The sequence below is a fragment of the Nocardia sp. CA-107356 genome (genome assembly GCF_050946365.1).
Classification (GTDB): Bacteria; Actinomycetota; Actinomycetes; order Mycobacteriales; family Mycobacteriaceae; genus Nocardia.
This window is the reverse complement of sequence record NZ_CP191992.1, coordinates 914,799-969,424: the sequence shown is the minus strand read 5'-3', so window position 1 is coordinate 969,424 and position 54,626 is coordinate 914,799. Positions and strand designations below refer to the sequence as shown.

Here is a 54,626-nt window from a genome sequence, read left to right as displayed (position 1 = left end):
TGGCGGTATTCGTATTCTTCGGTCTGATCGGCGTGCTCGGCACCGAATTCGTGCAGGCCGAGCGGATCGAATGGGCGGGTCTGGTGCTTGCGGTCGGGGTCGGGGCGTTCTCCAGTGCGGTGCTGGTCGCCAACAATCTGCGCGATATCCCGACCGATACCGAATCCGGGAAGGTCACCCTCGCGGTCAAACTCGGCGATCCACGCACCCGCACACTGCACTTGGCGCTGCTCGCGGTGCCGTTCATCGCCACGCTGCTGTTGGTCGTCCGCACGCCGTGGGCGTTGGTCGGGCTGGTCGCAGTGCCGCTGGCGGTGCGCGCCAACGCACCGGTGCGCTCGGGTAAGGGTGGGCTGGAATTGATTCCGGCCCTGCGCGATTCGGGGTTGGCGCTGCTGGTGTGGTCGGCGGTTACGGCCTTGGCGCTCGGAATCGCGGGTTAGCGACTTCGACGCGCGACACCGGGTTGTCGCGGATGGATCTGAACGTGCACTTTCCGGCAGAATCCGGCACTTTCCGCCTCGTTCGTTCGAAGAAGGCACACTCAGACCCATTCCGCCATTGAACGAATGGTGAGCGCGGCGCGCAGCTGCTAGTCGTCGCCGTCCGGTACCAGGACGCCGAGGATCCAGTTGACCACCGCGACAATAATGCCGCCCCAGACGGCGGCCCAGAAGCCGTCGACGCGCAGGCCGTAGTCGGTGGTCTCGCTGATCTTCGCGGTCAGCCACAGCATCAGCGCGTTGATCACGAGCAGGAACAGGCCGAGGGTGACGATGACCAACGGCAGCGATAGAAGTTTCACGATCGGCTTGACCACGGCGTTCACCAGGGTGAAAACCACCGCGACGGCCAGGATGACAATGACTTTGCCGCCATTGCCCTTGTCTTCGGGGCTGAGGATTTCGATCTTGTCGACCCAGGCGGCGGCCAGCCAGATGGCCACTGCGTTGATGATCAACCGAATCAGGAGCTGCATGCCATGATGCTAGGCCCGACGGGCGGGCACGTGCTGCCACAAAACGCGAATCCGGTGGCGAGCACATGCCCGAACCCTCACGCGGCACGATCGAGCAGTGCGTGCACCTTCGGCCGCAGCTCATCGATCGCCTGCGCACCGCCGAGGATGCGGGTGGTGTTCTCGTTGGGCGCGCGCAGAATGCCGAGCAGCAGATGCCCGGATTCGATGGTCTTGTCCTTGCGGGCCAGCGCTTCTCGCAATCCCAGTTCCAGCACCTTCTTCGCATCCCTGGTGAACGGGATGTGACCCCAATTCCGGTCGCGACCGCGACCGAATCTGGATCGCTCCTCGGGTACCGCCCGCTCCAGTGCGTCCTCACCGAAGGTCGCCTCGAGACTCTCCCGCACCGCGTCCAGGTCGATGCCGATCGAGCGCAACGCCTCGGCGTCCTCCGCACCCAGCGGTTGACCTTTCCCCTGTTCGCCAAGGGCTTTCAGGGCGTCCCGATGCGTGACGCCCACCTCTTCGAGCAGCGTCTTCAACTCCGGCTCGCCCTGTGACAACACGCCGAGCAGCACATGCTCCACCTCGATCCTTGCCGCGCGCAGCTCGCGCGCGTCCTCCTGAGCGCTGATGATCGCGATCTTCGCCGCCCTGCTGAACCGTTCGAACATCAGCGGTTCCCGCCTCTCCGGTTGTATTTCTGGTGGACCGCCTGCTTGCTGACCTCGAGCGCCTCCGCGATCGCCTGCCATGACCACCCCTGTTCGCGGGCATTGGTCACCTGGATCGCCTCTAGACGTTCGAGCAGCCGACGCATTGCCAGCACAGCGCGCAGCCCGACCTTGGGGTCGGGGCTGCCCGCGGCGGCCGCCAGGGTGGTTGCTTCAGTCATGCCGTCAATTTTGATTGACGACATCGCGAGTTGTCAACAAAAATTGACGATACCGAGATTCGCTGCCAGAGAAAGCGCAAAACCCCGCCGCCCCGGCGCTACGACCGAGATGACGGGGTTGCGGAAATGCGTGCAGCGGCTAGCCGGACCAGATTCCGGTGGCGGCGAACTTGTCCAGGATCGCCGCGGGTTCGGCGAGGCTCATCCCTTGCGCCTGGACCCATGCGTCGTCGAAATATGTTCCGGCATAGCGATCTCCGCCGTCGCAGAGCAGCGTCACTACGCTGCCGGAGCGACCGGCGGCCATCATTTCGGCGATGAGCGCGAAGGCGCCCCACAGGTTGGTGCCGGTGGAACCGCCTACGCGACGGCCGATTACGCGACTCGCATGCCTGGCGGTGGCGATCGATGCGGCGTCGGGGACCTCGATCATCCGGTCCACCACCTGGCCGACGAAGGACGGCTCCACCCGTGGGCGGCCGATTCCCTCTATCCGCGAAGGCATTCCGGTCTGGTATCCAGCGTCGGCGGTCTCGTAGCCGCCGTAGAACGCGGAGTTCTCCGGGTCGACGACGGCGAGCTTCGACGGGAAGCGGTGGTAGCGGATGTAGCGGCCGATGGTGGCGCTGGTACCGCCGGTGCCCGCGCCGACCACGATCCAGTCGGGCACCGGATGCGCCTCCAATTCCATCTGTTCGAAGATGGATTCGGCGATGTTGTTATTGCCGCGCCAGTCGGTGGCGCGCTCGGCGTGGGTGAACTGGTCCATGTAGTGACCGCCGCATTCGGCGGCCAGCCGGGCTGCCTCGGTGTACATATCCGGTGGGCGCTGCACAAAATGGCAACGTCCGCCCTGGGCTTCGATCAACTCGATCTTCTGCGGCGAGGTGCTCGCTGGCATCACCGCGACGAAATCGACGCCGAGCAGTTTGGCGAAATACGCCTCGCTGACCGCCGTCGAACCGGAGGACGCCTCCACCACCGTGGTGCCCTCGGTGACCCAGCCGTTGCAGATCGCATACAGGAACAGCGACCGCGCCAGCCGGTGCTTGAGACTGCCGGTGATGTGGGTGGACTCGTCCTTCAGGTACAGCTGGACGCGCCACGCGGCGGGCAACGGGTATCGGAGCAGGTGGGTATCGGCGCTGCGCTGGGTATCGGCCTCGATGAGGCGCACGGCATTGTCGACCCAGCCGCGCGGGGTACTGCGATCGCAGTACTTCACGAAGCCGCCCCGGTCGGGTCGTCATCGCCGCGCAGCCGGGCGCGCAGCTGCGCCTTGTCCTGACGGCGCTTCGCATCGACGATCGCGATGTCCTCGTTGACCCGCGCGCGCAACTTCTTGAACAGGGTCAGCGACAGCGGCATCGCAATGATCAATGCGAACAGGGCGGCGACCACCAGTGGGATATCCACCGAGACGAGCCGAGCCACGCCGATGATCGCGGCGGTGATGACGACGACCAAACCCAGCCTGGCGAGCGTGTACAGCGCCAGATTGCGGGCCAGCCGCGCACCGGTGCCAGCCGTTTGCTGTCCTGGGTCACCCTTCGGTGGAGTTGCCTCACTCACGTCGTCCAGCCTATGCGAAGCTGAGGCCGCCATCGGCGACGCCTCCTACCGAGGTACGGGCGCCTATCCGTTTTGTCTATTACTTCCCCTTTACCAACTGTAGGTGGTTCGAGTACCTAGGGGTCGCAGTGCAACGATGGCGCCATCTGATGAGGGAACTGTCGAGAACGGAGAGGTTTGCTATGACTGCGATCACCGTCGGCGGCCAGGACACCCTGCTGACACCGGGCCAAGTGGCCGCCATGTTCCACGTCGATCCGAAGACGGTCACCCGCTGGGCCCACGCCGGGCGCCTCGGGTCCCTGCGTACACCGGGCGGGCACCGTCGCTTCCGCGAGTCCGAAGTGCTCCAACTGCTCAGGTCGCTGACCACCGAGGCCACCGCACGCTGATCGTGGCCAACGCGGGCCCGTAGCGATGCGCTCCTGCCCAGGGGCCCGCACCCACCCTGCAGTGTGAATTTCGCATCTGCAGTGTTCGAAGGCTACGCACGCGACTACCCTCGTTAGCAGGAGGTGAGCGACGTGACGTACCTGTTGGCACTCATCGCAGTTGTGGCAGTCGCGGTGTTGTGCTGGAAGGCGTTCGGCCCCGAGAAAACCGGACCCAGCGCTCCACCCGCGCGTTCACCACAACGCAAGCGCATCAAGGGGCCGGATGACGACCCCGAATTTCTCTGGCGCATCTCGCGCCAGCATCGGGATGGCGACGGGCCTGCCGAGCGCTGAGTCGAGTGGTCTCGTAGCCAACGCTGGATGGCGCGCGGGTAGTGGGTTTCGGGCCGTATCGGGTCGAATGCCTCGATGGTTGCTGGAGGCGGCTGTCCACGGACCAGTGCAAGCACGAATCCTCTAGTCACGCAACCAAATCGGCCGCACGATCTACCTGACTGCGCGCTGCGCGAATCATCGCCTCTCGCACATCCAGTGACTACTTCGCACCAGATGAGCCTTTGCGAGGCAGTCACTGAATGTGCGCCAGGCCTTGCGTTCAGCCTCGACCGCACCCGGCAACGTTCAGCCCGATATCGATCACGGCTCGCCGTTGACGACTGCCATCATGGCGTCCATGAACGACTGCCCGCCCATGATGTAACCGCCGGCGATCGCGCCGACGACGGCGCCGATCGGGCCGGTGATGATGCTGAAGAAGAAGACGCCCACGATGGCGCCGACAATGAGGCCGAGCACGCCGCCGACGACCATGCCGACGATGTTCTTGTTGATTTCGTTGGTCAGCCGGGCCATCGAGCTGACGGGCTGCATCTCGCCGATGTTCTTGGCGGTCAGTTTCGGTGTGAGAGCGAGGGTTCGGCCGTCATCGGTGATCGCTTGATCGACCGCGACGTGCGTACCGGAGAGCTCATAGGTCAGCGGGACCTCGGCGACCACGGCGCCGGCGTCGGACTTCAGCAGGACCTTGGTGTCATTGTCGGCGAGTTCGAACTTGCCGCTGTCGACGGCGGTGGTCATCACCCGGTGCCCGTCCTTGGCGTCCTTGGCGTCCTTGGCGTCGGAAAGCACCGTGCGGTAGCCGATTCCCTGCTCGACACCTGACGCCGACACCTCTTCGGCGACTTCCGCTGGCTTGGCATTCGCAGTTCCCGCCGCGATTCCTACGGCTGCGATGGACACGAGAGTGGCGGCGAGCAGGCCGAACTTCATCAAGGTTTCCTTCTGACAGCACCGGCCCCGGTAGCCGGTTGACGCGTCTAGCGCCACGTAGCTTGTTGCCCCACACCGTAATTCGCACACCCCCAAACGGTCATCGTTATATGATTGTTACCCCAACATCCGACCCATGATCGTTTCAGACGGGTATCTTGCCTATCCCCAAAAATGGGATGACTCGACGGCGCGCGCCGGATGGTGTAGGCATGACGTGCTCAATCAAAATGCAACATTCAACTTCGGATCTCCGCGCGCGAGTTCGAACAGCCCTGGAGGACGTCAGGTGTCGCGTCAACGTGTCCGTGCCGGTGTGACCTTGACGGTCTTCATCGCGGTGACCGCGCTGGCGGCTGCTGTCGTGGCGGTGGCCGCGATGTCGCTGAGCAATGACAAGTCCACCGGCGGCGGCCCCTCGCCAGCGGCCCAGAATGACGCCGTGCCAACGACATCGGCACTACCGTCGACCTCCGACGAGCCACTGACCACCACCGAGGCACCGCCGACCACCTCTGCCATCCGCAGCACCTTCGACAAAATCGCCGGCGGCCTGAAGGTGGAGATCGGTGACTGCGTCGAGATCGGCCACAGCGGCGACACCGCCACTCTCGGCAAGGCCACCTGTGGCAGCGCGACTTCCAACTACAAGATCATCGAGAAGGCAACCGAGAACTCCGCCTGCCCCAGCGATGCCGACCGTACCCTCAACGACACGCTGCGCGGTATCAACCGCGCCGCCCTCTGCCTGGACATCGACTGGGTAGTCGGCGGCTGCATGGACCCGAACAAGGACAACCCCAAGCGCATCGACTGCGCCGCCAAGGACATCCCCAACGGCGTCCGTGTAGTCGAAATCAAACAGAACACCGCAAATGTCAACGTCTGCTCAGCCAGCGACAGCGGAATCGTCTACCAACAACGCCAATTCGTAGTCTGCGTCCACCGGCTGTAGCTCCGCCAGCGCTGTCACCGACGACTATTCGCCGATCGACAGCCAAGGATGATCGAGTAGCGACCGCCACGCCGCCGCCTATGGGAAATGGTCGACAGGGTCGCTGTCTCCTTCCGGCTCGTGCAGTGGATCTTCGATCACCATGGTCACGCCCCACTCCGAAAGCTTGCGTACCGCCTCCCGCACGGCAGGGAAACTCAGCAATGCTCGATTGATGAACGGCACTGCGACCACGGGCAATTCCAGACCGACGGCCTCCACCAGCAGCTCGACCGGCAGCGCCCCAGGTGGCCACAGAATGCCGAGGCGTTTACAGCAGTGGGCCAGCGAGGCTGTGCAGCCTCGCTGGCCCACTGCTGATGGAACGCGATCAGCACGCGGTGGTCACCACGGCATCCCGTTGCACCCCACAAAGTTGGCGGACAAGGTGCACATCGAGGTGATTCCCAGCAGTTTGAGCACCTTCACCGGGGCATCGGCAGATCCCGTGGCCAATCCCGTACCACCGGCCGTGGCAGCCGCCGTCTGCGCGGTGTTCGCCGGGGCCGGTTCCAGCGCAACACCGGGCGACGCCGCTGCGGAACCCAATGCCGCGCCGCCCCCGAGGGCGAACGCCACCACGGCCACACACCCGACAACTGTCCTCTTCATGAACTGTCCTATCTTCGAATTCGCTTGTCGCGTAGCACGTTAACCAGGCTTGATAGCGCCCGACAGCCGGACTTGTAGGTGCCACGACTTCTGGGGTCTGCGCAGATGTACCTGAATTCCGGGCCTGTTGAACTCCGGGCCTCGCGTCCTGGATTTCACACACCGAGGCCGTCGGCCCCGGATTCGCGCGCCCGGATGCTTCGAGGGTCGTGTGTGGCGGCCGGACAGAAGGAAAGCGAGAACGCACACGGAGCCTGACCTACGAACATCAGCGTGAACGATCGATGACGCCGGGCTGCCACGCCATACGTCGCGACGACCTAGCAGGTCTGGGCGCTACACGACGCCATGCCGGAGCAGCTACACGCGCCGCTGCTCGTACCGGCCTGATCTGCAGTTCCGGCAGATAACGCCCTCTAGTTCAGCCCCGCGTACGAGTGCAACCCGCTGATCACGATGTTGATGATGAACAGGTTGAAGAGCATCGCGACGAAACCCGCGATGTTGATGTAGGCGGCCTTGGTGTCGCGCCAACCCGATGTCGCGCGGGCGTGCAGATATGCGGCGTACAGGACCCAGGCGATGAAGGAGCAGGTCTCCTTGGGGTCCCAGCCCCAGAAGCGGCCCCAGGCGGCTTCGGCCCAGATGGCGCCGAGGATGACACCTGCGCCGAAGAGGGGGAAGCCGATGATGGTGGTTTTGTAGGCGAGGCGGTCCAGGGCGCGGGCGTCGGGGAGGCGGCGGGCGATGGTGCCGAGGATATTGTCGGATTCGGCGCCTTCGGGCTGGCGCAGGCGATACAGGAACAGCAGGCTGGCGATGCCGGAGACCAGGAAGACACCGCTGCCGATGCTGACGATGGTGACGTGGATGGGCAGCCAGAACGATTTGAGCGCTGGCACAACGGGTGCCGCGTCGGCGTAGAGCAGGGTGCCCGCCAGGAACAGCAGGATCAGGATCGGGACGAGCAGGAATACCCACATCGAGCGGTAGCGCTGTTCGCGCAGGAACACCATGCCGACGACGGCGGCCGCGGCGGTCGCCATGGTGACGAATTCGTACATATTGCCGAGCGGGAAGCGATGAGTCGCGAAGCCGCGCAACACGATCGAGGTCACGTGCAGGGCGATGGCGACGAACAGCACCGAGAACGCCATATTGCCCGCGCGTTCGGCGAACGGCTTGGCTTGCGGCGTCTCGACCCGCCCGGGCACGGCGGGACGATCAGCGCCGCCACCCACGGTCACCAGTTCGCGCGCGACGACCTTCTGTGTCCGCGCCGCCGCGTACTGCACGATCAGCAGCACCAGCACCAGCGCGTACACGACGATCGCCGATTTGAAGGCGAGATCGCTGTACTGGGCGATGGTCTCGTCGATCGGCATGGTCACTCTCCCGGTCGGTCCATGGGCGCGGCGGATTGGTCATCGAGCAGGCGCTTGCGCAGGCGATCGAATTCGCCGCCCCAGCCCGCCTGATCGGTTCTGGCGAGCCCGCCCATCTCTACTACGGTGCGTCGTTTGTCAACGGTACCGGCATCGTCGTCGGCGGGGTAGACGCGGATCCAGATGCGCCGCCGCTTCACCAGCAGCGACACCAGCAGCCCGGCCATCATGGCCAGCGCACTCACCAGCACCCACTGCTGTGCCGGATCATGCGATACCTGCAGGTTAACGAACTCCTGCGCACTGTCGAAGGTGACCTTGGTGCCGTTGGGCAGGGTGGTCGACTCGCCGGGGCGCAGGTTGACCCTGGCCTCCTTGGTCAGTCGACCCTGCTTGATCTGCTCGGGATCCAGCGCGAACAGCGACTGCGGCTTACCGGTGTCGAGACCGGTGTCGCCGCGGTAGACGTCCACCGCGACGGCCGGATCGTTCATGGTCGGGAACGACGAGGTCAGCAAGCTGCCGTGCAGTAGGGCAGTCGGCGCGAACAGGCCCTCGATCGCGATCTGGTTCTTGCGGCGTTCTTCGTCGGTCGCGTACATGCCGCCGGGCGGATCGATCCGCAGCACACCGCTGGACAGGAAGGTCTGTGCGTTATCGGGCCGCCACTGGACGGTCTCGGTTCGGGTCTGCCCGTTCGGGAACGTCACTGTGAACGTCGGCGCGAAACCGTGGCCCTGCAGGTACAGCCGATCCCCCGCGACGCGCAGCGGATGGTTCACCTGGATCTGCGCATCGCGCCAGGCATTGCTCTGTAGATCGGCGCCGGCCTGGTATTCGATATTCGAGGTGAACATCTCGGCCTGGCCGTTTGTCAGGTAATCGGCCTTGAAATCCTTGACCCGCACGCATAGCGGCGCCATGCCGGTGCCGTCGTTGATATTGCCCGCCTTGAACGAGTCGAAGACCGCGGGCGAGGTGGTGCAGAAGCCGGGACCGTTGTTCGCGATGACGATCACACTGCCCTCGTAGCCGAAGAGTTTGCCGACCGCGATGGCGACGAGCAGTCCGACCAGGGCGAGATGGAAGACGAGGTTGCCGAGTTCGCGGGTGTAGCCCTTTTCCGCGGAGAGGGTGATCTCGCCATCGTGAGTGCCCGCGCGCACCTCGGTGCGCCAGCCGCGCAGTTCTTTGCGCGCATGCTGCAGCACCGCGTCCGGTGTGCCGTCGATGGTCTCGGAGTAATGGTGCGGCAGCCGAGACAGGTTGCGCGGCGCCCGAACCGGCGGCGTGCGCAGCGCGCGGTAGTGGTCCAGGCAGCGCGGCAGAATGCAGCCGACGAGCGAAATGAACAGCAATGCATAGATTGCCGTGAACCAGAAGCTGGAGAACACGTCGAACAGCTGGAACCGGTCCATCCACGGACCGAGCGTCGGGCGGTCGGCGATGTACTGAGCGACCTTGCCCTCGTTGAGACTTCGCTGCGGCAGCAGCGCACCCGGAATCGCGGCCAAGGCCAGCAGGAACAGCAATACCAGCGCGGTGCGCATACTGGTGAGCCCGCGCCAGGTATTGCGCACGAGCGCCCACGCGCGACCCGGTAGCGATTGGCGCGGCGGTGTCACCGACGCCTCGGGTCTGTCGATCACGGTCATATCGGCAACGTCACCTCGGAGACGAACGCATCACGCACCCAGGCGACGAACTGATCCCATGCCCCGGTGACCAGCGCGATGCCGACCGCGACCAGCAGCATGCCGCCGATGATCTGAATGGTGCGGGAATTGCGCCGCAGCCAGCCGACACCGCGCAGCGCACTCGCCGAACCGAAGGCCAGGATCACGAACGGCAGTCCGAGGCCGAGGCAGTAGGCGACGATCAGCGCCACACCGCGCACGGCGGTCGTCCCCTCGGTCCCAGCCGAGACGGCCATGACTCCGGACAGTGTCGGCCCGAGACACGGCGTCCAGCCGAGCGCGAAGACCGCGCCGAGCAGCGGAGCGCCCGCGATGCTGGTGAGCCTGCGCGGCTCCATCCGGGTATCGCGCTGCAATGCCGGGACCAGACCGATGAACACCAAACCCATCAGGATGGTGACCACGCCCCCAACCCGCTGCAGCAGTTCACGATTCACGTTCATGGTCTGGATGACGCCGAAAACAGTCGCGGTGGCGAGCACGAACACCACGGTGAATCCGGCGACGAACAACCCGGCCGCACCGGCTACCCGCAGCCGCCCAGTACGTGCCGCAGTGTGCTCCGAAACCGCCGTGCCGCCAAGGCTTCCGGCCTGTGCGGCGGTGGCCGGCGGCGCCTCGGCACCGACCAGCCCGGCGAGGTAGGACAGATAACCCGGAACCAGCGGCACCACACACGGCGAGGCGAACGAGACCAGTCCGGCCAGCACGCACGCGCCGAGTGCCAACAACAGCGGCCCCGTCGCCGCCGTCTGCTGGAACGAATCACCCACTGCGGCAAGCACCATCAGTCGGTCTCCACAGGGGGTCGATCGGCGTGTTCGGGCACCGGCGCGGATTCGGGGGTGAAGTCCATCATGGAATCGGCTGCGGCGCTGCGTGGCACGGCGGAGACGCCGACCCACCGGTCATCGACGGTCCAGACACCGCGAACGAGACGAGCGGCCTGCCGCGGGCGACAAGCACGCGGGCTACGAGTACGGCGATCGCGATTCACGATTGCACCTTCCTACCGCTCGATGTCGAGCGGGACGTAATTACGGCATGGGCCGAACGACAGCCACGGGGTCACTGGGAACCTTCCGCGGCAATGCGTTCGACGATTGGTTGGAGGTCTTCCGCCAAGAGCGAGCGGAGGAAGACAGCGGCCACCCGATGTTGCCGATCCAGCACCAATGTGGTGGGAATGACACTGGTCGGGAAGTTGCCGCCGAGCGCGAGCAGGGTGCGCATGGACGGGTCGTAGATGGACGGATAACCGACCTTGTTATCGACGACGAAATCCTGCGCTTTGTCCTGCTGGAAATCACGGACATTGATGCCGAGAAAGACGGCGCCCCTGTCCTTTGTTGCCTCGTAGACCTTTTCGAGCGCGGGCGCCTCGGCGCGGCACGGCCCGCACCACTGCCCCCACAGATTGATGACGACCACCTTGTCCGGGAAGTCGGCGACCGAGGTGGTCTTGCCCGAGGTCAGCAGATCCGGCCCGGCGAGCTTGCCGATGGTGCCACGCGCGGCGGGCGGATCATAGAAAATATCGGTTTTGCCACCGGGCGAGACGAATTCGAACGTACCGCCGGAGGCCACCGCATCCTTCCCGGTCGAACAACCCGCGAGCGCGGCAATCAGCGCCACGCACGCGAGCAGGACCGGCGCACAGCGCCGGGCCAGCGGCCGGGAGGAAGTTCTCATGCGCCGTGCACCGTGGGATCCGAACCGCCAGCGGGCTCGGAGTAGACGATGTCGACGAGGGTGTCACCCTGGTAGACCAACGAGGTCAGCGAGGCGAGCGAGCACTGCCGGTGGCGCGGATCATGCCAGAGCCGCTGGCCCTGCAGGAACCGCCGCAGCGTCCAGACCGGCAGCTGATGCGAGACCAGCACCGCCTCATGTCCGGTCGCCTCGACCCGCGCCTTGTTCACCGCGGCCAGCATGCGGTGCGCGATCTGCAGATACGGCTCACCCCAGGACGGGGTGAACGGATCGCGCAGCTTCCACCAGTGCCTCGGCTTGCGCAGCGCGCCATCACCGACCGAAACCCGCAGGCCCTCGAAGGTATTACCCGCCTCGATCAGGTTCTCGTCGCTGCGCACGATCAGCCCGTGCTGCCGCGCGATCGGCTCGGCGGTCTCCTGCGCGCGCTGCAGCGGCGAGGCGATCACCAGCGCGATGTCATGGTCGGCCAGCGACCGCGCCACCGCACCGGCCTGTGCCCGTCCGGTCACCGAGAGGCTGAACCCGGGCAGGCGACCGTAGAGAATGCCCTTCGGGTTGTGCACCTCGCCGTGCCGCAGCACGTGCACGATGGTCTCGACGGCGTTGTCATCGGAGGTCCCGGCGCTGGGCACGACGGCCTCGGCGCTCGCGACAGGGGTCTGTGGTAGTTCGCGCTCTTCGGAATCTGCCTGGTCGGAACTCACGCGCTGGATCCTTCGGGGGTGGCGGCCGCGGCCGCGTGTGCGGCGGCGGGCAGGGCGGCGGCGATACGGTCGAATGCGTCCTCGTCGAGCGCCGAGGAGACGAACCATGCCTCGAACGCGCTCGGCGGCGCATACACGCCGCCATCGAGCAGTGCGTGGAAGAAAGCGGGGAAACGCCAGGTCTGACTGGCTTTGGCGGCAGCGTAGTCGGTGACCGGACGGTCGGCGAAGAACACGCTCACCATATTGCCCGCGAACTGAACCTGATGCTCGACCCCGGCCGAGGTGAGCGCCTCGGTGAACAAGCCGCCGAGTCGCTGGGCGTTGCGATCGAGTGCGGCGTACACCGCGTCGTCTGCCGCGCGCAACGAGGCGAGCCCGGCAGCGACCGCGACCGGATTACCGGAGAGGGTGCCCGCCTGATACACCGGGCCGAGCGGCGCAAGGTGATTCATGATCTCGGCGCGCCCGCCGAACGCGGCGGCGGGCAGCCCACCGCTCATCACCTTGCCGAAGGTGTACAGGTCACCGGCGACTCCGTCGAGGCCGAACCAGCCCGACCGGCTGACCCGGAATCCGGTCATCACCTCGTCCATGATCAGCAGCGCACCGTACTCGGCGGTCAGCCTGCGCAGGCCTTCGTTGAAGCCGGGCAGCGGCGCGACCGCGCCCATATTGCCGGCGGCCGCCTCGGTGATCACGCAGGCGATCTCACCCGGATGCGCGGCGAAAGCGGCGGCGACGGCATCGATGTCGTTGTACGGCAGCACGATGGTGTCGCCCGCCTGCGCACCGGTGACACCCGGCGAGGTCGGCAAGCCGAGCGTGGCGACGCCGGATCCGGCGTCGGCGAGCAGGGCGTCCACATGACCGTGATAGCAACCGGAGAACTTGATGATCTTGGCGCGGCCGGTGTAGCCGCGAGCCAGCCGGACCGCGCTCATGGTGGCCTCGGTGCCGGAGTTGACCAGGCGGACCCGGTCCACCGGCGCCATCCGCTCGGCGATCAGCTCGGCGAGTTCGATTTCGGCCTCCGTGGGCGCGCCGAAGGACAATCCGCCGACGGCCGCACGCTGCACCGCCTCGACCACCTCGGGGTGCGCGTGGCCCAGGATCATCGGTCCCCAGGAGCACACCAGGTCGACATATTCGTTGCCGTCGACATCGACGAGCGTGTAGCCCTTGGCCGATGCGATGAATCTCGGTGTGCCACCGACGGACTTGAACGCCCGTACCGGCGAGTTGACACCACCCGGAATCACCGAAGCAGCCCGGTCGAAGAGCTGTGCCGAGACCGGCACTGATGCCCTGGTCACGCGCGGAGAAGAACTCACGACGTCCAGTGTCTCAGCCCGATCCGAAGGAGTCGACGACAGGGTGTAGTGGAGGTGATGCAGACCGCAGCCACACCGGAGTTCCGCACGCAACACGCCGATCGCGGTTCAGGGCGATATCGGTGGCTGAATGATTGCTGGTGCGTAATCTCAGGGCGTTGTCGCACCATCCAACCGACCGGGAGGACCCCATGCGGTTTGCCGTCATCTGTGCCGCGATCTCTGCCGCAGCCGCCGCCGTAACGTTCGGCGCCGGGTCCGCTGCCGCCGCGGACCCGATCGCCCAGCCCGACCGGGTCGGGCTACATCTGAATCACGCGGAGACCACAGCACTCGGCGACGGACCGCTGCCGGCTTTGGTCACCATGGTGGTGCCGCTCAACCGGATCGGGGCCGGGCTCAAGGCCGACACCATGATCAACCACGACGAAAACGGCAGTGTGCACGCCTCATTGCGTCAGGTCATCACGGAGGCGGCCAGCCATCCGGACGGCACCGTCGTGCTGTATCTCAACGTGCCGGGCACCCGGAACGGCCGCCTGCTGGATATTTACCAGAACTGGAACTAGGTGTACATGCACGGCGCCGAGGCCGAGATGGTGTGCAGCTGGCACATGAAGTTGTTGTAGACACCCGCCGAGCCCGAATCGGGCACGAAGATCGGTGCCGGCTGGGCTACCTCGGTCTCGGTGGGCTCCAGCGGCAGTCCCGGTGCGGCCCAGGCGGGTGCCGCACCGATCGCGGCCGCCACGGCAACCGCCGCACACACTTTCCCGGCAAAACGAATCACAAGCATTTCTCCCAGTCGACGACGGTGCTGATCACCGGCCGAAAGCATAACGGCCACAACAGTATTCACCGAATGCCGAGCGTTGCGACCGAGACACCTCCGGCGCGGCACTTGCACGGTAACCGAGTCGCGCCACATCCGCCAGGCGTCGGTACGAGTCGGCGCCTCCGCCGAGCGGCGCGAAACCGATGTCGAGCAGACAGGCCACCGGAGTGGGCAGCGGATTCAGCGCGACCGCGCGGCCCGCACCGTCCGCGTGACGGCGTCGATGGCGAGCACACCGGCCACCACGACCAGGAAGGCGGCCAGGACCAGCCACGGGGCGCTATAGCGAGTGGCCGCGAAGCCGGGCACATCGCCCGACGGGGCGACGGTGGTGGTGATCAACCCATTGCGCCAACTCACCACCGCGAAGACCACGCAGACCAGTGCGAGCGTCAACTCGACCAATGCCGTGAGCATTCGGTCGCCGAGCACGATCCATCGCTTCAACGGTCCGCTCCGTTCTCGCTGTGTTCCTCGGTGGTCGGCGCGGCCTGGTCCGTATCCCCAGATCCGTCCACGTCCCCGACCTTGTCCATGTCCCCGACCTTGTCCATGTCCCCGACCTTGTCCATGTCCCCGACCTTGTCGTCCCCGACCTTGTTCGGATCGGTTCCGCCCAGTGCCGTGGTGAGCGCAGCCCGCAGTCCGCGATGATCCTTGGCCCACGCCTGCACCAGATCACCGTCGACCATTCGCAGCCCGATGCCCTTGCGCCGCCGCGGCACTCCGCTCAACTCGCCGAGTGAACGCGCCGACTCCCAATCCTCGTCATCCCAGGATTCCTCGTCCCGCTCGGGCAGCACCGCATCGATCGCCGTCAGCGGCAACGTCTCGGTGCCGTCGCGCAGCGCGGTATCGGTCAGCTCGACGCTCACATGCCGCTGCCCCGCGATCACCTGTAGCACAACGAAACCCGCGATCAGCGCGGCACAGAAAATAAGGGCGAACCAATGCACCTGGGCAGCGGTCACCAATTCGAGAATCAAAACGATCAGACACAGCAGCGGCCCGTAGGTCACCGAACGCCACCGCGCACCCGGTTCCGTGAACAAGATGGTCGCGCCATCCGCGGTATCGGTCACACCATGCTCCCGGTCGCGCCGAGTGGGGCGCCGGAAAGCGACATCGGGTCCCGGATCAGCCGACCTTGCCGGGCAACAGCAGCACCGCGACGGTAACCAAGCCGAAGAGGATCAGCAGGCTCAGCACGAGCAGCTCTCGTCGAATGCTCTGCGGCTGTTGGATCACCACTCGCATCGATGCCTCCGATCTTGGGGAGCCATCTGGTCGACGCACTTGCGAGAAGCAAGACAACGTGTAACAAACGACTACCGGTTCCCATTTCCGCTGTGACAACCCTCACGATACATGTCGGCGATCCCTTGACAAACTCGCGGGCGGCTCCACGCGCCGTTCACCTGCGGTTCATCAGGAAGTACGCGGTCGAGTCCGGACGGTGGCCCAGATATACGGCGCCCGCCGCGAGTACACCTTGCACGATCGCGGCGCCACCGGCCACCAGCGAGGCCGCTCCGGTCACCGATTCGAGCGCGAACAGGGTGCCGATCGCGACCAGCACCAGCCAGACGCCAATGGCGGTCAACAGTGTCCGAGCCCACAGCTTTCCGCGCACCATCTGATGCACGAACAGCAGAACCAATGCCGCCAGCGCCAACCCGATCACCACACCGACCACGAAGGCCAGCGAAACCATCAGCTCCGCACTCGCCATCGTGAAGTTCGGATCGCTCGCATGCACCTGGTCATACATCTTCTGCGCGAACTCACCGCGCTGCCGCACGGCGGCCGCGATCGAACCGCCCAACTGCACAACACCGAATCCGATGACACCCCACCACAATTGCCGCGCAGTCCGGATATCCTCCGGCGGTTCCGGTCGCGGCAACGGCGGCCCAGTAACCGGGCCATGCGGGTGCCGACCCGTTACGTATGGGCCCTGTGCGTATGGTCCCGGTGGATACGACCCGTGCGAGAACGGACCCGGAGGGTACGCCCCAGGCGGATACGCTCCCGGCGGAGGCGCCCCAAGCTGATACGCCCCGGGCGGATTCGCTCCCGGCGAGTACGGCTCAGGCGAACTCACTCCCTCCGGATGCGCCCCAGGCGAACTCGCTCCCGGCGAGTACGGCTCAGGCGAACTCACTCCCTCCGGATGCGCCCCAGGCGGATTCGCCCCCGGCGATATCAGCTCGGACTGACTCGCTCCGGCAGAGCCCGGAACGCGCGGATCCGAACTGGGCAACCCCGACCTGACCGACCCTGGGCCTGACGACTCCGCCGCGGCCGCCTCAGCACCAGCCGGATTCGGGCCCGACGACTCCGTGCCCGACGACTTCGGCCCTGACGACTCAGGTGCTCGCTCCGAATACGCCCCGGGCGAACTCGCTCCCGACACGTCCGGCTCGGACGAACTCGCTCCGGCAGAACCGGGAACGCGCGGATCCGAACTGGGCAACCCCGACCTGGCCGACTCCGGGCCAGCGGACTCCGAGCCCGACGGCTCCGACCCTGACGACTCAGGCGGTGACGACTCGGGCCCTGACGACTCAGGCGGTGACGACTCAGGCCCTGACGACTCCGGACCGGCTGGATTCGGACCGGATGCATCCGATCTGGATGAATTCGTCACGACAGCCAGTGCGCGGCCTCGGTCGCCCAGTAGGTGAGCACGATGTCCGCGCCCGCCCGGCGGATGCCGATCAGTGATTCGAGGATGGCGCCGCGGCGGTCGATCCAACCGCGCTGGGCGGCGGCGGTGATCATCGCGTACTCGCCCGAGATCTGGTACGCGGCGACCGGCACGGTCGACTGGTCGGCGACATCGCGCAGGATATCCAGGTACGACATCGCGGGTTTGACCATCACGATGTCCGCCCCTTCGGCCAGATCCAGCTGCAGCTCCCGGATCGCCTCGCGACGGTTCGCCGGATCCTGCTGGTAGCTGCGCCGATCTCCCTCCAGCGAGGAGGCGACGGCCTCACGGAACGGGCCGTAGAACGCCGAGGCGTACTTCGCGGCGTAGGCGAGAATGCCGGTATCGGTGCGCCCGACCGCGTCGAGTCCACGCCGGATCGCGCCCACCTGGCCATCCATCATGCCGCTGGTACCGAGCAGATCCGCACCGGCATCCGCCTGCGCGAGGGCCATGTCCACATAGCGGTGCAGGGTCGCGTCATTGTCGACGGCGCCGTCCGCGGACAGCACGCCGCAGTGCCCGTGATCGGTGAATTCGTCGAGGCAGGTATCGGCCATGACAACCGTCGAATCGCCGACTTCCTCGGCCAGCGCGCGCAGGCCGCGGTTCAGGATCCCGTCGGGATCGCTGGCCTTGCTGCCGATGGCGTCCTTGTCCTCGGGCAGCGGCACGCCGAATAGCATCAGCCCGCCGACACCCGCGGCGACCGCCTCGACCGCCGCCTTGCGCAGCGAATCCATCGAGTGCTGACGCACCCCCGGCATGGACCCGATCTCGCGCGGCTCGTCCAGTCCATCGGCGACGAACATCGGCAACACCAATTGCCGTGGCTCGAGAGTTGTTTCGGCCACGAGACGGCGCAAGGCGGGAGTACGGCGCAACCGCCGCGGGCGGTCCAGTCCGGTCATAATCCGCACGATACGCCCGGTGCGAATGCCTGTTGCAGCCGGCGGGTGCGCCAACGGATCAGCGGGCCGGGAAGCCCGGCGGCATCTGCATCTTTCCGCCGCCGAGCGGACCGCCACCGACCAGCACGGTGGAGCCGGCCATATAGCCGAGGTCGTCGCCACACAGCGCCAGGATCGCGCGGGCGATCTCCGCGGGCTGGGCCATCCGGCCGAGTGCGGATACGTTGAGCGGGCCCCACGCGTCCTTGTAGACCGCCCACATCGGATCCGGCAGACCAGGCGGGCGGATGAGCGCGGTATCGGTGGTGCCCGGCGCGATCGCATTGACCCGGATGCCGTGCGGACCGTACTGCTGCGCCATCGATCCCACCAGGCCCTCGATCCCGGCCTTGCTCGCGGAGTAGGCGGGCGCACTCGCCATCAACGACTTGGAGGTGGTGCACAGGATCACCCCGCCGCCGGAGCGTTCCAGCAGCGGCACTTCATATTTCACCGAGAGGAAGATCCCGCGCAGATTGGTGTCGAGCACGTCGTCCCACTGCTCGACCGAAAGTTCTTCGGCCGCCCCCTCGATCCTGATCCCCGCATTGTTCAACGCCACATCCAGGCGCCCGAACCGGCGATCGACCTCGGCGACCAGTCGCTCGACCTCGGCCGGAACGCGGACATCGGTACGTACGTAATGCGCGGCCCCGCCAATGGATTCGGCAATCTGCTTGCCGAGCTGTTCGCGCCGTCCGCAGAACACCACGGCTGCGCCCTCGGCGGCGAAGGCGCGCACGGCGGCCTCGCCGATGCCCGACGTACCGCCGGTCACCAGGACCACCTTTCCGGCGAAGCGGCTACCCGGCGCGGCCGCCGGTAGCGGTTCGGTCGGCGGATCGCGCAGATACGGCGGCACGACAACGGCCGACGCCACCGCGGCGGCGCCCGCGCCCGCGGCCGCGAGCCCCATGAACGCACGGCGCGAAGGGCTATGGCGCACAGGTGATTCGGTATCGGGTAGTTCGGTATCCGGTGTCGATTCCGCACTCATGTACCGATCATCTCGGCCGACCGAGCCGCCCGCTTCCTCCTCGCGGCCCGATCGGTCGGCCGATGGGAGGACACCATGTCATCCCCGCGGTACCACTCGGCGTTAAGGATGTCTCGAGGATTCGATAAGGCCGTTGCGCAACACTTCGGGCCACGCGGCGGCGGCCGTACCGAGAATTGTGAGGTGCGGTGGCGGGGGGATGATGGTGATGATGAGTGGCCGGTCTGGTTCCGGGAGTAGACGGTGACCGAATTCGCGAGTCCGCCGCGGCGGACCGATTGGAGTGGTCTGCGGAAACTGGCGCGCGGCGGGGATCCGGGTGTCATCGTGCAGTTGGCGCAGCGGCTGTCCGAGGCAGGTGAGTCGGCCGAGGCCGAACAGTGGTTCCGTCGCGCCGCCGCACAGGGGAACGGACCGGCCATGGCGGGTCTCGGCGCATTGCTCGCCGCCGACGGACGGATCTCGGAAGCGATTCGGTGGTGGGAGTTCGCGATCGCGGCCGACTGTCCCGGGGCCGACCAGCAGCTGGGCACGTTGTATGTGGAGCGCGGGAATCTCGACGCCGCCGAGGTGTGGTTCCTGCCCGCAGCCGAGGACGGGCTGCCGGAGGCGCTCTGCAATATGGGGGTTGTCGCGAGTCGCCGTGGCTTCGACAACGAGGCACGGCATTGGTACGAGCGTGCGGTGCGGGCCGGAAGTCCAACGGCTATGCGCACTCTCGGGGTGTGGCTGGCGCGCGAGGGCAAGGTCGAACGGGCGGTCACGCTGCTGACCGAGGCCGTTCGGCGCGGCCGCGCCGATGCCATGGCGGTACTCGGCGTGATCTTCCTCGAGCACGGCGACTGGGTCGAGGGTGAGCAGTGGTTGCGCCGCGGCGCCGAGGCTGGCGATGCCGATTCGATGGTCCACCTGGCGCGATTGCTGCGCGAACAGCATCTGCACGTGAATTTTCCGGACAACCCGGCCGAGGCCGAGGCAACAGCCAAGGCATACAAGGACGCTCGGTACTGGTTGGAGCGCGCCGCCACACTGCGCCACCCCGAAGCCATGCGGCTACTGCACGACGTGTGAACTCAGCGCCACTCGCGCCGGATCGATGTCGCACCGTGGTTGTCGAAACCCCTTGTGAGCGGGCGTTTTTGTCGGTGGGCAGTAGTAAAATCGAAGGCGTGTTCGAGGGAACTTTCCGGGTTCCCGATCGCGACGGGAGGACGCCACAGTGCCCGAAACCGCACCGAAGTCGAAAGTTATCGATCGGCCCTATGTCCCGCTGCGGAAGCAGCCCCTACCCGCCGGGCGACCGCGCAAGTGGTACATCTCGCACAACCGCCGACTCAAGGCGATGCGCCTGACCATCGCGCTGCTGGACTCCGGCATCTACCTGCCGAGCCAGGCCAGCAATGAAAGGATCCGGCGCACAGCCCAACTCATCGACATCCGACCCCCGTCCGACACCACCTGCCGTCTGGTGCGGACCCTGATGCGCTACAGCCGCTGATCAACGGCGCTCGACGGTTGCGGCGGCTCCGGTTGCGCGGCGAAGGGCGACGCCTTCGTCGCGCAACCGGGTAGGCCACGAATGGCTAGCGGCTGCGGCGGCTCTTCTTACGGGGCGGGGGCAGCAGACCCTCGGCACGCAGTCGGGCCGCATGTTCGGCCAGCGCCTCGACCAGTGGGCCGACCTGGGCGACCTCGGGCTGCACATCCACGCGCAGACCGAATTCGATGGCCGTCTCGGCGGTCTTCGGGCCGATGCAGGCAACGATGGTGCGTGCGTGCGGCTTACCCGCGATGCCGACCAGGTTGCGGACCGTAGAGGACGAGGTGAACAGGACCGCGTCGAAGCCGCCGGTCTTGATCATCTCGCGGGTCTCGGCGGGCGGCGGTGAGGCGCGCACCGTGCGGTATGCGGTGACATCATCGATTTCCCAGCCGCGGTCGCGCAGACCCTCGGCGAGAGTTTCGGTGGCAATGTCCGCGCGCGGCAACAGCACTCGGTTCACCGGGTCGAAAACGTCATCGTAGGGCGGGAAGTCGGCGAGCAGGCCCTCGGAGGACTGTTCGCCACTGGGCACCAGTTCCGGATTGATGCCGAACGAGCGCACCTTATCCGCGGTGGCCTCGCCGACGCAGGCAATCTTCACACCGGAGAAGGCTCGTGCATCCAAACCGAATTCGGCGAACTTCTCCCAGACCGCGCGCACCGCATTGGTGGAGGTGAACACCACCCACTGGTAGCGGCCGTCGACCAGCCCCTTGACCGCGCGCTCCATCTGCGCCGGACTGCGCGGCGGCTCGACCGCGATGGTCGGCACCTCCATCGGGATGGCGCCGTGGGTCACCAGTCGCTCGCTCATCTCGGCGGCCTGATCCTTGGTGCGCGGCACCAGCACGGTCCACCCGTACAGCGCACGCGACTCCCACCACGACATCTTCGACCGCTGCGCGACCACCTTGCCGATGGTCACCACCAGCGGGCCGACCAATTCCGATGCCGCGCTGTTGAGCGTGGCCAGGGTGGCCTCGATGGTGCGCTGCTGGCGGGTGGTGCCACGCACCGTCACCGCGACCGGGGTCTGCGGTGCCATACCGTGTTCGACCAGCGCGCTCGCGGTTTCGGCTAGATGACCCGAGGTCGCCGACAGCACCAGCGGGCCGGGCGCGGCGGCCAGCGCGGCCCAGTCGACCTCGCCGCGCACATCGGCCTCGGTATGCCCGGAGCCGAGCGCGATGCCGGCGAAGCTCGGCACCGCGGAACCATTGGGCAGACCCGGCAGTACCTCGAAGACCATATGCGAACGCGTGACCGCGTTGACCTCGGCGATCACCGAATCGGTCGTCAGCGGATCCCCCGCGACGACGCGGACCACATCGTGCCCGCTGCGGGCCTCAGCGATCAGCGTCTTGGCCACCTCGGCGGGATCGCCGAGGGCGGGCCGCACGTCGACCGGACGCTCGCCGTCCTCGGCGGGCTCGACCGCGATACCGATCAGGGCGAGCACGCCCTTGTCGACATCGGGATCGGTGAACGCCAGCGTCGCGCGACTGAGCACCTCACGAGCACGCACTGTCAGCAGTGCCACGTCGCCGGGACCCGCCCCGACGAACAGGATCCGACCGGGATGCTTCTTGTGTGCTCGGCTCATGACTTCTCCTCGCTGGCGCTCGGCTCCGTCATCGCCGGAGGCGCTGTGCTGATGATTCGCTCGCTGCGCTCACTGATGATTCGCTCGCTGCGCTCACTCACGCCCGCACCTCGCTAGCGCTCGGCACGGTCATGCCCGAAGGCGCTGTGCTGATGATTCGCTCGCTCATTGGCTGTTCTCCATTGGGCTGGGATTGGTGAAGTCAGTGGCGGGCGGGTTCACCGCCGATGTGGGGGAACCGGCAGAGTCCGGTTCCGGCGTGCTGAGCAGCTCGCGGGCGCCCAGATCGAGTAGTTCCCTGGCCAGCTCGCGGCCCAGTTCCGCGGCGCGCTCCGGCGGCCCGACCACGGAGGCGCGCAACACATCGGAGCCGTCGATGGCCGCGGCGCATCCGCGCAGCGAAAGTTCGTCGACAATCTTGCCGTCGTCGTCGAGCGATTCGACGACCTCGGCGATAGCGCCGATCGGCGCGGTGCAACCGGCCTCGAGTTCGGCCAGCAGCGACCGCTCGGCGATAACGGCCGCGCGGGTGGCGGCGTCATCGAGTTCGGTCAGCGCCTTGATCAATTCGGGATCGTCGCTGCGGCACTCGACCGCCAGCGCGCCCTGGGCGGGTGCGGGCAACATCTGCACCGGTTCCAGCGCCTCGGTGACCGCGTCGAGCCGTCCGATTCGGGCAAGTCCGGCCCTGGCGACCACGACCGCGTCCAGCTCGCCTTCGCTGACCTTGCGCAGGCGGGTGTCGAGGTTGCCACGCAGCGGCACGACGTCCACACCGAGTCCGAGGGCACGTAACTGGGCCGCGCGGCGCGGTGCGGAGGTACCGATCTTGGCACCGGCGGGCAGCTCACCGAGCACCAGACCATCGCGTGCCACCAGCGCGTCGCGCGGATCCTCGCGGGTCGGGATCGCGGCGATGGTGAAGCGCGGATCCTGTTCCGTCGGCAGGTCTTTGTACGAATGCACCGCGATGTCGATCTTCCCGGCAGCCAGTTCGTCACGTAACGCCGAGGTGAAAACGCCGACGCCGATCTTCTGCACCGGATCCGAGGACAGATCGCCCGCGGTCTTGACGACCACCAGCTCCGCATCGTGTCCGGCCGCGATCAGGGTGTCACGAACGGTGCCCGCCTGGGTGAGGGCGAGCAGACTACCTCTGGTGCCGATCCGCCACGGCACGTGTGTGCTGCCTGCGGTCACGTTTTCCTCTTCCTGCACAACTGTCATGCCGTCTGCCCCTGTTCCTCGCCGCGGTGTCCGGCGGTGAAGTCGTCGGCAAGCGCGATCTCGCTATCCCCGGTAAATCGCAGCGCGCCGTGCTCGTCGCCGATCGGACTGATCTCCATCGGTGTCGCAACCGCTTGCGCCGCACCGGGTTTGAGCTCGAACAATTCCCGCAGCGCCTCGGCGTAGGTATCCCCGCCCGGCGTTGAGGCCAGTTGCTTGACCCGCACCGTCGGCGCGTGCAGCAGTTTGTCGACGACGCGGCGCACCGTACGCGCCACCTCGTCACGTTCCGGATCGGCCAGTCCGGGCAGCCGGGAATCGAGTCTGAGCAGTTCCGCCTCGACCACCTCGGCCGCGCGTTGACGCAGCGCGGCCACGGTCGGGGTGACCTCCGCCATGCGCTGGCCCGCAAGGTATTTCGCGAGTTCGTCGGCGACGATCGAGCGGGCGGCCGCGGTATCGTCGGCGGCCGCACCGGCCGCCGGATCACGCTGCAGCGTCTCGATGTCGATGACGGTGACACCGGGCAGACCGGCGACGGCGTGTTCGACATCGCGCGGTAGACCGAGATCGCAGAACACCAAGGGCCGTTCCGCCGAACCGCCTTCGTAGCCGCGCTCACGTTCGGCGAGGGCGCGGTGGGTATCGGCCAGTGTCACCACCGCACCGACCGCGCCGGTACAGGTGATGACGACATCGGCGGCCGCCATCGCCTCGGTCAACCGCGACAGTTCCATCGAGTCGGCCTCGACACCGTGGCTGCGTGCGGTCGCCGCGAGCCGCTTGGCCCGACCGAGAGTCCGGTTCACCACGACGATGCGGCCGATGCCCGCGCGCGACAGATGCGCCACCGCGAGTCCGCCCATCGCCCCCGCCCCGACCACCACCGCGGTCCGACCCGCGAGCGGGCCGAGTATCTGCTGCGACCGATCCAGCGCCACCGAAACCACCGACGCACCGGCCCGGTCGATACCGGTCTCCGAATGCACCCGCTTGCCGACGCGCAGTGCGTGCTGGGCCAGTTCGTGCAGGGTCCGCCCGACCGCCTGCTGCGCGTCGGCGGAGGCATAGGCGCCGCGGATCTGGCTGAGCACCTGCTGCTCGCCGATCACCATCGAATCCAGGCCGCTGGCCACCGCGAACAGATGTTCGGCGGCGGCCTCGCTGTAGCGGACGTAGGCGTGCTTGGTCAGATCCGGCAGTGGTAGTCCGGAATGTCTGGTCAGCAGTTCGCCGACCTCGGCGAGACCGCCGTGGAAGGCGTCGACAACGGCGTAGACCTCTACGCGGTTGCAGGTCGAGACGATCATCGCCTCGGAGACGTGGCTGGAGGTGAGCATGCGATCGATCAGTTTCGGCCGGTCCGCGTCGGTAATCGCGACCTTCTCCAAAATCGAGACGGGCGCGCTCCGATGCGAAATCCCGACCAGAAGAATGCTCATGACTCCGCCTCGCCAGCGCTCGGCTCCGTCATGCGCATGGCGCACTGGCACATGATTTGTTCGCTGGGCTCACTCATGGTGTAACCACCGATCCCTTGCTGGATGGCTCCGTTGCCGAATGCGAGGTCGTCGAGTGTTTGAGTACCGGATGTCCGGCAACAGTGTGCGCGGGTGCGCGGTGGGCGATGCGGCCGGAGACCGCGTGCGCAACCTCGGGCAGGGCCGGAGCATTACGCGCGGTCTCGAACGACAGCATCTGCAGTTCGACCGCCAGGTCGACCCGGCGAACCTCCACCGTCTCCGGCGCGGTCAGCTCACACGGGGCAAAGCTCAGAATCGACTGCAGCCCGGAGGCGACCAGCAGATCGCAGACATCCTGCGCCGCGGCGTCGGGCACGGTGATCACCGCGATGGTCGGCTTCAACGCGTCGATGGCAGGGGTCAGATCCGCGACATCGCGCACCACCAGACCGGCCACCGACATGCCGATCACCTCGGGATGGCTGTCGAACATGCCGACCACGGTGAACCCACGCCGTCGGAAGCCGCCGTAGCCCACCAGGGCCCGGCCCAGATTTCCGGCGCCGACCAGTACCACCCGATGTCCCTGCGACAGACCGAGCACGTCCTCGATCCTGGTGCGCAACTTGGCGACGTCATAGCCGACACCCCGAACGCCGTTGGGTCCGAGGAAGGAAAGGTCCTTGCGCAACTTGGCCGAATTGACACCCGCCGCGACAGCCAGTTCCTCACTCGATACGATGGCAACACCGTCGTCGGCCAACATGGCGAGGACCCGGAGATAGGTGGCCAACCGCGCCACCGTGGCCTGCGGGATGTCCTTCTGCAGAGCCCTGCCGGAGACGCCACCTGGCGCCTCATGCTGCTCTGTCACGTCGTCGGCTCCTCGTTCCGGCCTCCGGCGAGGTCCGGTTCGTCGTTCGACCTCGTGCCCGGGACGGTCCGGTGCCATGGTCGAAATGTTCGGAATGCTGGGTTCATTACGCTGGATCCGCAGCCTCGGCATGCGGGTCGCGTGCCACCACCGTAACCGCTTGTGCAGCCCTTCACAAAGTCGGTGAATTTGGCCTCATTTTCCGCCGCGACCAGCAGCGCGGCGGAATCGGACCGGATCAGCTATCGCTCAGCGAGTCAAGTCGGCCCGCAATCGGGGCTCGTCGACATCGAAATAGCTGTGCTCACGGCCGTCCAGCAGCACCACCGGAAGCCGGTCGCCGTACTCCGCGCGCAGGCCAGGGTCGGTTCCGGCGGCTTCGTCGACATCAACGGTCGAGGGCTCGATGTCGAATTCGGCACAGATCGCCCGGAGTTGCTCGAGCGCGGTGACGCAGAGTCCGCAGCCCGATCTCGTCAGCAGCGTCACCGAATGTGTGGGATTGGTCATGGCCGATATTAAATCCCCTTGCCACGCCCCGATCGGTGCGTGCCGTACTGCCTTAACTGTCACCGCGGCCAGCTAATGTGGTTGTGGTTCGCGCGACGGGCGGAGGTACTGGTGCCGGAACGATCGAAGGTGGCAAGGGCAGGTTTCATCGCGGGACGATTCGGTGAGTTTCCGGTGCGGTGGAATCAGGGTCGGCTCGGCCAGGGTCTGCAGGACCAGCTCGCGCGCATCTCTCGCAGCCCCTTCGGCCCGAGCGAGGAAGAGCTGCGGGCCAATCTGGCCGGTGAGGCCAGTGCCGAGGCGGCGCTGTCGCTGCACGACGCCGAACTCGCCGAGGCCGCTGTCGAGGCGACCGGCCCCGAGGTGCCACGTGACCTGACCGCGGCCGCGTTCTTCGATGTCGACAACACCATGGTGCAGGGTGCGTCGATCGTGCATTTCGCCCGCGGGCTGGCCGCGCGCAAATACTTCAAGACCTCCGATCTGGTGGACGTCGCCTGGAAACAGGTGAAGTTCCGGGTCACCGGCAAGGAGAACAGCACCGATATGGCCGCGGGCCGGGAGAAGGCACTCGCGTTCATCGCGGGCCGCCCGACCGCCGAACTGGCCGCCTTGGGCGAGGAGATCTACGACGAGATCATCGCGGACAAGATCTGGCCGGGGACAAGGGCTTTGGCTCAGATGCACCTCGACGCGGGCCAGCAGGTGTGGCTGGTCACCGCGACGCCGGTCGAGTTGGCGCAGGTGATCGCGAAGCGGCTCGGGCTGACCGGTGCACTCGGCACGGTCGCCGAGAGCGTGGACGGGAAGTTCACCGGACGGCTGGTCGGCGACATTCTGCACGGGCTCGGCAAGGCACATGCGGTGCGCACGCTGGCGATCCGAGAAGGCTTGAACCTCAAGCGTTGTACGGCCTACTCCGACAGCCACAACGATGTGCCGATGCTATCGCTGGTCGGCACCGCGGTGGCGATCAATCCGGATTCGGATCTACGCGAGGTGGCAAAGAATCGCGGGTGGGAGATCCGCGACTTCCGTACCGGGCGCAAGGCCGCGAAGATCGGCGTGCCGACAGCGCTAGCGCTCGGCGCCGCCGGTGGTGCCGTCGCAGCCGCTATCACCCGCCGCCGCGAGCACTGAAAAGCCGAAGCGCCGCAGCCCAACTCGCCTGAGCGAGCAACTAACCCGTGAACGGGTTGCGGCGCTTGGTGAGCAGTTTGTAGAGCGTCTGCTGGATGGTCTCGCGCACCTGGTCGGTGACCTCGAACATGGTCATCGGATCGTCTGCCGCCTCCGCCTCGTAGCCGGTGGTCGGGATGGGCTCGCCGAATTCGATGTACCACTTGGACGGCAGCGGCAGCGCACCGAGCGGACCCAAGTGCGGGAACAGCGGAGTCACCGGGAAATACGGCAGATTGAGCAGTCGGGCCAGCGGCTTGATATCGGCCAGCTTCGGGTAGATCTCCTCGGAGCCGACGATCGAGCACGGGATGATCGGCGTGCCGGTCCGCACCGCCGCGGCGACGAAGCCGCCGCGGCCGAAGCGCTGCAGCTTGTACCGGTCGGTGTACTGCTTACCGACGCCCTTGAAACCCTCGGGGAAAACACCGGTCAATTCACCAGCGCGCAAAAGCCTTTCGGCATCCGGACGGCAGGCCAGGGTGTGACCAGCCTTGCGGGCGAGCGCGCCGAGCACCGGCATCTCGAAGATCAGGTCGGCGGCCAGCAGGCGCAGCGCGCGTTCCTTCGGATGCCGATCGTGGATCGCCAGTTGTAGCATCAGCCCGTCGAGCGGGATCGTGCCCGCGTGGTTGGCGACGATCAGTGCACCGCCCGCCTCTGGAATGTTCTCGATCCCGTTGACCTGCACGCGGAACCAGAAATCCGAGAGCGGGCGCAGCGTGGGCAGGATGAGCGATTCGAGCAGATGCTCGTCGAATCCGAATTCGTCGACCTGATAGTCGCCGGTCACTCGGCGGCGCGCGAATTCCGCGGTAGTGCGGATCTGCTTGCCGACGGCGCCGCGCAGCATATCCGATAGGGACTGCGGCGCAGGCGGTTCGGTGGCGGCCAGACGTTCGGTCAGCGAGGTCACCACCTGGCTCGGCACGGCATCGCCGCTCACCGGCTCCGGCCAACGCCGGGGCGCGGTCCGCTGGCGCGTCTCGACGTTCAGATCGTGGAGTTGGATGACTTTCGCTACGTCATTCATGAGTGTGCTCCCGTACCGGCCCCGAGCAGGCCGAGCAGTTTATGTTCTGCGGCATCGATCCAGGCTGGATCGATGACGGGCCGCGACGCTGCGCCCCCAATGAAGTCGTCGAATGCCTGCACCGTCGTCCAGCGCGGTACAAACCCGAGTTCGGTGCGCATGCGGGTGGTGTCCAAACCACAACCGAAATGGAAATAGTCGAGCTGCTCACTGGTGAAATCACGCATGATCGGCCCCATGAGCGCGCGGCCCGCGGTGCGGAACGCCAGCCATGGGATCGGCAGTTCGATGCGGCCAGCACGCCGGATGGCCTGCGATAACGCCAGCGCACCGTCACCGGCGATGTTGTAGGTGCCGCCGGGCGCCTGGCGGGCCGCGTGCGCCATCGCGGCGATGGCGTCCTCTTCATGCAGCAACTGCAGCCTGGCGTCGCGGCCGAAAACCGTCGGCGCTACCGGCGAGCGCAGATACTGCACACCGCGCCCGGCCAGGCGCGGGCCGACAATGGGCGCCAAACGCAAAATCGCGGTCGCAATATCGGGGCGACGCCGACCGAGCCCGCGCACGAATCCTTCGATTTCGATCATGTCGCGAGCAAACCAACCACTCGGTGGGGTCCGGGCGCTCATTTCCTCGGTGAATTTCGCGGGGTCCTTGGCGCTGCATCCGTAGACGGCGGAGGTCGAGCGCACCACAACCCGGCGCACCGAAGGCGATTTCTGACAGACCGCGAGCAGCTGCATTGCGCCGAGGACGTTGAGATCCTTCATAACCGCTCGGCCGCCACCGGCCGGCGGATGGGCGACCATCGAGGCGTGCACAACGGTGTCGACCTCGTTGCCGCCGATCACCTTGCGGATCAAGGGATTTCGAATATCGGCACGAATGAACTCGGCGCGGCCCATGCGCCGTTGCAGGTCACGACCGGGGGTCATGGTGTCGACAGCCAGGATGCGCTCGATGTTCTGATCCTGGGCCAACCGTGCGACCACGTTGCCGCCGAAGAATCGGCTGGCACCGGTCACCATCACCACCTTGGGTATATGTCCATCCCGTATCTCAGATCCCACCGCACCGGATCCCAACTGTGACAGCCCCCAATTCCATTCAGTGCGGTACCAGCGTAACTGGTCGACTGGGATGCGCCGCGATTATTAACCAGGTTCTAACGATGACTTCAGTCACCCGATACACGAGCAACTTTCAAAATTCTATGTTTCAAAAAGAAAAGCCCGCCACCAATCGGTGACGGGCCTACCAGCTAACGCGCGGCTATCACTTGCCGAGTTTGCGCCGCTGAACACGCGTACGGCGAAGCAGCTTGCGGTGCTTCTTCTTCGACATGCGCTTGCGGCGCTTCTTGATCACAGAACCCATAGGGTTGTCCTCGCGTTCTCTCTACTCGGCGCGCACGCCAATCACGTACGCCTATTTCAGCGTCCGCGCCGCCAGCAGGCACCGGACACCACAAAGCGGTGCCGCCAGGCAGGCGCACACGAACCGAGGGTTCATCCTACCGGGGCACCGACAAGCGGATGAAATCGCCTCATCCAGCGTCGAAGTAGGACGTCTCCAAGTAGTCGTGGACCGCTTTGGCATGCACCCGGAACGACCGACCGACCCGCACGGCGGGCAATTCACCCGAGTGCACGAGCCGATAGACCGTCATCTTGGACACCCGCATGAGATTCGCCACCTCGGCGACGGTGAGGAACTGGGTTCCGCCGCCGAGCACCGATTGCGTCGGGGACGCCGAGCCGCCTTGCGTCCGGGAACCAGCCCGGCCGCCCGATGGTCCGGAGCTACCTGGCGACGTCCCTGAACTATTCGCAGACATCTTGTTAGACATCATCGCACCACTGACCTCCGGCACGTCCGCGCCGCCGGCTTCCCCACCGGCGGAACAGACACGCACGTGCTCCTTGAAGCTTAGCGGGACCAGTGGGATTACTGCGACGGGTGTGAGAAATCAGGTTTACATGCAGGGAACCGACCGGTCATTCTGAAGATGCGCTGTGTTTGATTTCGGTCACGCAGCGCACCACCTTCGTGTCCGCTCGCGCCGCTGTGTTCGATTTACGGCACTCCCCGGACCCTGCCCGGTTACACCGCGCTACCGCCGCCGTGCCCGTCGCTCGCGCCGCCCTGTTCCGCTGACCTGTGCTTCGCCGCATGCAATGCCTCCAGAAAGGCCGAGCGCACCCCGCTGCGCTCCAATTCGCGCACGGCGGCGGCGGTTGTGCCCGCCGGCGAGGTCACGGCGGCGCGCAGTTCGACGGCACTCTGCCCGGACTCCTCGAGCAGCGCGGCCGAGCCGACCATCGTCTGCACCACGAGCTGGGTGGCGATATCGCGGCTCAGACCGAGCCCGACACCCGCATCGATCATGGCCTCGACCACCAGGAAGAAATATGCGGGTCCGGAGCCCGACACGGCGGTCACCGCATCCATCTGCGCCTCGGTCACGGTCGCCACTTTGCCGACCGCGGCGAGCAGTTCGGTCACCTGGGCCAGCTGTTCCGGGCGGGCGTAGCGGCCGGGCGCGAGCACACTCATGCCCTGGCCGACCAGCATCGGGGTATTCGGCATCACCCGCACCACCGGGAATCCGGCGGGCAGCTTGTTCTCCAATCGCGCGGTCGGCACACCCGCCGCCAGCGACACCAGGACCTGATCTCGGTCGCTGTCCAGTTCGGCCTTGCCGAGCTGGGTCAGAACCGTATCCACATCCCCCGGCTTGACCGCGATGACCAGGACATCCGCGCCGATGATCGCGTCGGCGATCGAATCGGTCACGCGTACGCCGAATCGGTCACCGATGAGTTCGGCGCGATCCGGATGCGTCTCGACAACGACCAGATCCTTCGTCGCCCGTCCCGATTCCAGCAATCCGGCGATCAACGCCTCCCCGATGCGACCGCCACCGATCACCGCAACTCTCGTCATGGGACTAAAGGCTAATCGCGCGGCAATATCGACCCGGCGCTGGGCAACCGGTGCTGGCGCGCGGGAACCGTGCTACCGCTGCTGCGGCACCAGCGCGAGCTGGCGGCTCTGCGCGACAACCGCACCGGTGGAGTCCAGGACCAGCTGGTCCTCGTCGAACATGCGGCCGCCGACCTCGTGGCTGGTGGCGATGATGCGCAGCCAGCCGGGGGCGGGCCGACGGCGCAGGTAGGTGGTCATTTGAACCGTCGGGGCCCAACCGAAGTGGCCGAGGTTGACCGGAACCGGCGGGCTCATATCGGCGGACATCATCCCGAAGTACATGGCGACGTCGGCGTCCTGCTGGTCGCCGTCAAAGGGACGCATCCAAAGGCGCAGACGCGGTTCACCTTTCGCGCCGTCGAGGAATCGCGCCCAGGCGCGGTCGAGGTACAGTTCGGCGCCCTGGGCGACATTCACGACCTTGCCCATCGACGAGCCCCGGTACCCGACCGCGTCGGCGGGCGGTTCGACCGGCATATCGCCGTGCTGCGGCGCGTAGATCGGCTCGACATCGTCGAGGTGGCCGAAGGTGAAGGCGGTGCGCACAAGAGTGCGTCCCTGCTGGATCAGGTTCACATCGACCAGGCAGATCTGACGACCCACCTTGCGGATGTGCACCTCGTATTCGACCTCACCGGGTTCTGGTGCGCCCAGGAAATCGGAACTCGCCGCGATGGGGGCCATCGCCACCAGAGCCGCATCGGAGGCGCGCAGCCAGCGGGTGGCCGCGGCGGCGCTGGTCGCGACCATGGTGCCACCGTGCACCTTCGGGCCGATCGTCCAGATCTTATCGATGATGCCCAGGTAGCGGCCGGTATCCGGAGTGGGTGACAGGAGTTCGGTCAGCGTGACCACCCGGCTGAAGGGTGCACCGCTGGCGACTGTTTGCAGGTCGCTCGAAACGGCACCGCTGGCGGTGTCTTGCTCGAGGTCGGCGGTCAGCTCCGGCATCATCACTCCTATCGTCGGTCGGCCGCAAGAGCGGGCGCGGCGTTCGTACAGCGTAGAACGAAGCGAATCGCGGTCGGGATTCCCCTCTGCTGCGAGATCGGTGCGGGATCACACCTCGTACCGGGCTCAGCGCGGGATCACACCCGGTTCGCGTGCGTCGGTGCGGGGGCAGGTGCGGGTGCGTTGAGGTGCTGCCTGGCGAAGGCCAGCGTGCGATCCAGCATGCCGGTGCGGTCCGGGGTGGTGCGGGCGTTCTGGGTATTGATCTCCGCGATCGCGTGCCCGGCGAAGCCGGATCGGATCAGTGCCGCACACAACTCGGCGCACGGCTGGGTGCCCTCGCCCGGCACCAGATGTTCGTCATGCGCCGCGCCGCGGCCGTCGGCGAGGTGCAGGTGGGCCAAGCCGTGGCCCATCCGCGCGGCCAGCGCCAGCGGATCGGCGCCAGCGGTCGCGGTATGCGAAAGGTCGAGCGTGTAGTGCCGAAATCCGGTGTCGGTCGGATCGTAGGACGGACTGAACGCAGTCAGACCGGGCCCAGGTCCGCCGCGGCGCTCCAGCCGCCGCACCGAACCGGTGCCGCGACCGAAGAGGGTGTCCGCACGCATCGGGAACATATTCTCCACCGCCACAATGACGTGGCTGTGCTCCTCCAACTCGGCGACCTGGTCGGCGAAGCCTTGCGCGTAGCGGCGCTGCCAGCGGAACGGCGGGTGCACCACCACCGTGCCCGCGCCGAGCGCCTCGGCGGTGCGTACGCTGCGCTCGAGTTTGGCCACCGGATCCGAACCCCACACCCGCTGCGAGATCAGCAGGCACGGTGCGTGGATGGCCAAGACCGGCACGTCGTATTTGCGGGAGTAGGCCTGGACCGTGGCGATGCTCTGACTGGCCGGTTCGGCCCAGACCATCAATTCGATACCGTCGTAACCGATTTCGGCCGCGTACCGGAAGGCTGCCTCGGTGTTCTGCGGATATACCGAAGCCGTCGAGAGGCCGACGAGGATCTGCTGCGCACCGGGCCCGCCGCGTGGGAGGGGTTCGGCGTGCACGTCATGATCTGGCGCGGCCCCCCTGGCCGCGCTCTCCGCCGTGATGTCGTCCGCCTGCCCGATGTTCCCCACAGCTGCTCCCTGCTCAGTTCGTACTGAGAAGAAAGGCTAGCGGTCCCAACGTGACAAAGATGCCAACGACGACGGCGATCACAGTGCTGAGGATGTCATCGGTGCGCCGCAATATCCGCACCAATGCCACCAGCCCGAGGATCACGATCATCGCCAGGCACAGCGCCACCCAGGGAAGCATTTCCCACATGCGCTCGAAACCCTTGAAGAGCAACATTCCGGCGACCGCCGCGCCGGTGCTCTGACCGCCGAGGATCATCCACTGGCGGCGATTGGCGTCGTACTCGGTCCTGCGTGCTATCCGCGAGCGGCGCGGGGAGGATGCGGCGGCACGCGAATATTGCGAGTCCGCATCGAAGTCTTCGTCGAAGTCCGCATCGGGATCGTCGTGGTCGTCGAGGGCATCGCCGGTCGGGAACGGTTCGTATACATCGGTTCGACCGTCATACGAATCAGCGAAATCAGTAGGTGTGCGGCCCGCGTCGCGTTTCGATCGGCCGCGCCGACCGCGTCCGTCACGTTGCGCACCGCGCCCGTTCGCGCGCTCGGCCTCGGCGCGCTCGGCCCGTTCGACGCCGTCGCGCAGCAGGTCACCCGCCACGGTCTGGCCGGAGACCAGCTGTTGATCTTGACTGGCCAGTGACCACGCTCCGGTGGGGATACCGCCGGATTCGGGCGCGTTGTTCTTGGGCGGTACACGTCTTCGCGCGGACCACGCGGGCAGACCGCCGTCCGCCGGACCGTGAGAGCCGTCACGCTGTGCGGTTCTTCGCTGCTCCGATTCGGGATCGAGCCCGCGATTCGATCTCGACGGACCGTCCGGCGGCGGAGACAGCGGCGTCGGCGCCGACTCCGGCGCGAAGCCGCTCGTGGACGGCGACCACGCCGCGGTCGAAGGTCCGACTTCCGCTTCGGCCTCCGCGGCACGCCGCCGGGCGGCCCTGCCACCAGTTCTCGATCCGTTCTGCTGCGGCTCGGGCGGGGCATCCGCGCGGCGGCCGATATCGTGCATCGGCCGAACATCGGTGGTCTGCTCGTCCAGTTCGGCATGCCTGCGTCGGCGGCCGGTGCGTCCGGAGCCCGCGGCACCATCGGACAGCGGATCCCTCGCATACGGGTCCGGCGCCGGGGCATAGAGATCAGACAGCGGCGCGGACAACGGATCCGCCGGTGCGGAGTGCCGCGATGGCGCCACATCCCGGCCCGGCATTTCCCGGCCCGGCATTTCCCGGCCCGGCATTTCCCGGCCCGGCATTTCCCGGCCAGGCATGACTCGGTTCGACCATCCCGGTGCGGGCAACGGCTCGGCGGGTTGCTCCGGAGCGGCATAGGCCGAGAGCGGGTCGTATCTGGTGATCGGCCCCGACATCGGCGAGTAATTGGGCAGTTCGGGCGCGGACGGCGCATACGGCTCCGGCGCGGCATACGGTTCCGGCGCGGCATATGAAGCCGGTTCGGGCGCAGGCGTTTCGAACCCGGCGGCCCCGTAGCCGCCGGACTGGTAGCCGGCGGACTGGTAGCCGGAGACGTCGTACCCGGGGGATTCATAGGACGGCGGTTCGTACGCCGGTTCCTCTTCGGCCTCGGGTGCGGCGTGCGCCGAATGGCCGCCACCGCCGCCGACCGGAATGGCCGGGAGGTCGCCGGTCAGTTCGGCCACCGAGATGCCGCGGCCACTGCGCCGCCGTCGACCGCCGCCACCGGATGAGGCCGCGCCCTGCGCACCATTGCGCGCCAGCAGCTCGGCAACCGATAGCTGCTTGGAATCCTCACTCATGATGACACCGTTTCGATCGGGCCCGATAGACCGCCACCGGGCACCGGCTTACCACTCGCGTCCACGACGGCACCCGGCAATGCCGTAGCCCTCGGTCCGCCGTTCATATCGGTATCCAGTTTGCGCAAGATGAGCCCCTCGCGCAGTGCCCACGGACAAATCTCGAGGGAATCCAGCGATAGTGCCCGCATACTCGCCTCCGCGACCAATGCGCCAGCCACCAATTGCTGTGACCGATCGGAACTCACGCCTTCCAATTCTGCACGGTCCGCCGCCGTCATTCTCGAGATGAAGGCAATCAGTTGGCGCAGACCTGAGCTGGTGAGTGTACGGCGCACGCGCAGCCCCGCCGAAGAGGGTGCCGCTCCAGTGAGCCGGGCAAGGGACCGGAAGGTCTTCGATGTCCCCACCGCGAGATCCGGTTTCCCGGCGTCCAGCAGCTGTTTCGTCGGCGCGACCAGCTCCGCGTCGAGCCAATCACGCAGGACCGCGACACGGCGCTTACCCGGCGGATCCTCGCGCAGCCATTCCCTGGTCAACCGTCCGGCGCCGAGTTGCAGTGAGACCGCGACATCGGGTTCCTCGTCGCCGCCATTGGTCACTTCCAATGAGCCACCGCCGATATCGAGATTCAGGATCCGGCCCGCGCTCCAGCCGTACCAGCGGCGCACGGCCAGGAACGTCAGCCGCGCCTCGTCGACGCCGGAGAGCACCTGAAGTTCGACACCGGTCTCGGCCCTGACCTGGGCGAGTACGTCGTCGGAGTTCGTTGCCTCGCGCAGCGCGGAGGTCGCGAACGGCATCAGCTCGACACACCGGGAATTCTCGGCGATGCTGGCGAATTCGGCGACCGTCGCGATCAGCCGTTCGGCTCCCTGGACAGTGATGCGGCCATCGCCGTCCATGTTCTCCGATAGCCGTAACGTGGCCTTTGTCGAGCTCATGGGCATCGGATGACCACCACGATGGGCGTCCACCACGAGCAGGTGGACGGTATTGCTTCCGACATCGAGAACCCCAAGCCGCACATGAACACGGTACTGGGTGAACCGGCACTTTAGACCAGGGCGGTGGTCTCGCATTCGCTCGTCCGAGCGCAAGAGACTATTGGCGGAGTGCATGCGGCAGTGCTATCTGGTGACTGAACTGTTAGCGTCCTGAAGTGTGACGGTAGGCGCAGCGGCAAGCGGCTCCAAGAGGCCCCGACCAGCGGGGAAGATCGATCCGGCACCGGAGGTCGATCTCGACTTTCCCCGGGAGTGGATCGAGTTCGTCGATCCAGCAAACGACGAGCATGTGATCGTCGCGGATTTGACGTGGCTGCTGTCGCGCTGGACATGTGTCTTCGGCACTCCGGCATGCCAGGGAATTCTGAGCGACCGCCCCGATGACGGCTGCTGCTCGCACGGTGCGTTCCTCTCCGATAAGGACGATCGCAAGCGTCTGACCAATGCTGTGAAAATGCTCACACCGGACGACTGGCAGCTGATCAACCAGGCAATGGACTCGGACGGCAAGGTCATCAAGAAGGGGTATCTCGAGCTCGACGAGCTGGAGGACGAGCCCGCGCTGCGCACCCGCCGATTCGACGGAGCGTGCATTTTCCTGAACCGGCCCGGCTTCGCGGGCGGTGTCGGCTGCGCGCTGCACACCATGGCACTGCGCAAGGGCATCGAACCGCTCGAGGTGAAGCCGGACGTGTGCTGGCAGCTGCCGATCCGGCGCACCCAGGATTGGGTGGAGCGCCCGGACGGCGTGCAGATCCTGAAGACCACCATCACCGAGTACGACCGGCGCGGCTGGGGTCCCGGCGGTGAGGACCTGGATTGGTACTGCTCGGGCTCCCCCGACGCGCACGTCGGCGCACGTCCGGTGTGGCAGTCCTACGCCCCCGAACTGAAGGAACTGCTCGGCGTACCCGCCTACGAGGAGCTGGCCAGGCACTGCAAGCGCCGCGAGGGCCTCGGGCTGATCGCCATCCACCCGGCGACCGTGCACGCCGATCGGATGAAATCCGACCAACCAATCGCGGATCAGTCCGCGTGAGGTTCGCATAGCGGGGCATTCACCTTTCCGCCATGCGAGCTTTACCCGGATACGGTTGGATGTGCGGTCATGTTGAAGAAAGCATTCGCCCTGACAACCATCGCGCTCGGCGCCACCATCGCGCTGACCGGTGCCGCGCACGCGGAACCCAATGGTGACCCGGCCAAATACGCCGATTTCACCGCTGACTTCCAGCCCGCCAACACCCCTGATGCGCTCAACGCGCAGGCGAATGGCAAGAACCTGATCATGAGCCCGTACGGCATCAGCCGCACCATCGCCTGCCGCGGCACCAGCGCGGCGGATGTCTACGACTGCATGCAGGAAGACGATCTGGGCTGGATCAGCCTGCGCAAGAACGACGTCCCCGGCATCGGCCCCACCTGGGTCTACCTGCCCTGATTTCTCCCCTGACGTAGCGTGTAGCCGAGGTTGTCGGGGCCTCGGCGGCTGCGCTCGTCGCGATTCGCCGCCGTAGGCCGTTCGCCACCGCCGATCACCGGCGAACGAAACCTACGGCTGGCACGCCCAGCTATCGCTGATCAAGCCTCGAGCTTGTAACCGAGACCACGCACCGTCACCAAGTGCTCCGGCTTGGCCGGATCGCCCTCGATCTTCGAGCGCAGCCGCTTGACGTGGACGTCGAGGGTCTTGGTGTCACCGACATAGTCCGCGCCCCAGACGCGGTCGATCAGCTGACCGCGGGTCAGCACTCGGCCGGAGTTGCGCAGCAGGTACTCGAGCAGATCGAATTCCTTGAGCGGCAAGGTGACCTGCCTGCCGTTGACGTGCACGGTGTGGCGGTCGACATCCATGCGCACCGGTCCGGCCTCGAGCACACCGCTCTCATTGCCGCCATCCAGTTCATCGCCCGCGCCGCGGCGCAGTACGGCCCGGATGCGGGCGATCAGTTCGCGCGCGGAGTACGGCTTCGTGACGTAGTCGTCGGCGCCGAGTTCCAGACCGACCACCTTGTCGATCTCGCTGTCGCGCGCGGTCACCATGATCACCGGTACGCCACTGCGGGTGCGCAGCTGTTTACATACATCGGTGCCGCTCATGCCGGGCAGCATGAGGTCGAGCAGCACGATATCGGCGCCGGAGCGGTCGAATTCGGCGAGCGCGGATGGTCCATCACCGACCACGGTGACCTCGAAGCCCTCCTTGCGCAGCAGGAACGCGAGCGGATCGGCCAGCGACTCCTCATCTTCGACGATCAGAACACTCGTCATCTGCGTGCCTCCACACCGTTGGGTCTACCCGCCCCCGTGGGGCGCGGGTGTGTTTCTCTCATGCTCACCACTGCGCCGTCGACCTCTTCCTCGCCGTCGGATTCGTGGTGGGCAGGTATTCGCAGGGTGAACGTCGATCCGGTCCCCAGCTTGCTCCACAGAGTGATCTCACCGTTGTGGTTGGCTGCTACATGCTTGACGATAGCCAGGCCGAGCCCGGTACCGCCGGTGGCACGCGAGCGCGCCTTATCGGATCGGAAGAAACGTTCGAACACCCGCTCCTGGTCTTCTTTGGCGATGCCGATACCGCGATCGGTCACCGCCATCGCGACGTGATCGCCGCGCAGCGAGCGGCTCACCGAAACATGGGAACCCGTCGGTGAGTACGCGATGGCGTTCTCCACCAGGTTGGACAGTGCGGTGACGAGCAGTGTCTCGTCGCCGAGCACCTCAAGTCCGCTCGGGCGATCGGTGCTGACGGTGATGCCGGCGGCCTCGGCAGCGGTGCGGGATCGGTCGACCGCCTGCATCACCACGGTGTCGACGTCCACCACCTCGAGTTCGGGTAGCTTTTCCGCGCCCTGCAGTCGCGACAGCGCGATCAACTCGGTCACCATCTTGCCGAGACGCCGGGATTCGCCGAGTACGCGCTGACCGAAGTGCCGGACCGCCTCGGGATCCTCTGCCGATTCCAACATGGCCTCGGCCAGCAGGCTCATCGCGCCGACGGGAGTCTTGAGTTCGTGGCTGACATTGGCGACGAAGTCCCGGCGGGTGGCCTCCATCCGGGCCTGCTCGGAATCGTCGTCGGCGAACAGCACGGTGAAGCTGGTCTCTTCGCGCGATAGCTGCCTGGCCACTCCGCGCACGGCGATCCGGCTGCGGCCGGGCATCGGATTCTTCGCGGTGAGGTCGAATTCGGCGGACTCGCCGGTGGCGAGCACCTTCTCCACCGCCGCCCAGGCACGCTCGTCGAGCATCCGGTTGCGGACCAGGCCCAGCTCTTCGGCACGCGGATTGACCAGCACTACATCGCGGTACTCGTCGACGACGGCGATACCGCTCTCGGAGGCGAGCACGATCAGGTCGAGCACCTGAGACATGGTGAGGCCGGAATCTGCCTGTCTGCGGGCGGCCTGCCTGGCGTTCACGAACGGGATCAGTAGCCCGCCGACTGCCAGGCCGACGACAGCCGCGAGGACTGCCAGCAGGACGGCCTGGGGAACACTCACACTTGAATCGTACGGTCGCCGACCGACAACCCAACTCGGGGTACGCGAAGTTTCGCGCAGGTCATGGGCACTTCCAGCCCTGTTAGCCGCTCGTTTACGTGTTGTTAGAACAGTTCTCGACGTTGTCGTCCGCGTCCCAAATAGCCGCCCGCACAGCGTCACCGTGCCGGTCCGCCCATTCGCCGAGTGCGTAGATCGGGCTCAGCAGATCGCGTCCGGCTTCGGTGAGTTCGTACTCGACGCGGGGCGGGGCCTCGGCATAGCGATGGCGCTCGATGAGGGTCATGGACTCCATCCGGCGCAGGGTCTGGGTCAGCATCTTCTGGCTGATGCCACCGATGGCCGTGCGGAGTTCGCCGGGCCGCATCGGGCCATCGCGCAGCATGTAGACGATGACCGCGAGCCAGCGGTTGCCGAACAGGTCGACACCGAGTCGGGCCGGGCAGTCGGCCTCGTAATCGCCGTAGGGCGTGAATTCCACCGGCTGTGCCTGTTCGACCGTCATGGCACCAGCCTGCCACCGTCATTGCGCACCTTCGGGTGCCTATCGGAATCCCTAGCGTCGGTGCCGAATACATCCGAATACATCCGAGCCAGGAGTTGATATGCAAATCGGAATCATCGGTGCCGGAGCAATGGCGAAGGCGCTGGGCGGTGGCTGGGCCGCGGCCGGACATGAGGTCGTCATCGGTGCGCGCTCGCGCGTGGCCGCGGACGAACTCGCGGCAACCATCGGGCACAGGGCGCGCGGTGGAAGTCTCGGCGAGGCAGCCGAATCCGGAGCGGTCATTGTGCTCGCGCTGCCGGTAAGCGCCCTTGACGAAGTGCTCGGCGAAATCGGCGGAGCACTCGCCGGGCGGACGGTGATCGACTGCACCAATGCCTTCCTTCCGGATGAGGCGGCGCCGGAGGGTGTGCCGGCATTCGTGCTGTCCGAGGACGCGGTCGCCGCGCGCATCGCGGCGACGGTTCCGGATGCGCATGTGGTGAAGGCATTCAACGTCTGCGCGGCCGAGGTATGGGAATCACCGACCCGCGTCTTCGACAACAGCAGGCTGGCGGTCCCGATCTGCGGTGACGACGCGAACGCGGTGCGACAGGTCGCGGCGCTGGCCGAGGATCTCGGACTGCAACCGATTTCGGCGGGCGGGCTGCGTCGCGCCAAATACCTCGAAGCCACCTCGGTCTTCACCGTCGGCCTCTGGTTCGCCGGTGCGGATGCCCGTGCGATGTTCCCGCCGTTGGCCGCGGCATTCGCCGTAGCCGACTAGCGGCCGACCGGCCCCGGTCCGAGCGTGCACAACCGCCCATACCCCGCGGGTTCGAGCATGAATGCGCGGGAGGTGCACGCTCGGGCCGGATTCGGCTTACCAGCCCGGGTTGCCCCGCACCGGGAGATTGACGAAACTCGGGCGGTTCGGATCCAGCTGCACATGCTGCGGCTTCAGATCCGTATCGATCAGCATCGGCAGCACCGGCAGCCCCTTCGGGAAGTTGCCCGCGAAGACATCGACGCGCAGGCGATGGCCCGGCTGCAGGATCGCCTCGGTGGCGGGCAGCGCGATATCGAGGGTCGTCTCCTCCCCCGGCACCGTGAGTTGACGCTGGTCCAGCGAGGTGTAGGGCCGCGGATCGGTGTAATCGCCGTTGGCGGAGCGCGAACTGTTCGCCTCGTCCACCTGCCGCAGCGATGCCATCAGCTGTCCGGAGGACAGCACGGTGGACTGTCCGTCCGGCGCGACGTCGTTCACCGTCACCACCCAGTAGCCGTCGGCGGCGTCCTGAACGGTGTTGAGGTGCGCGGCGATTCGGCCGGAGATGATGGTCGGCTCGGCGACCGGATCGCTGGTGAAGGTCAGCCCGTTCATCTCGGCGACCCGAGAGTCCTTGGCGCAGCCATCGAAGATCGAAAGGGCACCCGCACTACCCTGTGCTGCGTCATTGGAGCACAGGGTAGTCAGGCCTGGTGCGACCGTGAGCCGCACCGAGTCCGGGCTCGCCGCGGTGCGCAGCGATCCGTCGTACTGGCTGTTGGCGGTGCCACTTCTATTGGCGGACAGGTACATCCGGCGATACTCGGCATCCTGGGTGCCGGTGCGCGGATCGGCGAACGAGTCGGTGGTGATCCAGCCGCCGCCCTGCTGACGCAGTGTGATCGGGCCGTACTCATCGATACCGTTATCGATGCCCTTGAGCCACTTGTCGAACCACGCGCGCTGCAATACATCCAGGCGCGGCGGCAGGCCGGGCTTGCCGTATTCGTTGCCGGAGTTGATGTGATAGGTGTTGCCCATCAGCAGCTGCTTCTGCCCCGCTGGCAGCGGAATCTCGTGGTAGATCTTGGATTCCGAGTAGGTGAACAGATCGTGCCAGCCACCGGTGACGAAGGTCGGCACCTGGATCTTGCCCGGATCGCTGAGCCAGTCTTCGCGCGGCCGCGACGAGCCGGTAAGCAGTTCCTTGGCGCGCGGGTCCAGATCCTCGACCCGGGTCGTGCTGTAGACATTGAGCAGCACATCCATGAAGGTGAACGGATCCTTCGCCCGGTCGGCGAGCCACTTCATATCGAACTGTCCGTTGAGTATCGACGCGACATCCGGGACGAGCTTGAGACCGTTGACGGCGGTCAGCCACAGCGAGATGAAGTTGAAGCCGAAGCCGCCGCCCGGCGCGAGCACGTCGTTGACCAGGTCGCTGCCGGGCACCACCGGGAAGATCGCCTGCAGTGCCGGCGGACGCATCGTGGCCACCTGGATCTGGTTGATGGCCGAATACGACAGTCCGTTCATCCCGATGCGGCCGTTGGACCACGGTTGGTGCGCGGTCCAGTCGATCACCTCGTAGGTGTCCTGCTGTTCGCGCTGGCGCAGCATGTCCCAGGTACCCTGGGAGAAGCCGGTGCCGCGCACATCGACGACGACCTGGGTGTAGCCGCTCTCGATGAGCTGGCGGTCCACCGCGAAGTTGCGCAGTTCGCCGCCGCCGAAGGATTTGGTCAGATCGGTGACCCCGGAGAGCGGGGTGCCGCTGAGGTCGATCTGGCGGAACAGTTCGATCAGCGCGTCGGACAGGCCCGGAATGGACATGGCGCTGTCGGCGATATTCGAGACCAGCTTGGTGTACGGGGTCAGATTGACCACCGTTGGCGTCGGGGTCTCGATCGGGCGGCCCGCGGCGTCGGCCGGGCGGTACACGTTGCCCCTGAGGACGGTGCCATCGCTCATGGTGATCGGGACATCCCACTGGATGTTCACGTTCGGGTACTGCTGGGGGCCGTCCTCGGTTGCGACCCAGGCGGCACCGGCCGCACCACCGTCGGGACCGGATGGCTCCGGCTCGGCGATCGCGCTCTGAGTGACGAAAGGAATGAGCACCGCCGTGGCAACTGCTGCCACTGTGGCTCGCAACATTGTTTTCATCAGTGGTGATCCGCCTCTCGGACTGCTCGAACGCCCGAGAGCTTACATACCGACGAGTAGGTTCGAAGTTGGGGTCACGCAAAACCTGACTTGAATTACGGTTCACATACAGCAATCAGTGCCACATAACAGCTGGACAGAGCGCCTCGATCGCGCATTTACCAGCAGAATCGGCACTAACCTCACGGGGTCGACCACGGCGTGTTCGGGTATGCGCCTGCCGCGCGCAATCCGTTGAAGCAAACGGCGCGTCTCGACCTGGCTGCGGCAAGTGGTCGGAACCGACCACTGGAAACAGCAACGCGCCGCGACCGATTGCCGGTCGCGGCGCGTTGTCGTATCGGCCGAGGCCGACGCAGGTGCTTACTTACCGCCCTGGCTGGCGACGGCGGCCGCGCCCGCGGCGGCGGCCTCGGGGTCGAGGTATTCGCGCGGGCGGATCGGGCGCAGGTTCTCGTCCAGCTCGTAGCGCAGCGGGATGCCGGTGGGGATGTTCAGGCCCGCGATCTCGTCATCGGAGATCCGATCCAGGTGCTTGACCAGTGCGCGCAGCGAGTTGCCGTGTGCCGCAACGAGAACGGTCTTGCCGGAGAGCAGATCCTCGGAGATGGTCGACTCCCAGTACGGGACCATCCGATTCACCACGTCGAGCAGGCATTCGGTCTTCGGGACATCGATGCCGTCGTAGCGCGGGTCACCCTCCTGGCTGTACTCGTTCGTCGGGTCGATCGGCGGCGGCGGGGTGTCGTAGCTGCGCCGCCACAGCATGAACTGGTCGTCGCCGTACTGGTCACGAACCTGCGCCTTGTTCTTACCCTGCAGATCGCCGTAGTGACGCTCGTTCAGGCGCCAGTCGCGCACGACCGGGATCCAGTGCCGGTCGGCGGCGTCCAATGCGATATTCGCGGTGCTGATCGCGCGCCGCAGCAGCGAGGTATAGACGATATCGGGCAGGATGCCGTGTTCGGCCAGCAGTTTCCCAGCGCGCTTGCCCTCGGCGATGCCCTTATCGGTCAGGTGCACGTCCACCCAGCCGGTGAACAGGTTCATGGCATTCCATTCGCTCTCGCCGTGGCGCAGCAACACGAGGGTGTACGTCATGCCGCCATTCTGGCATGTGCGCGAACCGCGCTCGCACCCGTTCCCGCGGGTCAACCGACTGCTCAGGAGATGGTATCGGCGGTATCGTGCCCCGCGGCCAGGACACCGGCGCCAACGAGAGTGGCGCCGTTGGTGATTCGGGACGGCACCACCCGCAGGTCGCGCAGGAAGTCCAATCCGGCGTGCCGGGTCAGCGCCGCACGCAACGGTTCCCAGAGCGGTTCACCCGATTGGGCGAAGCCGCCGCCGATCACCACCCGATCGATATCGAGCGTCGACGCCGCGGAGGCGATGGCCGTGCCCAGCGCGGTTCCGGCCCGGTGCAGTGCGGCGAGCGCGATCTCGTCACCGGAGTGCGCGGCCTTCGCGAGTCCGGCGCCGGTCTCACCGTGCCAGCCCTGCGCACGCGCCCAACGCACCGACGACATGCCGCTGGCGATCGCCTCGACACAGCCGACGCCGCCGCATTCGCACGGCACATCCCAGCCCGGCACGACGATGTGACCGACATGTCCGGCATTGCCGGTGCGACCGAGCACCACCCGTCCATCGGCGATTATGCCGCCGCCGATGCCGGAGGAGACGGTCATCGCCAGCCCGTTCGGCACCCCGCGCAGACCACCGACGTGATGTTCGGCCAGGGCGAGACAGGCGCCGTCGATGGCGAATCGCACTGCGGCGGAAGGAAAGAGCCGCTGCACCTCGGCGACGATCGGAAAGCCCGACTTCCATTCCGGAATGTTCAGCGGACTGGTGATACCGGTCCGCACATCGACCGGTCCGGCCGAGCCGATCCCGATCGCGGAAACCGTCGCATCCCCCGCCACCTCGCGCAACAGGTCGCGGCACGCCGACCACACCGACTCGCGAGGCACATCGACGCGCCGCACATCACGCACCTTCCGACCCGCGTGAACCACGCCGACAGCGAACTTCGTCGCACCGATATCCAGAGCCAGAACCAACATCGCCCCGCGACCTCCTATAACCTCGCAGCCCACTGCGATCAGATTGTCGCCTCTGGCGTCATTCGACGGTAGTCATATGGCGGCTGGAGCCGCAGCCCAGAGCGACCATATGACTACGCTCGGCCGGTGCGTCAGGGGTGGTCGGTGGCTTCGACGAGGTGCTCGAAGGCGCGGAGGTTTTTGAGGGATTCGCCGCGGGAGACGCGCCACTTCCATTCCTTTCGGATGGACGTGGCGAAGCCTAGTTCGAGGAGGGTGTTGAAGTCGGCGTCGACGGCCTCGAGGATCTGGCCGAAGATCCGGTCCAGTTCGTCGGGGGTGACGGCGTGGGTGGCGATGCGGCCGACCAGGTAGATATCGCCGACGCGATCCAGCGTGTAGGCCACACCGTAGAGGCGGCGGTTGCGGCGCAGCAGGAATTTGTAGACGCCCTCGAAGTTTTCGTCGGGTTTGCGGCAGACGAACGATTCGATCCGTACCCCGTGCTTGCCGACGACAAGCATCACGGTGGTCTTCAGTTTGCGCTCGCCCGGCAGGATGACGACGAAGGTGTCCTGGCTCGGGTGGGTGTACTCGATCTCCCGGTCACGCAGCGTTTCGTCGATCAGCTGCGCGGTCGCGGTCGCGGTACTCATCGGTGCGCTCCCGTCCGGCGCCGCCACAGCGCCCGCGATCTGGCCTGGCTGCCCTCGCCGAGGAGAACAGCACCGCGTTCACCAGCGAGGCTAGCGCGTTCACCGGGCAACTCGGCCCGCGCGCTATCGAGGACCAGGTCGCGGCGCGCACCGAAGCCTGAGCGGATCTCATGGAAATCCGCCAGCGCCGCGGAGTAACTGGCGAGTAGTCCGTCTGCGGTGTGCTCCCAGGAGAAACGCCCGGCGTGCTCGACCGCGCGCAGACCCATCCGGCGTAGTCGCTCGGCATCGTCGAGCAGGTGGCCGAGTGCGTCGGCCCAATCCGGCGTCCGGTGTCCCGGCACCAGCAGACCGGTCTCGCCGTCACGCACGGCGGTACCGAGTCCGCCGACATCGGCCGCGAGCACGGGGGTGCCGGTGGCCTGGGCCTCGATGGCGACCAGCCCGAACGATTCGTTGTAGCTGGGCACCGCGACCAGATCGGCGGCCCGGTACACCTGGACCAGCCGGTCCGGCGGCTGCGGCGGCAGGAAGGTGACGTGGTCGGCGATGCCGAGCGCGGCAGCGAGTTCGATCAGCGAGTCAGGACGCTCTAGTCCGGTACCGGACGGTCCGCCGACGATGAGCACCCGCAGCTTGCGCGTCGGATTCCGGTGCAGCAGCTCCGCGGCGGCGCGGACCAGCACATCTGGGGCCTTGAGCGGCTGGATGCGGCCGATGAACGCGACGATCTGCTCATCGGCGGCCAAGTCCAATTCGGCTCTGGCTGCGGCCTTTCCGCCGGGACGATAGCGGGTCAGGTCCGCGCCGGGCGGCACCACGTCGATGCGCCCGGGATCGGCGCCGTACAGCTCGATCAGCTGACGCGCCTCCTCCACGGTATTGGCGACCATCCGGTCGGCCTCGGCGATCACCTGCTTCTCGCCGATCTCCCTGGTCGCCGGTTCGGGGCAGTCGCCATCGGCCAGCGCCGCGTTCTTCACCGCGGCCAGTGTGTGCGCGGTGTGCACCAGCGGCACCCGCCAGCGGTCGCGCGCCAGCCAGCCGACCTGACCGGAGAGCCAGTAGTGCGAATGGACGAGGTCGTAGTAGCCGGGCAGATGTCTGGCCTCTTGGCGCAGCACCTCGGCCGTGAACGGGCACAGCTGGGTCGGCAGATCGTGCTTGTCCAGCCCCTCGAACGGGCCTGCGACCACATTGCGCACCAGAACCCCGGGAGCCGCCTCCTGGACGGGCGGTACCGACGAGGAAGTGGCCCGGGTGAAAATTTCGACCTCGGTGCCGCGTCGGGCCAGCTGAATGGCGGTTTGCAGCACATAGACGTTCATGCCGCCCGCATCGCCGGTGCCCGGCTGAGCAAGTGGTGAGGTGTGCACCGATAGCACGGCAATCCGATTGGGCCGTAGGTCCGGGCGTTGACTCACACTATCCATAGTGCACGTTGCATTGCCGAACTCAGACGGCGTATCCGAACCAAGTGACAGCTGTCACAGCGGTTCGTGCGCGTTCGCACCCGCCGATGCCCGAATACGTCCGGCTCGACCGCCGCACCCGGACACGACAAGTCTGCTCGAGCCGGACGCGCGGCGCCAGCGAATTTCGGACGCCTAATTCAGTCCATCGATGAACGCGCCGACCTCGGCGACGAATCGGGCGCGATCCTCGATGAACAGCCCGTGCTGCGCGTCCTCCCAGAACGAGGCGCGGGCATCGGGCGCGGCGTCGAGGATGTAGCGGCCGTTCTCGATCGGCACGACCGGATCCTGGGTTCCGTGCAGGACCAGTACCGGAATATCCAGGGTGCGCAGCGTTTCGGTGTTGTCGACGGTGCGGTAGAACAGCGCCTTGCGCACCCGAGGCGCCGTGGACAGGCTCGCCCCGAAAAGTCGCTGCGCGTCGACGCCCTTATCCGGGCCCGGCCCGGTATTGGCGTTGCCGAAGGCACCGAATGCGCGGACCGCGCGTCCCGCACTCTCCTCGAAGACGCCGGGAATGGCCTCTTTCATGGCCGACCCGGTGTCCGCGCCGGGCGCCCGGCCGATATTGGCCATCGAACCCGAGTAGATGACGCCCGCGACCGCGCCGGTGCCGTATGCGCTCAGGTAGTCGCTGAGCACGATGCCGCCGTAGGACCAGCCGAGCAGCACCGCGCCGGTTTCGATGCCCTCGGCGGTAAGCACCGCGGCGAGATCGGCGGCCCAGTTCTTCGGATCGTCGTAGCCGGTCTCCGGGGCGTCGGAGTAGCCGTGACCGCGCAGGTCGACGGCGATCACGCGGAAGCGCTCGGCCAGCTCGTCCGCCGCCGCGCCCCAGCACTGCAGGTTGGCCGACCAACCGTGCAGCAGGACCAGCGGCCGCCCTGCCGCCGGGCCGCTGACCCGATAGACGATGTTCGTTCCGTCCGCACTGACCGCATCCCGAATAGCCATACACCCGAGGCTAGTCCGCCTCCCCGCACCTTTTGCCGGTCGTGAGTGCCACTGCCGTCCCGTCGCGGACCGGCGGCAGGAGGCTTCTGGACGTACCCGGTGCGTTACCCCATGTGCTCACGAGATCAGGTCTTGCGTTTCATGCAGCCGTGATCTTCGGCAAATTTTCTGCATTTAGGATCGGCAATATGAGCATTCGCACCGCCGTCGTCACCGGAGCCAGCTCGGGAATCGGGGAAGCCACCGCCCGGGAACTCGCCAAACAGGGTTATCACGTGTACGTCGGCGCGCGCAGGCTCGACCGGCTGCAGCACCTCGCCGACGAAATCGGCGGCACCGCACTCGAACTCGACGTGACCTCGGACGACTCCGTGCGCGCCTTCGTCGACGCGATCGAGAACGCCGACGTGCTGGTCAACAATGCGGGCGGCGCGAAGGGCCTGGCCTCGGTGGTCGAGGCGGACCTGGACGACTGGCGCTGGATGTGGGAAACCAATGTGCTCGGCACGCTGCGGTTGACCAAGGCGCTGCTGCCGAAGCTGATCGCCTCCGGCGACGGCCTCATCGTCACCATCACCTCGGTCGCCGCCTTCGAGGCCTACGACAATGGCTCCGGCTACACCTCGGCCAAACATGCCCAGGCTGTGCTGCATCGCACACTGCGCGGCGAATTGCTCGGCCAGCCGGTGCGGCTCACCGAAATCGCGCCCGGTGCGGTCGAAACCGAGTTCTCGCTGGTCCGTTTCGCCGGGGACGAGGAGCGCGCCGCCAAGGTCTACGCGGGCATCGACCCGCTGGTCGCCCAGGACATCGCGGAGATCATCGGGTTCGTCGCGTCGCGACCGTCACATGTGAACCTGGACCAGATCATCGTCAAGCCCCGTGACCAGGCGGGTCCGGGTCGCTTCGCTCGCCGCGCCTGACCGAATCGGCGATACTCCATCCGACTTCGAGCGTTTCATGATTGCTGCGAGTTCGCTCCGACCGCCAGCGGCGGTTAGCATCGGGCGTTTGAAACGCATATAGACCAGATTGGAGTACTCGCTGATGCTCAAGGGTTTCAAAGATTTCCTGATGCGCGGGAACGTTATAGATCTTGCCGTCGCGGTGGTCATGGGCACCGCGTTCACCGCGGTCGTGACCGCGGTGACCAAGGGAATCATCAGTCCGCTGCTCGCGGTCATGGGCAAGACCAATGAGTTGGGGCTCGGCGTTCAGCTGGTTGCCGGTAAACCCGCCACCTTCATCGCGGTCGGGCCGATCATCACCGCACTCATCGACTTCGTCATGGTCGCCGCGGTCCTGTACTTCGTGCTGATGGTGCCCATGAAGACCCTGAAGAACCGCTTCGGCACCGCCAAGGCGGCCGAGCCGACCGAGATCGAACTGCTCATCGAGATCCGGGATCTGCTGGCCAAGCAGCAGGCGGATTCGACCATCGATACCGAAACGTTCGGCAAGGACGGCCTGCTCGTCAAGGACGGCGCTGCCCGGTAATCGCCTGGCACCGAATATGATTCGCCCCGCACGATCGCGATCGTGCGGGGCGAATTTCAACGGCTAACGCGGCGGTCCGGGTGCGACGGGGGTTGCGGAAATGCTGGCGCCGGAGCCATCCGTGGCGGACAACGACTTCCACTGATTCCAATCGATGGTCCAGTCGTAGAGGTCGCCGTCGGCAGCGGATAACGCGATCGACGTACCGGTCACCTCGACCGGATCACCGTAGAGCGCCGTCGGGAAGAATGCCTGCGCGTCACCCGGCGACAGGTTGATGCAGCCGTTGGTGACATTCGAGGAACCCTGTGCCGATAGCGATTCCGGGTTGGCGTGGATGAATTCGCCGTTATTGGAGATGCGTACGGCCCAGCGCTCGCGAACGTTGGTGTAGAACGGCGGATTCGACATCAGGAAGTCTTCGTACTTCTCGGTGACCACGTGCACACCCGAACGGGTGACGTTGCGCGCCTCATTGCCCTCGCCGTAGCTGACCGGTAAATCGAAGACGATCTGTCCGTCGCGCACCACCTGCATGCGGTGACTGGGCGCATTGGCCTTGACGATCTGGCTGCGGCCGATGCGGAAATCCGAAGTGAGATCGGAATATCCGTAGTTTCCACCGCCGAGATCCAAGCCGTAGAGCTTGGCCGCGACGTGCACGGTGGTACCGGGCGCCCAGTAGTCCTTGGGCCGCCAGTGCGCACGGGAACCGCCGTTGTCGTCGGGGAACCAGGCCCACGCGCCCTCGGTCGGCGGGTTGGTGGTTACGGTGAGCGCCTTCTCCACCGCGGCCTTGTTCTGCACGGATCCCTTGAACTGCAAGATGATCGGCGCGGCGATGCCGACCTCCTGGTTATCGGCGATATTGAGCGTCGCGGGGAAGGTGTTCTTCGGCGCGAGCGTGGTGAAGGCGCCATTGATCGGAACCGGCTTGCTGTCGGCGCCGATCACGGTGCCCGACCAGGTGTATTTGGCGTCGTAGCCGAGCGGTTCGGTGGTTCGATAGCTGCGCTTGTCCGGGGCGAGCTCGCCGGTGACCTGCTTGCCGTTGGCGTTGGTCAGCGCGATCTGGTCGATGGTGCCGTCCGCGACGGTCACCGAGACCGGTGCGGTCGGGCTGACATGCTTGGTGTCGGCGGCCGGCGCCAGGGTGACCTTCGCGACCGGTGTGTTGTCCTTGGCGGAATCACCTTTGCCGCCTTTGTCGGTCGTGCATCCGGCCACCAGCGCGACCACGACGAGCAGTACGGCGGAGACGGCGGCGGCCGGTCTATGGATGCCTTGACGATTGCTCACCGCATCGAATTTACGCGGCGAGAATCGTTCGCTTCGCTAGCGAAGAGTGTGGTGTTCGTTTCACTGTTTAAGAGCAACCCCGATGGGTACCGGCTCTGGTTCCAGCCGGATCCCGAACCGATCGATGACACCGTCGCGAACCGTGCGGGCCAGTGCGACCAGATCGGCGGCGGTCGCGCCACCGCGGTTGGTCAGCGCCAGCGTATGTTTCGTGGACAGCCGGGCCGGGGCGTCCGGACCAGGGAAGCCCTTGGCGAAACCCGCCCGCTCGATGAGCCAGCCCGCGGAGAATTTGACGCCGTCGGGCGCCGGGTAGGTGGGAATCGTGACATCGCCCACATGGGCGGCGATCGCGGCCTTCACGACGGCGACGCGGTGGTCCGCGACGACCGGATTGGTGAAGAACGAGCCAGCGCTCCAGGTGTCGTGATCGGCGGGGTCGAGCACCATGCCCTTGCCCGCCCGCAGCTTCAGCACCGCGGCCCGGACCTGATCCGCGGAACGGGTGTCACCGGTGGTCGCGCCGAGCGCGTTCGCGAGTTCGCCGTAGCGCAGTGGTGCGCTCGATCCGTCGGGGTTGAGTGCGAAGTCCACCGCGAGCACCACGGCGGTATCGCGGTGCTTGAGTGCACTGGTGCGATAGCCGAAGCCGAGTTCGGAGGGATCGGCCCAGCGGATCTCACCGCTCGCGCGATCCAGCAGCCGCACCCGGCGCAGCAGAGTCTCGACCTCGACGCCATAGGCCCCGACGTTCTGTACCGGCGTCGCACCGGCCGATCCGGGAATGCCCGACAGGCATTCCAGCCCGCCGAGCCCGGCCTCGACCGTTGCCGCGACCACGGTGTCCCAGTTCGCGCCCGCCTCGGCGAGGACGCCGTCCGCACCGATCTCGACACCGTCATTGGCCACCAGGACCACGACGCCGTCGAAACCGTCGTCGCCGATGAGCAGATTGGAGCCGCCCGCGAGCAGCAGCAGCGGAATGTCCGCCGCGTCGAGCGCCCGCACCGTCGCGACCAACGATTCGGTCGTCGCACATTCCGCGACCGTCGCTGGACCGCCGACCCGCAGTGTGGTCAGCTCGGCCAGCGGCACAGATTCGCGCAGCCGCGCACCGCTGTCGGCCAGCAGCTCGCGCAGTTGGTCCGACGACACCACCCGTGAAGTTCGCACGCTCCAGACGGTAGCCTGTTCGACCATGGCTACACCGCTGGCGTACACGGCCCGCTACTCATATCCGGTTGCCGCAGTGCGCGCGGCCCTCGCCGATGAGCAGTACTGGAAGGACCGCATCGCCGAGGTGGGCGGCGACAAAGCCCGGCTCGATTCGGTCACCATCGACGGCAACCAGGTCAACGTCGAGATGGTGCAGGTCATCGCCGCCGAACTGCTGCCAGCCGCGATCACCGCCGTACGTCCCGGCGATCTGATCATCCCGCGCACCGAAAGCTGGACCGGCGATTCGGCCACCTTCACCGCGCGCGTCGATGGCGCGCCCGCCGAGGTGCACGGAACCATCGCGCTCTCGGCCGACGGCTCCGGGTCGGTGGCTCGGACCGAAGGCACCATCGAGGTGAAGATCCCGCTGTTCGGCGGCAAGATCGAAGCCGCGATCGCGGAACGGTTGACCGAGCTGCTCGCATCCGAGGAAGAGTTCACCAACAACTGGCTCGCCCAGCACTGATCGCACAGCGGCAGTCACCGCCGAGCGATGAGGCGGCAGCCGGTGCCGGTAACGTAGACGCTCATGGCTCGCCGACTGGACTATTCAGCCCGCTACCCGCTACACACCACCAAAGAGCTGTACGCGGCGCTGTCGACCCGTGAGTACTGGGACGACCGGTGTGCGGAGATGTCGAAATTAGCGCCGGGCAGCGAGGTCAGCAGCTTCGAGGTCAGCGACTCCGGCATCGAGGTCGTGCTCGACCACGTCCTGCCGCGCGAGATGCTGCCGGAAATAGCGCAGGCGGTAGTGCGCAAGGACATGATCATCACCCGCAAGGAGAGCTGGGGACCGTTCGATGAGAACGAGTCCGTCGGCAAGTTCTCGGCCGCCATTCCGGCCGGGCCGGGCAGCCTCGGCGGCACGATTCGACTGTTCCCCACCGACACCGGCTGCACCATACGGTTCTCCTCCGAGGCCAAGGTGTTCATTCCGATGGTCGGCCCGCGGCTCGAGCAGCTGATGCTGGTGAACCTGGTCGACCTGTTCCGCGCCGAGGCCGAACACACCGTGAAGTGGCTGGAAGAGCGAAACCCGACCCGCTGAGACCGGTCGGCACCATCACCAGGGGCACCACCGGTGTCAACCGACTGCGACGCAGCGACCGCTGGCTGATCCACGACGAGTTGGTCGCCGCGCGCCTGCGCGATACCGCCGATCCCCTGGTCGTCGACCTCGGCTACGGAGCGAGCCCGTGGACCACGCTGGAGTTGGCGGCCCGACTGCGCATGGTCCGCCCCGATGTGCGGGTGGTCGGGCTCGAGATCGATCCGGAACGGGTGGTGCCCGGCCGTGACGGCGTCACCTTCGCCCGCGGCGGCTTCGAATTGGCCGGTCTACGACCGCATCTGGTGCGCGCCTTCAACGTGCTGCGCCAATACCCGGAATCGGCCGTCCCCGATGCGTGGGCCACCATACTGTCCGGCATGGCCCCGAATGGTCTGCTCGTCGACGGTACCTGCGACGAGCTCGGCCGCCGCTGCGCATGGGTGCTGCTCGACCGCTCCGGGCCGCTCTCGCTGACGCTGGCCTGGGACCCGTTCACCGTCGAGCGCCCGTCCGATATCGCCGAGCGCCTGCCGAAGGTATTGATCCACCGCAACATTCCCGGCGAACCGGTCCACACGCTGCTGACCGCCGCCGACCGCGCCTGGGCGCGCGCTGCTCCGCATGCGCCCTTCGGGCCCCGGGTGCGCTGGCGCGCCGCAGCAGAATACTTGCGCCAGGAGGGTTTTCCGGTGCGCACGTACCGCCGTCGTATGCGCGACTGTGTGCTCTCGGTGCCCTGGTCCACCGTCGCCCCCAACCGAACCGACGCCACCTGAGCACGGCGCGCCGGGCGCGCGCCTTCGTGTCGGATCAAGATCACCGGGAACCGGTAGCGGAGGCTTCTCGGTCGATGCTGCCAGCGCCGACTCGCCCCGGTGACGGGGCGGAATGTCGTGCGCTAGCGACGACCGAGGAGCGAGTGGAGATAACCCCCGAGCGTCGCGACGGGGAGGATGGAGTTCGGTTCGAAAGGCTGACGCCACAGGCCGCCGTGGGCGGCACCGGCGACGAATATGCGCTCGGGGTTGGCGTCGGCAGGGGTGTCCGGTGGGGCGAACAGGTCGGCAACCAGTTTGGCCGCCAAGAGGGTTCGGGCCGTGTCGGGCTCGAAGACTTCGATGCCGAAGTGGTGGGCGCCACGGTAGGAGGCGGCCAGGGAGCGTTGGGTGCGTAGGGATTTCGTCCACGCCGGTGG

63 protein-coding genes (2 of these 63 cut by a window edge) are annotated in these 54,626 nt (G+C 66.5%); 16 read left to right on the top strand and 47 right to left on the bottom strand.

Going from position 1 to position 54,626, the window contains the following annotated elements; translation table 11 throughout:
- Nucleotides 1-443, top strand: the 3' portion of a protein-coding gene (locus tag ACQP1G_RS04635) for a 1,4-dihydroxy-2-naphthoate polyprenyltransferase (protein ID WP_355179543.1). The gene continues 430 nt to the left of window position 1, outside the view; only the last 443 of its 873 coding nucleotides appear in the window; the start codon falls outside the window, past its left edge; it ends in the stop codon at nt 441-443.
- Between the two features lie 149 nt (nt 444-592).
- Here the strand turns inward: ACQP1G_RS04635 and ACQP1G_RS04630 are convergent, their stop codons facing one another.
- The 5 genes from ACQP1G_RS04630 to ACQP1G_RS04610 all read right to left on the bottom strand — a co-directional run bounded on the left by ACQP1G_RS04630 (nt 593) and on the right by ACQP1G_RS04610 (nt 3,428).
- The gene (locus tag ACQP1G_RS04630; RefSeq protein WP_433198690.1) at nt 593-979 is read right to left on the bottom strand and encodes a phage holin family protein; all 387 of its coding nucleotides are present in this window, start codon (nt 977-979) and stop codon (nt 593-595) included.
- Nucleotides 980-1,056: 77 nt separating this feature from the next.
- Nucleotides 1,057-1,635, bottom strand: a complete 579-nt coding sequence (locus ACQP1G_RS04625; RefSeq protein WP_433198688.1) for a Clp protease N-terminal domain-containing protein — start codon at nt 1,633-1,635, stop codon at nt 1,057-1,059.
- Nucleotides 1,635-1,856 carry a helix-turn-helix domain-containing protein gene (locus tag ACQP1G_RS04620; protein WP_433198686.1) on the bottom strand — a complete coding sequence of 74 codons (222 nt, stop codon included), beginning with the start codon at nt 1,854-1,856 and terminating at the stop codon, nt 1,635-1,637. The genes ACQP1G_RS04625 and ACQP1G_RS04620 overlap by 1 nt, the downstream gene beginning before the upstream one ends.
- A gap of 139 nt (nt 1,857-1,995) precedes the next feature.
- Nucleotides 1,996-3,081 (bottom strand): PLP-dependent cysteine synthase family protein, encoded by a 1,086-nt coding sequence (locus ACQP1G_RS04615; protein WP_433198684.1) that lies wholly within the window; start codon nt 3,079-3,081, stop codon nt 1,996-1,998.
- Complete coding sequence (locus tag ACQP1G_RS04610; RefSeq protein WP_433198682.1) at nt 3,078-3,428, bottom strand: DUF4229 domain-containing protein; 351 nt, start codon at nt 3,426-3,428, stop codon at nt 3,078-3,080. Before ACQP1G_RS04610 ends, ACQP1G_RS04615 begins: the two co-directional genes overlap by 4 nt.
- 182 nt (nt 3,429-3,610) lie before the next feature.
- Between ACQP1G_RS04610 and ACQP1G_RS04605 the strand changes: the two genes are divergently transcribed.
- Both ACQP1G_RS04605 and ACQP1G_RS04600 read left to right on the top strand, forming a co-directional pair.
- On the top strand, nt 3,611-3,820 hold the full coding sequence (locus ACQP1G_RS04605; protein WP_330250627.1) for a BldC family transcriptional regulator: 210 nt from the start codon (nt 3,611-3,613) through the stop codon (nt 3,818-3,820).
- Between the two features lie 132 nt (nt 3,821-3,952).
- Nucleotides 3,953-4,156 carry a hypothetical protein gene (locus tag ACQP1G_RS04600; RefSeq protein WP_433198680.1) on the top strand — a complete coding sequence of 68 codons (204 nt, stop codon included), beginning with the start codon at nt 3,953-3,955 and terminating at the stop codon, nt 4,154-4,156.
- Between the two features lie 303 nt (nt 4,157-4,459).
- Here the strand turns inward: ACQP1G_RS04600 and ACQP1G_RS04595 are convergent, their stop codons facing one another.
- Nucleotides 4,460-5,092 (bottom strand): hypothetical protein, encoded by a 633-nt coding sequence (locus tag ACQP1G_RS04595; RefSeq protein WP_433198678.1) that lies wholly within the window; start codon nt 5,090-5,092, stop codon nt 4,460-4,462.
- Between the two features lie 136 nt (nt 5,093-5,228).
- Between ACQP1G_RS04595 and lppU the strand changes: the two genes are divergently transcribed.
- Nucleotides 5,229-6,047, top strand: a complete 819-nt coding sequence (gene lppU, locus ACQP1G_RS04590) for an LppU family putative lipoprotein (protein WP_433198676.1) — start codon at nt 5,229-5,231, stop codon at nt 6,045-6,047.
- A gap of 78 nt (nt 6,048-6,125) precedes the next feature.
- On the opposite strand, the gene ACQP1G_RS04585 is transcribed toward lppU, so the two are convergent.
- From ACQP1G_RS04585 to hemL, 9 genes are all read right to left on the bottom strand, one after another.
- Nucleotides 6,126-6,401 (bottom strand): hypothetical protein, encoded by a 276-nt coding sequence (locus ACQP1G_RS04585; RefSeq protein WP_433198674.1) that lies wholly within the window; start codon nt 6,399-6,401, stop codon nt 6,126-6,128.
- A gap of 30 nt (nt 6,402-6,431) precedes the next feature.
- On the bottom strand, nt 6,432-6,698 hold the full coding sequence (locus ACQP1G_RS04580) for a hypothetical protein (protein ID WP_433198672.1): 267 nt from the start codon (nt 6,696-6,698) through the stop codon (nt 6,432-6,434).
- Nucleotides 6,699-7,114: 416 nt separating this feature from the next.
- Nucleotides 7,115-8,083 (bottom strand): c-type cytochrome biogenesis protein CcsB, encoded by a 969-nt coding sequence (ccsB, locus tag ACQP1G_RS04575; RefSeq protein WP_433198670.1) that lies wholly within the window; start codon nt 8,081-8,083, stop codon nt 7,115-7,117.
- A gap of 2 nt (nt 8,084-8,085) precedes the next feature.
- A complete protein-coding gene (gene resB / locus ACQP1G_RS04570; RefSeq protein ID WP_433198668.1) occupies nt 8,086-9,738 on the bottom strand; it encodes a cytochrome c biogenesis protein ResB in 1,653 nt (550 codons plus the stop codon).
- Nucleotides 9,735-10,568, bottom strand: coding sequence for a cytochrome c biogenesis CcdA family protein (locus ACQP1G_RS04565; protein ID WP_433198666.1), 834 nt, complete (start codon nt 10,566-10,568; stop codon nt 9,735-9,737). Before ACQP1G_RS04565 ends, resB begins: the two co-directional genes overlap by 4 nt.
- Nucleotides 10,568-10,777, bottom strand: coding sequence for a hypothetical protein (locus ACQP1G_RS04560; RefSeq protein WP_433198664.1), 210 nt, complete (start codon nt 10,775-10,777; stop codon nt 10,568-10,570). Before ACQP1G_RS04560 ends, ACQP1G_RS04565 begins: the two co-directional genes overlap by 1 nt.
- Before the next feature lie 71 nt (nt 10,778-10,848).
- Nucleotides 10,849-11,472, bottom strand: a complete 624-nt coding sequence (locus ACQP1G_RS04555; protein WP_433198662.1) for a TlpA disulfide reductase family protein — start codon at nt 11,470-11,472, stop codon at nt 10,849-10,851.
- A complete protein-coding gene (locus ACQP1G_RS04550) occupies nt 11,469-12,128 on the bottom strand; it encodes a histidine phosphatase family protein (RefSeq protein WP_433208143.1) in 660 nt (219 codons plus the stop codon). Before ACQP1G_RS04550 ends, ACQP1G_RS04555 begins: the two co-directional genes overlap by 4 nt.
- Nucleotides 12,129-12,196: 68 nt before the next feature.
- Nucleotides 12,197-13,534, bottom strand: a complete 1,338-nt coding sequence (gene hemL, locus ACQP1G_RS04545; RefSeq protein WP_433198660.1) for a glutamate-1-semialdehyde 2,1-aminomutase — start codon at nt 13,532-13,534, stop codon at nt 12,197-12,199.
- A gap of 191 nt (nt 13,535-13,725) precedes the next feature.
- Between hemL and ACQP1G_RS04540 the strand changes: the two genes are divergently transcribed.
- Nucleotides 13,726-14,103: a hypothetical protein gene (locus ACQP1G_RS04540; RefSeq protein WP_433198658.1), complete on the top strand. Its 378-nt coding sequence runs from the start codon at nt 13,726-13,728 to the stop codon at nt 14,101-14,103.
- Here the strand turns inward: ACQP1G_RS04540 and ACQP1G_RS04535 are convergent.
- From ACQP1G_RS04535 to ACQP1G_RS04510, 6 genes are all read right to left on the bottom strand, one after another.
- The gene (locus tag ACQP1G_RS04535) at nt 14,100-14,330 is read right to left on the bottom strand and encodes a hypothetical protein (protein ID WP_433198656.1); all 231 of its coding nucleotides are present in this window, start codon (nt 14,328-14,330) and stop codon (nt 14,100-14,102) included. The genes ACQP1G_RS04540 and ACQP1G_RS04535 overlap by 4 nt on opposite strands.
- Before the next feature lie 219 nt (nt 14,331-14,549).
- Nucleotides 14,550-14,816 (bottom strand): hypothetical protein, encoded by a 267-nt coding sequence (locus tag ACQP1G_RS04530; protein ID WP_433198654.1) that lies wholly within the window; start codon nt 14,814-14,816, stop codon nt 14,550-14,552.
- The gene (locus tag ACQP1G_RS04525) at nt 14,813-15,451 is read right to left on the bottom strand and encodes a hypothetical protein (RefSeq protein ID WP_433198652.1); all 639 of its coding nucleotides are present in this window, start codon (nt 15,449-15,451) and stop codon (nt 14,813-14,815) included. The genes ACQP1G_RS04530 and ACQP1G_RS04525 overlap by 4 nt, the downstream gene beginning before the upstream one ends.
- Before the next feature lie 332 nt (nt 15,452-15,783).
- Nucleotides 15,784-16,275, bottom strand: coding sequence for a hypothetical protein (locus tag ACQP1G_RS04520; RefSeq protein ID WP_433198650.1), 492 nt, complete (start codon nt 16,273-16,275; stop codon nt 15,784-15,786).
- A gap of 740 nt (nt 16,276-17,015) precedes the next feature.
- Nucleotides 17,016-17,993: a porphobilinogen synthase gene (gene hemB, locus ACQP1G_RS04515; protein WP_433198648.1), complete on the bottom strand. Its 978-nt coding sequence runs from the start codon at nt 17,991-17,993 to the stop codon at nt 17,016-17,018.
- A 58-nt stretch (nt 17,994-18,051) separates the two neighbouring features.
- Complete coding sequence (locus ACQP1G_RS04510) at nt 18,052-19,029, bottom strand: SDR family NAD(P)-dependent oxidoreductase (RefSeq protein ID WP_433198646.1); 978 nt, start codon at nt 19,027-19,029, stop codon at nt 18,052-18,054.
- Nucleotides 19,030-19,272: 243 nt separating this feature from the next.
- Here ACQP1G_RS04510 and ACQP1G_RS04505 point away from each other — a divergent pair, with 243 nt between their 5' ends.
- Nucleotides 19,273-20,100, top strand: a complete 828-nt coding sequence (locus tag ACQP1G_RS04505; RefSeq protein WP_433198644.1) for a tetratricopeptide repeat protein — start codon at nt 19,273-19,275, stop codon at nt 20,098-20,100.
- Nucleotides 20,101-20,248: 148 nt separating this feature from the next.
- Nucleotides 20,249-20,527, top strand: coding sequence for a hypothetical protein (locus ACQP1G_RS04500; RefSeq protein ID WP_433198642.1), 279 nt, complete (start codon nt 20,249-20,251; stop codon nt 20,525-20,527).
- 85 nt (nt 20,528-20,612) lie between these two features.
- Here the strand turns inward: ACQP1G_RS04500 and ACQP1G_RS04495 are convergent, their stop codons facing one another.
- The 5 genes from ACQP1G_RS04495 to ACQP1G_RS04475 form a co-directional block, all read right to left on the bottom strand.
- Nucleotides 20,613-22,175 carry a uroporphyrinogen-III synthase gene (locus tag ACQP1G_RS04495; protein WP_433198640.1) on the bottom strand — a complete coding sequence of 521 codons (1,563 nt, stop codon included), beginning with the start codon at nt 22,173-22,175 and terminating at the stop codon, nt 20,613-20,615.
- Between the two features lie 165 nt (nt 22,176-22,340).
- Nucleotides 22,341-23,402, bottom strand: a complete 1,062-nt coding sequence (gene hemC / locus ACQP1G_RS04490; RefSeq protein WP_433198638.1) for a hydroxymethylbilane synthase — start codon at nt 23,400-23,402, stop codon at nt 22,341-22,343.
- Nucleotides 23,399-24,844 (bottom strand): glutamyl-tRNA reductase, encoded by a 1,446-nt coding sequence (locus ACQP1G_RS04485; protein ID WP_433198636.1) that lies wholly within the window; start codon nt 24,842-24,844, stop codon nt 23,399-23,401. Before ACQP1G_RS04485 ends, hemC begins: the two co-directional genes overlap by 4 nt.
- A gap of 73 nt (nt 24,845-24,917) precedes the next feature.
- Nucleotides 24,918-25,739 carry a redox-sensing transcriptional repressor Rex gene (locus tag ACQP1G_RS04480; RefSeq protein WP_433198634.1) on the bottom strand — a complete coding sequence of 274 codons (822 nt, stop codon included), beginning with the start codon at nt 25,737-25,739 and terminating at the stop codon, nt 24,918-24,920.
- 249 nt (nt 25,740-25,988) lie between these two features.
- Complete coding sequence (locus tag ACQP1G_RS04475; protein ID WP_433198632.1) at nt 25,989-26,249, bottom strand: glutaredoxin family protein; 261 nt, start codon at nt 26,247-26,249, stop codon at nt 25,989-25,991.
- Nucleotides 26,250-26,378: 129 nt separating this feature from the next.
- On the opposite strand from ACQP1G_RS04475, the gene ACQP1G_RS04470 reads away from it, so the two are divergent.
- A complete protein-coding gene (locus ACQP1G_RS04470) occupies nt 26,379-27,389 on the top strand; it encodes an HAD family hydrolase (RefSeq protein WP_433208140.1) in 1,011 nt (336 codons plus the stop codon).
- 40 nt (nt 27,390-27,429) lie between these two features.
- On the opposite strand, the gene ACQP1G_RS04465 is transcribed toward ACQP1G_RS04470, so the two are convergent.
- From ACQP1G_RS04465 to ACQP1G_RS04425, 9 genes are all read right to left on the bottom strand, one after another.
- A complete protein-coding gene (locus ACQP1G_RS04465) occupies nt 27,430-28,461 on the bottom strand; it encodes a lysophospholipid acyltransferase family protein (RefSeq protein ID WP_433198630.1) in 1,032 nt (343 codons plus the stop codon).
- On the bottom strand, nt 28,458-29,489 hold the full coding sequence (locus ACQP1G_RS04460) for an NAD-dependent epimerase/dehydratase family protein (protein ID WP_433208137.1): 1,032 nt from the start codon (nt 29,487-29,489) through the stop codon (nt 28,458-28,460). The genes ACQP1G_RS04465 and ACQP1G_RS04460 overlap by 4 nt, the downstream gene beginning before the upstream one ends.
- Before the next feature lie 247 nt (nt 29,490-29,736).
- Complete coding sequence (locus tag ACQP1G_RS04455) at nt 29,737-29,838, bottom strand: 30S ribosomal protein bS22 (RefSeq protein ID WP_003402602.1); 102 nt, start codon at nt 29,836-29,838, stop codon at nt 29,737-29,739.
- A gap of 169 nt (nt 29,839-30,007) precedes the next feature.
- On the bottom strand, nt 30,008-30,298 hold the full coding sequence (locus tag ACQP1G_RS04450; RefSeq protein WP_433198628.1) for a helix-turn-helix domain-containing protein: 291 nt from the start codon (nt 30,296-30,298) through the stop codon (nt 30,008-30,010).
- Nucleotides 30,299-30,564: 266 nt separating this feature from the next.
- Nucleotides 30,565-31,407: a pyrroline-5-carboxylate reductase gene (proC, locus tag ACQP1G_RS04445; protein ID WP_433198626.1), complete on the bottom strand. Its 843-nt coding sequence runs from the start codon at nt 31,405-31,407 to the stop codon at nt 30,565-30,567.
- Between the two features lie 72 nt (nt 31,408-31,479).
- Nucleotides 31,480-32,403 (bottom strand): thioesterase family protein, encoded by a 924-nt coding sequence (locus tag ACQP1G_RS04440; RefSeq protein ID WP_433198624.1) that lies wholly within the window; start codon nt 32,401-32,403, stop codon nt 31,480-31,482.
- 134 nt (nt 32,404-32,537) lie between these two features.
- A complete protein-coding gene (locus ACQP1G_RS04435) occupies nt 32,538-33,452 on the bottom strand; it encodes a sugar phosphate isomerase/epimerase family protein (protein WP_433208134.1) in 915 nt (304 codons plus the stop codon).
- 85 nt (nt 33,453-33,537) lie between these two features.
- On the bottom strand, nt 33,538-35,301 hold the full coding sequence (locus ACQP1G_RS04430) for a hypothetical protein (RefSeq protein WP_433198622.1): 1,764 nt from the start codon (nt 35,299-35,301) through the stop codon (nt 33,538-33,540).
- Nucleotides 35,298-36,329 carry a hypothetical protein gene (locus tag ACQP1G_RS04425; protein WP_433198621.1) on the bottom strand — a complete coding sequence of 344 codons (1,032 nt, stop codon included), beginning with the start codon at nt 36,327-36,329 and terminating at the stop codon, nt 35,298-35,300. The genes ACQP1G_RS04430 and ACQP1G_RS04425 overlap by 4 nt, the downstream gene beginning before the upstream one ends.
- Before the next feature lie 136 nt (nt 36,330-36,465).
- On the opposite strand from ACQP1G_RS04425, the gene ACQP1G_RS04420 reads away from it, so the two are divergent.
- Nucleotides 36,466-37,347 (top strand): hypothetical protein, encoded by an 882-nt coding sequence (locus ACQP1G_RS04420; RefSeq protein WP_433198619.1) that lies wholly within the window; start codon nt 36,466-36,468, stop codon nt 37,345-37,347.
- Nucleotides 37,348-37,416: 69 nt separating this feature from the next.
- A complete protein-coding gene (locus ACQP1G_RS04415) occupies nt 37,417-37,749 on the top strand; it encodes a hypothetical protein (protein ID WP_433198617.1) in 333 nt (110 codons plus the stop codon).
- A 140-nt stretch (nt 37,750-37,889) separates the two neighbouring features.
- Here ACQP1G_RS04415 and ACQP1G_RS04410 read toward each other — a convergent pair whose 3' ends face one another.
- From ACQP1G_RS04410 to ACQP1G_RS04400, 3 genes are all read right to left on the bottom strand, one after another.
- Nucleotides 37,890-38,579 carry a response regulator transcription factor gene (locus ACQP1G_RS04410; RefSeq protein WP_040696229.1) on the bottom strand — a complete coding sequence of 230 codons (690 nt, stop codon included), beginning with the start codon at nt 38,577-38,579 and terminating at the stop codon, nt 37,890-37,892.
- Entirely contained in the window at nt 38,576-39,811 is a 1,236-nt protein-coding gene (locus tag ACQP1G_RS04405; protein ID WP_433198615.1) for a sensor histidine kinase, read from the bottom strand. Before ACQP1G_RS04405 ends, ACQP1G_RS04410 begins: the two co-directional genes overlap by 4 nt.
- 94 nt (nt 39,812-39,905) lie before the next feature.
- On the bottom strand, nt 39,906-40,316 hold the full coding sequence (locus ACQP1G_RS04400; RefSeq protein ID WP_433198613.1) for a winged helix-turn-helix transcriptional regulator: 411 nt from the start codon (nt 40,314-40,316) through the stop codon (nt 39,906-39,908).
- A gap of 100 nt (nt 40,317-40,416) precedes the next feature.
- Between ACQP1G_RS04400 and ACQP1G_RS04395 the strand changes: the two genes are divergently transcribed.
- A complete protein-coding gene (locus ACQP1G_RS04395) occupies nt 40,417-41,082 on the top strand; it encodes an NADPH-dependent F420 reductase (RefSeq protein ID WP_433198611.1) in 666 nt (221 codons plus the stop codon).
- A gap of 96 nt (nt 41,083-41,178) precedes the next feature.
- Here the strand turns inward: ACQP1G_RS04395 and ACQP1G_RS04390 are convergent, their stop codons facing one another.
- From ACQP1G_RS04390 to ACQP1G_RS04365, 6 genes are all read right to left on the bottom strand, one after another.
- Nucleotides 41,179-43,230: a CocE/NonD family hydrolase gene (locus ACQP1G_RS04390; RefSeq protein WP_433198609.1), complete on the bottom strand. Its 2,052-nt coding sequence runs from the start codon at nt 43,228-43,230 to the stop codon at nt 41,179-41,181.
- Between the two features lie 363 nt (nt 43,231-43,593).
- Nucleotides 43,594-44,331: a phosphoglyceromutase gene (locus ACQP1G_RS04385; RefSeq protein WP_433198607.1), complete on the bottom strand. Its 738-nt coding sequence runs from the start codon at nt 44,329-44,331 to the stop codon at nt 43,594-43,596.
- A 62-nt stretch (nt 44,332-44,393) separates the two neighbouring features.
- Nucleotides 44,394-45,299, bottom strand: a complete 906-nt coding sequence (locus ACQP1G_RS04380; protein ID WP_433198605.1) for an ROK family protein — start codon at nt 45,297-45,299, stop codon at nt 44,394-44,396.
- A 131-nt stretch (nt 45,300-45,430) separates the two neighbouring features.
- Nucleotides 45,431-45,934 carry a YbjN domain-containing protein gene (locus ACQP1G_RS04375; RefSeq protein ID WP_433198603.1) on the bottom strand — a complete coding sequence of 168 codons (504 nt, stop codon included), beginning with the start codon at nt 45,932-45,934 and terminating at the stop codon, nt 45,431-45,433.
- Nucleotides 45,931-47,367 carry a D-inositol-3-phosphate glycosyltransferase gene (gene mshA, locus ACQP1G_RS04370; protein WP_433198601.1) on the bottom strand — a complete coding sequence of 479 codons (1,437 nt, stop codon included), beginning with the start codon at nt 47,365-47,367 and terminating at the stop codon, nt 45,931-45,933. The genes ACQP1G_RS04375 and mshA overlap by 4 nt, the downstream gene beginning before the upstream one ends.
- Nucleotides 47,368-47,541: 174 nt before the next feature.
- Nucleotides 47,542-48,363, bottom strand: a complete 822-nt coding sequence (locus ACQP1G_RS04365; protein WP_433198599.1) for an alpha/beta fold hydrolase — start codon at nt 48,361-48,363, stop codon at nt 47,542-47,544.
- A gap of 188 nt (nt 48,364-48,551) precedes the next feature.
- Between ACQP1G_RS04365 and ACQP1G_RS04360 the strand changes: the two genes are divergently transcribed.
- Entirely contained in the window at nt 48,552-49,286 is a 735-nt protein-coding gene (locus ACQP1G_RS04360) for an SDR family NAD(P)-dependent oxidoreductase (RefSeq protein WP_433198597.1), read from the top strand.
- Between the two features lie 124 nt (nt 49,287-49,410).
- Nucleotides 49,411-49,860 (top strand): large conductance mechanosensitive channel protein MscL, encoded by a 450-nt coding sequence (gene mscL / locus ACQP1G_RS04355; protein ID WP_433198595.1) that lies wholly within the window; start codon nt 49,411-49,413, stop codon nt 49,858-49,860.
- Nucleotides 49,861-49,923: 63 nt separating this feature from the next.
- On the opposite strand, the gene ACQP1G_RS04350 is transcribed toward mscL, so the two are convergent.
- Nucleotides 49,924-51,159 carry a L,D-transpeptidase gene (locus ACQP1G_RS04350; protein ID WP_433198593.1) on the bottom strand — a complete coding sequence of 412 codons (1,236 nt, stop codon included), beginning with the start codon at nt 51,157-51,159 and terminating at the stop codon, nt 49,924-49,926.
- Nucleotides 51,160-51,219: 60 nt separating this feature from the next.
- A complete protein-coding gene (locus ACQP1G_RS04345) occupies nt 51,220-52,359 on the bottom strand; it encodes a UDP-N-acetylmuramate dehydrogenase (RefSeq protein ID WP_433198591.1) in 1,140 nt (379 codons plus the stop codon).
- Here ACQP1G_RS04345 and ACQP1G_RS04340 point away from each other — a divergent pair.
- From ACQP1G_RS04340 to ACQP1G_RS04330, 3 genes are all read left to right on the top strand, one after another.
- Nucleotides 52,358-52,843 (top strand): DUF2505 domain-containing protein, encoded by a 486-nt coding sequence (locus ACQP1G_RS04340; RefSeq protein ID WP_433198589.1) that lies wholly within the window; start codon nt 52,358-52,360, stop codon nt 52,841-52,843. The genes ACQP1G_RS04345 and ACQP1G_RS04340 overlap by 2 nt on opposite strands.
- A gap of 63 nt (nt 52,844-52,906) precedes the next feature.
- Nucleotides 52,907-53,428 (top strand): DUF2505 domain-containing protein, encoded by a 522-nt coding sequence (locus ACQP1G_RS04335; RefSeq protein ID WP_433198587.1) that lies wholly within the window; start codon nt 52,907-52,909, stop codon nt 53,426-53,428.
- Nucleotides 53,398-54,207 carry a class I SAM-dependent methyltransferase gene (locus tag ACQP1G_RS04330; protein WP_433198585.1) on the top strand — a complete coding sequence of 270 codons (810 nt, stop codon included), beginning with the start codon at nt 53,398-53,400 and terminating at the stop codon, nt 54,205-54,207. Before ACQP1G_RS04335 ends, ACQP1G_RS04330 begins: the two co-directional genes overlap by 31 nt.
- 122 nt (nt 54,208-54,329) lie before the next feature.
- Here ACQP1G_RS04330 and ACQP1G_RS04325 read toward each other — a convergent pair whose 3' ends face one another.
- Nucleotides 54,330-54,626, bottom strand: the 3' portion of a protein-coding gene (locus ACQP1G_RS04325) for a hypothetical protein (RefSeq protein ID WP_433198583.1). The gene runs 1,194 nt beyond the window's last position; 297 of the gene's 1,491 nt are visible here — the last part of the coding sequence; its start codon lies beyond the right edge, outside the window — the gene reads right to left on this strand; the stop codon is at nt 54,330-54,332.

Bases quoted from the DNA above. Each gene is read 5' to 3' on its own strand.
- ACQP1G_RS04335 (WP_433198587.1), top strand. From the start codon at position 52,907: ATGGCTCGCCGACTGGACTATTCAGCCCGCTACCCGCTACACACCACC.
- hemB (WP_433198648.1), bottom strand. From the start codon at position 17,993: ATGACCGGACTGGACCGCCCGCGGCGGTTGCGCCGTACTCCCGCCTTG.
- ACQP1G_RS04340 (WP_433198589.1), top strand. From the start codon at position 52,358: ATGGCTACACCGCTGGCGTACACGGCCCGCTACTCATATCCGGTTGCC.
- ACQP1G_RS04630 (WP_433198690.1), bottom strand. From the start codon at position 979: ATGCAGCTCCTGATTCGGTTGATCATCAACGCAGTGGCCATCTGGCTG.
- proC (WP_433198626.1), bottom strand. From the start codon at position 31,407: ATGACGAGAGTTGCGGTGATCGGTGGCGGTCGCATCGGGGAGGCGTTG.
- ACQP1G_RS04375 (WP_433198603.1), bottom strand. From the start codon at position 45,934: ATGAGTACCGCGACCGCGACCGCGCAGCTGATCGACGAAACGCTGCGT.
- ACQP1G_RS04605 (WP_330250627.1), top strand. From the start codon at position 3,611: ATGACTGCGATCACCGTCGGCGGCCAGGACACCCTGCTGACACCGGGC.
- mscL (WP_433198595.1), top strand. From the start codon at position 49,411: ATGCTCAAGGGTTTCAAAGATTTCCTGATGCGCGGGAACGTTATAGAT.
- ACQP1G_RS04565 (WP_433198666.1), bottom strand. From the start codon at position 10,568: ATGGTGCTTGCCGCAGTGGGTGATTCGTTCCAGCAGACGGCGGCGACG.
- ACQP1G_RS04415 (WP_433198617.1), top strand. From the start codon at position 37,417: ATGTTGAAGAAAGCATTCGCCCTGACAACCATCGCGCTCGGCGCCACC.
- ACQP1G_RS04465 (WP_433198630.1), bottom strand. From the start codon at position 28,461: ATGAATGACGTAGCGAAAGTCATCCAACTCCACGATCTGAACGTCGAG.
- ACQP1G_RS04410 (WP_040696229.1), bottom strand. From the start codon at position 38,579: ATGACGAGTGTTCTGATCGTCGAAGATGAGGAGTCGCTGGCCGATCCG.
- hemC (WP_433198638.1), bottom strand. From the start codon at position 23,402: ATGACAGTTGTGCAGGAAGAGGAAAACGTGACCGCAGGCAGCACACAC.
- ACQP1G_RS04345 (WP_433198591.1), bottom strand. From the start codon at position 52,359: ATGGTCGAACAGGCTACCGTCTGGAGCGTGCGAACTTCACGGGTGGTG.
- resB (WP_433198668.1), bottom strand. From the start codon at position 9,738: ATGACCGTGATCGACAGACCCGAGGCGTCGGTGACACCGCCGCGCCAA.
- ACQP1G_RS04540 (WP_433198658.1), top strand. From the start codon at position 13,726: ATGCGGTTTGCCGTCATCTGTGCCGCGATCTCTGCCGCAGCCGCCGCC.
- ACQP1G_RS04385 (WP_433198607.1), bottom strand. From the start codon at position 44,331: ATGACGTACACCCTCGTGTTGCTGCGCCACGGCGAGAGCGAATGGAAT.
- ACQP1G_RS04580 (WP_433198672.1), bottom strand. From the start codon at position 6,698: ATGAAGAGGACAGTTGTCGGGTGTGTGGCCGTGGTGGCGTTCGCCCTC.
- ACQP1G_RS04620 (WP_433198686.1), bottom strand. From the start codon at position 1,856: ATGACTGAAGCAACCACCCTGGCGGCCGCCGCGGGCAGCCCCGACCCC.
- ACQP1G_RS04430 (WP_433198622.1), bottom strand. From the start codon at position 35,301: ATGAGTGAGGATTCCAAGCAGCTATCGGTTGCCGAGCTGCTGGCGCGC.
- ACQP1G_RS04365 (WP_433198599.1), bottom strand. From the start codon at position 48,363: ATGGCTATTCGGGATGCGGTCAGTGCGGACGGAACGAACATCGTCTAT.
- ACQP1G_RS04475 (WP_433198632.1), bottom strand. From the start codon at position 26,249: ATGACCAATCCCACACATTCGGTGACGCTGCTGACGAGATCGGGCTGC.
- ACQP1G_RS04390 (WP_433198609.1), bottom strand. From the start codon at position 43,230: ATGAAAACAATGTTGCGAGCCACAGTGGCAGCAGTTGCCACGGCGGTG.
- ACQP1G_RS04440 (WP_433198624.1), bottom strand. From the start codon at position 32,403: ATGATGCCGGAGCTGACCGCCGACCTCGAGCAAGACACCGCCAGCGGT.
- ACQP1G_RS04395 (WP_433198611.1), top strand. From the start codon at position 40,417: ATGCAAATCGGAATCATCGGTGCCGGAGCAATGGCGAAGGCGCTGGGC.
- ACQP1G_RS04450 (WP_433198628.1), bottom strand. From the start codon at position 30,298: ATGTCTGCGAATAGTTCAGGGACGTCGCCAGGTAGCTCCGGACCATCG.
- lppU (WP_433198676.1), top strand. From the start codon at position 5,229: ATGATCGTTTCAGACGGGTATCTTGCCTATCCCCAAAAATGGGATGAC.
- ACQP1G_RS04460 (WP_433208137.1), bottom strand. From the start codon at position 29,489: ATGGTGACCGGTGCCAGCCGATTCTTCGGCGGCAACGTGGTCGCACGG.
- mshA (WP_433198601.1), bottom strand. From the start codon at position 47,367: ATGGATAGTGTGAGTCAACGCCCGGACCTACGGCCCAATCGGATTGCC.
- ACQP1G_RS04495 (WP_433198640.1), bottom strand. From the start codon at position 22,175: ATGAGCCGAGCACACAAGAAGCATCCCGGTCGGATCCTGTTCGTCGGG.
- ccsB (WP_433198670.1), bottom strand. From the start codon at position 8,083: ATGCCGATCGACGAGACCATCGCCCAGTACAGCGATCTCGCCTTCAAA.
- ACQP1G_RS04380 (WP_433198605.1), bottom strand. From the start codon at position 45,299: ATGTTGGTTCTGGCTCTGGATATCGGTGCGACGAAGTTCGCTGTCGGC.
- ACQP1G_RS04360 (WP_433198597.1), top strand. From the start codon at position 48,552: ATGAGCATTCGCACCGCCGTCGTCACCGGAGCCAGCTCGGGAATCGGG.
- ACQP1G_RS04535 (WP_433198656.1), bottom strand. From the start codon at position 14,330: ATGCTTGTGATTCGTTTTGCCGGGAAAGTGTGTGCGGCGGTTGCCGTG.
- ACQP1G_RS04400 (WP_433198613.1), bottom strand. From the start codon at position 40,316: ATGACGGTCGAACAGGCACAGCCGGTGGAATTCACGCCCTACGGCGAT.
- ACQP1G_RS04455 (WP_003402602.1), bottom strand. From the start codon at position 29,838: ATGGGTTCTGTGATCAAGAAGCGCCGCAAGCGCATGTCGAAGAAGAAG.
- ACQP1G_RS04555 (WP_433198662.1), bottom strand. From the start codon at position 11,472: ATGAGAACTTCCTCCCGGCCGCTGGCCCGGCGCTGTGCGCCGGTCCTG.
- ACQP1G_RS04485 (WP_433198636.1), bottom strand. From the start codon at position 24,844: ATGAGCATTCTTCTGGTCGGGATTTCGCATCGGAGCGCGCCCGTCTCG.
- ACQP1G_RS04625 (WP_433198688.1), bottom strand. From the start codon at position 1,635: ATGTTCGAACGGTTCAGCAGGGCGGCGAAGATCGCGATCATCAGCGCT.
- ACQP1G_RS04595 (WP_433198678.1), bottom strand. From the start codon at position 5,092: ATGAAGTTCGGCCTGCTCGCCGCCACTCTCGTGTCCATCGCAGCCGTA.
- ACQP1G_RS04510 (WP_433198646.1), bottom strand. From the start codon at position 19,029: ATGAGTGCGGAATCGACACCGGATACCGAACTACCCGATACCGAATCA.